The sequence below is a fragment of the Myxococcus sp. AM010 genome (assembly GCF_013372585.1).
GTDB lineage: Bacteria > Myxococcota > Myxococcia > Myxococcales > Myxococcaceae > Myxococcus > Myxococcus vastator.
Window position 1 is genome coordinate 1 of the sequence record NZ_JABXEO010000065.1, and the last position, 52,631, is coordinate 52,631.

General features: G+C 69.6%; 43 protein-coding genes and 1 pseudogene. 19 read left to right on the forward strand and 25 right to left on the reverse strand.

Going from position 1 to position 52,631, the window contains the following annotated elements; all coding sequences use genetic code 11:
- The 11 genes from tnpA to HV826_RS25795 all read right to left on the reverse strand — a co-directional run.
- Window positions 1–225, reverse strand: a 225-nt coding sequence (gene tnpA, locus HV826_RS25745) for an IS66 family insertion sequence element accessory protein TnpA (protein ID WP_176419620.1), incomplete at its 3' end; no start/stop codon positions are given.
- A gap of 28 nt (window positions 226–253) precedes the next feature.
- A complete protein-coding gene (locus HV826_RS25750; RefSeq protein ID WP_176419621.1) occupies window positions 254–532 on the reverse strand; it encodes a hypothetical protein in 279 nt (92 codons plus the stop codon).
- Between the two features lie 36 nt (window positions 533–568).
- Complete coding sequence (locus tag HV826_RS25755) at window positions 569–1,201, reverse strand: hypothetical protein (protein ID WP_176419622.1); 633 nt, start codon at window positions 1,199–1,201, stop codon at window positions 569–571.
- A gap of 228 nt (window positions 1,202–1,429) precedes the next feature.
- Window positions 1,430–2,584: an FRG domain-containing protein gene (locus HV826_RS25760; RefSeq protein ID WP_176419623.1), complete on the reverse strand. Its 1,155-nt coding sequence runs from the start codon at window positions 2,582–2,584 to the stop codon at window positions 1,430–1,432.
- A 233-nt stretch (window positions 2,585–2,817) separates the two neighbouring features.
- Window positions 2,818–3,615, reverse strand: a complete 798-nt coding sequence (locus tag HV826_RS25765) for a hypothetical protein (RefSeq protein WP_176419624.1) — start codon at window positions 3,613–3,615, stop codon at window positions 2,818–2,820.
- 102 nt (window positions 3,616–3,717) lie between these two features.
- On the reverse strand, window positions 3,718–4,782 hold the full coding sequence (locus HV826_RS25770) for a nicotinamidase (protein ID WP_176419625.1): 1,065 nt from the start codon (window positions 4,780–4,782) through the stop codon (window positions 3,718–3,720).
- A 58-nt stretch (window positions 4,783–4,840) separates the two neighbouring features.
- Complete coding sequence (locus HV826_RS25775; RefSeq protein WP_176419626.1) at window positions 4,841–6,718, reverse strand: hypothetical protein; 1,878 nt, start codon at window positions 6,716–6,718, stop codon at window positions 4,841–4,843.
- Between the two features lie 4 nt (window positions 6,719–6,722).
- Window positions 6,723–7,526 carry a protein phosphatase 2C domain-containing protein gene (locus HV826_RS25780; RefSeq protein ID WP_176419627.1) on the reverse strand — a complete coding sequence of 268 codons (804 nt, stop codon included), beginning with the start codon at window positions 7,524–7,526 and terminating at the stop codon, window positions 6,723–6,725.
- Between the two features lie 122 nt (window positions 7,527–7,648).
- Window positions 7,649–8,338, reverse strand: a complete 690-nt coding sequence (locus HV826_RS25785) for an NUDIX hydrolase (protein ID WP_176419628.1) — start codon at window positions 8,336–8,338, stop codon at window positions 7,649–7,651.
- A gap of 73 nt (window positions 8,339–8,411) precedes the next feature.
- Window positions 8,412–9,419 (reverse strand): diacylglycerol kinase family protein, encoded by a 1,008-nt coding sequence (locus tag HV826_RS25790; RefSeq protein ID WP_176419629.1) that lies wholly within the window; start codon window positions 9,417–9,419, stop codon window positions 8,412–8,414.
- A gap of 83 nt (window positions 9,420–9,502) precedes the next feature.
- Entirely contained in the window at window positions 9,503–10,507 is a 1,005-nt protein-coding gene (locus HV826_RS25795) for an SDR family oxidoreductase (RefSeq protein WP_176419630.1), read from the reverse strand.
- Between the two features lie 366 nt (window positions 10,508–10,873).
- On the opposite strand from HV826_RS25795, the gene HV826_RS25800 reads away from it, so the two are divergent.
- From HV826_RS25800 to HV826_RS25820, 5 genes are all read left to right on the forward strand, one after another.
- Window positions 10,874–12,676 carry an Ig-like domain-containing protein gene (locus HV826_RS25800; RefSeq protein WP_255217411.1) on the forward strand — a complete coding sequence of 601 codons (1,803 nt, stop codon included), beginning with the start codon at window positions 10,874–10,876 and terminating at the stop codon, window positions 12,674–12,676.
- A gap of 68 nt (window positions 12,677–12,744) precedes the next feature.
- A complete protein-coding gene (locus tag HV826_RS25805) occupies window positions 12,745–14,235 on the forward strand; it encodes a PEGA domain-containing protein (protein WP_176419632.1) in 1,491 nt (496 codons plus the stop codon).
- A 155-nt stretch (window positions 14,236–14,390) separates the two neighbouring features.
- Window positions 14,391–15,809, forward strand: a complete 1,419-nt coding sequence (locus HV826_RS25810; protein ID WP_176419633.1) for an IgA Peptidase M64 — start codon at window positions 14,391–14,393, stop codon at window positions 15,807–15,809.
- Window positions 15,810–15,928: 119 nt separating this feature from the next.
- The gene (locus HV826_RS25815; protein ID WP_176419634.1) at window positions 15,929–17,899 is read left to right on the forward strand and encodes an Ig-like domain-containing protein; all 1,971 of its coding nucleotides are present in this window, start codon (window positions 15,929–15,931) and stop codon (window positions 17,897–17,899) included.
- Between the two features lie 163 nt (window positions 17,900–18,062).
- The gene (locus tag HV826_RS25820) at window positions 18,063–21,080 is read left to right on the forward strand and encodes a putative Ig domain-containing protein (RefSeq protein WP_176419635.1); all 3,018 of its coding nucleotides are present in this window, start codon (window positions 18,063–18,065) and stop codon (window positions 21,078–21,080) included.
- A gap of 34 nt (window positions 21,081–21,114) precedes the next feature.
- Here the strand turns inward: HV826_RS25820 and HV826_RS25825 are convergent, their stop codons facing one another.
- A complete protein-coding gene (locus tag HV826_RS25825; protein WP_255208386.1) occupies window positions 21,115–21,534 on the reverse strand; it encodes a hypothetical protein in 420 nt (139 codons plus the stop codon).
- A gap of 528 nt (window positions 21,535–22,062) precedes the next feature.
- Between HV826_RS25825 and HV826_RS25830 the strand changes: the two genes are divergently transcribed.
- Window positions 22,063–24,036 carry an ATP-binding protein gene (locus HV826_RS25830; RefSeq protein ID WP_176419637.1) on the forward strand — a complete coding sequence of 658 codons (1,974 nt, stop codon included), beginning with the start codon at window positions 22,063–22,065 and terminating at the stop codon, window positions 24,034–24,036.
- 45 nt (window positions 24,037–24,081) lie between these two features.
- Here the strand turns inward: HV826_RS25830 and HV826_RS25835 are convergent, their stop codons facing one another.
- Complete coding sequence (locus HV826_RS25835; protein WP_176419638.1) at window positions 24,082–24,828, reverse strand: SIMPL domain-containing protein; 747 nt, start codon at window positions 24,826–24,828, stop codon at window positions 24,082–24,084.
- Between the two features lie 169 nt (window positions 24,829–24,997).
- Window positions 24,998–25,633 carry a hemerythrin domain-containing protein gene (locus HV826_RS25840; RefSeq protein WP_176419639.1) on the reverse strand — a complete coding sequence of 212 codons (636 nt, stop codon included), beginning with the start codon at window positions 25,631–25,633 and terminating at the stop codon, window positions 24,998–25,000.
- 278 nt (window positions 25,634–25,911) lie between these two features.
- Here HV826_RS25840 and HV826_RS25845 point away from each other — a divergent pair, with 278 nt between their 5' ends.
- Window positions 25,912–26,883 (forward strand): PDR/VanB family oxidoreductase, encoded by a 972-nt coding sequence (locus HV826_RS25845; protein ID WP_176419661.1) that lies wholly within the window; start codon window positions 25,912–25,914, stop codon window positions 26,881–26,883.
- A 17-nt stretch (window positions 26,884–26,900) separates the two neighbouring features.
- Here the strand turns inward: HV826_RS25845 and HV826_RS25850 are convergent, their stop codons facing one another.
- Window positions 26,901–30,818, reverse strand: a complete 3,918-nt coding sequence (locus HV826_RS25850; protein ID WP_176419640.1) for a two-component regulator propeller domain-containing protein — start codon at window positions 30,816–30,818, stop codon at window positions 26,901–26,903.
- Between the two features lie 411 nt (window positions 30,819–31,229).
- On the opposite strand from HV826_RS25850, the gene HV826_RS25855 reads away from it, so the two are divergent.
- Window positions 31,230–31,901 (forward strand): hypothetical protein, encoded by a 672-nt coding sequence (locus HV826_RS25855; protein WP_255208624.1) that lies wholly within the window; start codon window positions 31,230–31,232, stop codon window positions 31,899–31,901.
- A gap of 31 nt (window positions 31,902–31,932) precedes the next feature.
- Here the strand turns inward: HV826_RS25855 and HV826_RS25860 are convergent, their stop codons facing one another.
- On the reverse strand, window positions 31,933–34,266 hold the full coding sequence (locus HV826_RS25860; protein WP_176419642.1) for a serine/threonine-protein kinase: 2,334 nt from the start codon (window positions 34,264–34,266) through the stop codon (window positions 31,933–31,935).
- 349 nt (window positions 34,267–34,615) lie between these two features.
- Here HV826_RS25860 and HV826_RS25865 point away from each other — a divergent pair, with 349 nt between their 5' ends.
- Together HV826_RS25865 and HV826_RS25870 are read left to right on the forward strand one after the other, a co-directional pair.
- Entirely contained in the window at window positions 34,616–36,349 is a 1,734-nt protein-coding gene (locus tag HV826_RS25865) for a S8 family serine peptidase (RefSeq protein ID WP_255217412.1), read from the forward strand.
- 110 nt (window positions 36,350–36,459) lie between these two features.
- The gene (locus HV826_RS25870; RefSeq protein ID WP_217917817.1) at window positions 36,460–37,098 is read left to right on the forward strand and encodes an outer membrane beta-barrel protein; all 639 of its coding nucleotides are present in this window, start codon (window positions 36,460–36,462) and stop codon (window positions 37,096–37,098) included.
- 60 nt (window positions 37,099–37,158) lie between these two features.
- Here the strand turns inward: HV826_RS25870 and HV826_RS25875 are convergent, their stop codons facing one another.
- Window positions 37,159–37,617 (reverse strand): DUF2267 domain-containing protein, encoded by a 459-nt coding sequence (locus tag HV826_RS25875; RefSeq protein WP_176419645.1) that lies wholly within the window; start codon window positions 37,615–37,617, stop codon window positions 37,159–37,161.
- Window positions 37,618–38,098: 481 nt separating this feature from the next.
- On the opposite strand from HV826_RS25875, the gene HV826_RS25880 reads away from it, so the two are divergent.
- The 3 genes from HV826_RS25880 (at window position 38,099) to HV826_RS25890 (ending at window position 41,721) form a co-directional block, all read left to right on the forward strand.
- Window positions 38,099–38,455, forward strand: a complete 357-nt coding sequence (locus tag HV826_RS25880) for a hypothetical protein (protein WP_255217413.1) — start codon at window positions 38,099–38,101, stop codon at window positions 38,453–38,455.
- 173 nt (window positions 38,456–38,628) lie between these two features.
- Complete coding sequence (locus tag HV826_RS25885) at window positions 38,629–39,792, forward strand: cytochrome-c peroxidase (protein ID WP_176419647.1); 1,164 nt, start codon at window positions 38,629–38,631, stop codon at window positions 39,790–39,792.
- Between the two features lie 144 nt (window positions 39,793–39,936).
- Window positions 39,937–41,721, forward strand: a complete 1,785-nt coding sequence (locus HV826_RS25890) for an Ig-like domain-containing protein (protein ID WP_176419648.1) — start codon at window positions 39,937–39,939, stop codon at window positions 41,719–41,721.
- A gap of 57 nt (window positions 41,722–41,778) precedes the next feature.
- Here the strand turns inward: HV826_RS25890 and HV826_RS25895 are convergent, their stop codons facing one another.
- The 4 genes from HV826_RS25895 to HV826_RS25910 all read right to left on the reverse strand — a co-directional run bounded on the left by HV826_RS25895 (window position 41,779) and on the right by HV826_RS25910 (window position 45,434).
- Window positions 41,779–43,185: a M24 family metallopeptidase gene (locus tag HV826_RS25895; RefSeq protein ID WP_176419649.1), complete on the reverse strand. Its 1,407-nt coding sequence runs from the start codon at window positions 43,183–43,185 to the stop codon at window positions 41,779–41,781.
- A gap of 121 nt (window positions 43,186–43,306) precedes the next feature.
- Window positions 43,307–43,684, reverse strand: a complete 378-nt coding sequence (locus HV826_RS25900) for a hypothetical protein (RefSeq protein WP_176419650.1) — start codon at window positions 43,682–43,684, stop codon at window positions 43,307–43,309.
- A gap of 82 nt (window positions 43,685–43,766) precedes the next feature.
- A complete protein-coding gene (locus HV826_RS25905; protein ID WP_176419651.1) occupies window positions 43,767–44,957 on the reverse strand; it encodes a kelch repeat-containing protein in 1,191 nt (396 codons plus the stop codon).
- A 177-nt stretch (window positions 44,958–45,134) separates the two neighbouring features.
- Window positions 45,135–45,434 (reverse strand): DUF2171 domain-containing protein, encoded by a 300-nt coding sequence (locus tag HV826_RS25910; protein WP_176419652.1) that lies wholly within the window; start codon window positions 45,432–45,434, stop codon window positions 45,135–45,137.
- A gap of 273 nt (window positions 45,435–45,707) precedes the next feature.
- Here HV826_RS25910 and HV826_RS25915 point away from each other — a divergent pair, with 273 nt between their 5' ends.
- Together HV826_RS25915 and HV826_RS25920 are read left to right on the forward strand one after the other, a co-directional pair.
- Window positions 45,708–45,905: a hypothetical protein gene (locus HV826_RS25915; RefSeq protein ID WP_176419653.1), complete on the forward strand. Its 198-nt coding sequence runs from the start codon at window positions 45,708–45,710 to the stop codon at window positions 45,903–45,905.
- A gap of 31 nt (window positions 45,906–45,936) precedes the next feature.
- Window positions 45,937–46,455: a hypothetical protein gene (locus HV826_RS25920; RefSeq protein WP_176419654.1), complete on the forward strand. Its 519-nt coding sequence runs from the start codon at window positions 45,937–45,939 to the stop codon at window positions 46,453–46,455.
- Window positions 46,456–46,467: 12 nt separating this feature from the next.
- On the opposite strand, the gene HV826_RS25925 is transcribed toward HV826_RS25920, so the two are convergent.
- The gene (locus HV826_RS25925) at window positions 46,468–47,481 is read right to left on the reverse strand and encodes an ABC transporter ATP-binding protein (RefSeq protein WP_176419655.1); all 1,014 of its coding nucleotides are present in this window, start codon (window positions 47,479–47,481) and stop codon (window positions 46,468–46,470) included.
- Between the two features lie 239 nt (window positions 47,482–47,720).
- On the opposite strand from HV826_RS25925, the gene HV826_RS25930 reads away from it, so the two are divergent.
- From HV826_RS25930 to HV826_RS25940, 3 genes are all read left to right on the forward strand, one after another.
- Entirely contained in the window at window positions 47,721–48,518 is a 798-nt protein-coding gene (locus HV826_RS25930) for an ABC transporter ATP-binding protein (RefSeq protein WP_176419656.1), read from the forward strand.
- Between the two features lie 74 nt (window positions 48,519–48,592).
- A complete protein-coding gene (locus tag HV826_RS25935) occupies window positions 48,593–48,847 on the forward strand; it encodes a hypothetical protein (RefSeq protein ID WP_176419657.1) in 255 nt (84 codons plus the stop codon).
- Window positions 48,847–49,641, forward strand: a complete 795-nt coding sequence (locus tag HV826_RS25940; RefSeq protein WP_217918782.1) for a sterol desaturase family protein — start codon at window positions 48,847–48,849, stop codon at window positions 49,639–49,641. The genes HV826_RS25935 and HV826_RS25940 overlap by 1 nt, the downstream gene beginning before the upstream one ends.
- A gap of 29 nt (window positions 49,642–49,670) precedes the next feature.
- On the opposite strand, the gene HV826_RS25945 is transcribed toward HV826_RS25940, so the two are convergent.
- The 3 genes from HV826_RS25945 to HV826_RS25955 all read right to left on the reverse strand — a co-directional run bounded on the left by HV826_RS25945 (window position 49,671) and on the right by HV826_RS25955 (window position 52,233).
- Window positions 49,671–50,498, reverse strand: coding sequence for an alpha/beta fold hydrolase (locus HV826_RS25945; RefSeq protein ID WP_176419659.1), 828 nt, complete (start codon window positions 50,496–50,498; stop codon window positions 49,671–49,673).
- A gap of 117 nt (window positions 50,499–50,615) precedes the next feature.
- Window positions 50,616–51,884, reverse strand: coding sequence for an AAA family ATPase (locus HV826_RS25950; protein WP_368670990.1), 1,269 nt, complete (start codon window positions 51,882–51,884; stop codon window positions 50,616–50,618).
- Between the two features lie 7 nt (window positions 51,885–51,891).
- On the reverse strand, window positions 51,892–52,233 hold the full coding sequence (locus tag HV826_RS25955; RefSeq protein WP_176419660.1) for a hypothetical protein: 342 nt from the start codon (window positions 52,231–52,233) through the stop codon (window positions 51,892–51,894).
- Here HV826_RS25955 and HV826_RS25960 point away from each other — a divergent pair.
- Window positions 52,232–52,631, forward strand: a pseudogene (locus tag HV826_RS25960) (TolC family protein); the annotation flags it as partial. The gene HV826_RS25955 and the pseudogene HV826_RS25960 overlap by 2 nt on opposite strands.

Consider the following 52,631-nt stretch of genomic DNA (forward strand, 5'->3'; position numbering starts at 1 on the left):
TTCGACGAGGGTGGTGCTCGGCTCCACGGGGGCCGTCACCTGGACTGGCAGCAGGCGGACCGGCTCGGCCTTCGCCGCCAGGTGCCGGCGCCGACGGTACACCCACGACTGCACAGTGCTCAGCCGCACGCCCCGCTGCCGCGCGAACTCCACCTGCGTCAGCCCGCTGGCCTCGAAAGACTCAGCGACACGGAACCACTCCTGCTTCTCCACCGGCTTCGACATGCACGCCAGGGTCCACGGCGGCGGCGCGTCACTCAACGCCCCTCATCACGTCGTTGGCCGGACGCTTACGGGCATCGAAGCCCATGACCGGCACGACGAGCTGCCCGTCGGCGCCCTCCCAGCGGTGGCCGATGACCTTGAAGCCGCGAACGCCTGCGATCTGTGTAAGGACTCTTGCGCGCTGACCCATCTCGTTCTCTCCCGGTTCGTTTGCACGTCCGAAAGAGAGCAGCCGGATGCTCCGGTGTCGATGGGTCAGCGCGTCGAACCTTCGGCAGCAGCACACGGAAATCTCACGAGATTTCACGTCCCGACTTCCGGCGAAGAGCGAGTAATCGGTCTCCTACTCCGAACCGAAGACCTGCGCGAGATAGTGCTTCGAGAACGCCGTCCAGTCAGGACTGTCGAAGAATGCTGCCTCGACCCAGTGGTGTATGAAACGCATGGCAAAGCCGCGCTGCAAATAGTCCTCGACGCCCACGGGCAGCGGCCGGATCTCTCCGACTCCGTCGAGTGGCACGAAATGCAGCCGGTCGAGGACCCGGCCCGATTCCATTTCGAAGCAGACCGCGAACTCGCCCTCGCAGTAATCGAAGGGCGCGAGGCGGTCGAGCAACTCACGCGCCTCCGGAAAGGATCCGTACGGGTCGAGTAGTTCCGCTCCACGTCGGCCGTCGATGCCGTCGACGCATGTGGAAACAGGGAGGACGTTCGCCTCTCCCCCAACGATGTCGATCTCGCGGTCGAGGTACTCGATTGCGGCGCCTTGTTGCAAGCGCCATCGGATCTGCATGGAATCAGCCTGCTCGTAGAAGCGCTCGAGTGCCGCGGGCAGTGTCAGAGTCTGTCGTACGCGGGCGAGATCGGCGCCATTGTGGCCATACGACAGCACGCACTGACCAGCTTTCGCCACCGAGGAAGCCGCGAGGGGCGCGATGCAAGCATGGTATCGGTCCGAGACCGGCTTATCGCTCATCGATGGATGATACGCGAGGAGACGCGTATGTCGAGCTGCGCCACCCAACGGCGCCATTCCGTTCACAGCGACGAGCCTGTGTCAGGGCGTCGTTTCGACGGTCGTCCCGGGCTCGATCCCCTCCCGCAAGCGATCAAAATCATTGAGTTATCAACATGATCGGCGCTCTAGGCAGGCGGCAGGCTCCCTTCGGAGCGTGCTCGAAATGGAAGTTATGCCCTTCCGGCGTTACTTTGGCCACCAAGCACGCTCGTGGAGCGCCTTCGTGATGCCATCTCCAGCGGGAAATACCGAGGCGGCGTCGACGCCAATTCGATGCAGGCCCATGAGGAGCTTTGGCGCTTCCGCGATCGGGAGTCGAAATCTGATCGAGTGCCTTTCCTTCATTGTGCTGTATCCCGCCACATGCCTTTTTATCTGATCTTCGAATGGCACAATCGTGACGGTTTTTCTTCCACTCAAGAGTAGCTTGCTTTCAGTTAAAAATAGTCCCTCCTGTGCATGGAGGTTTCGATTGCCTGCGGCTGGCACTGAGTGCTCGATAATTTCGCCTTTGGGCATATCACCTTCAAGCAAGGACTCCCAGATGCGCCCAAGTCCATCCAATGAGCGCTTGAATTTGAACGCCCAAACGACAAGATGCGTCGCCTTTGTCGCGACCCCGGCTTGAGATTCGCAATGCCATTTTGCGGCCTCTGTCGCTGGGAAGTAGGCGGCAACATAGGATCTGCGTGTCCAGTCGAGCAGTCTGGTTGCCAATCCATGGTGCTGGGCTAGTGCCATCAAGGGCACAAGAGCTTGGGCTGGCCATTGAAATGCACCATCGGCATCCCTTAGGCGCTTGAGACATTGATCGTCGGCCATCAGTTGGCGAACTTCTACAGTGTCTCCTGGTATTGAAAGACCAATGCGGTCAGCTCTCCAGTAGAAATCTCGCAGCGCCATCAACTCGCGGCGAACCTGGCCGTCGTTCGTGAATTGCGAGGGGGCAGTTTTTGACCAGTGGCCCTGCGTTCCATCGGGGAGCAGGGCAGTCGAACGTAGCGCAGAGGGTAATATGGGCCAATCAGCGTTCGCCTGCCCACGGAAGACCCACGCTTCGGAACTCGAATGCCAGAACCTCGGGTGACGTGGCGAAAGCACATCAATAAACTCATCTGCGGAGTCGCAGTCGACAGATTCGGGTTCAGCTGCTTTCCGGATTTCAATCTGTCGCTCCTCCGCCTGCAAGAGGTCGCGCACAGTGGAGTCGAAGGTGATGCCTTCGTTGGGCCTTGCCAGTGACAGCAGGGCAGCATGCTCGGCCACCCGATCTTTGGCTTGCTCCAGAGTCAAACCTTGCTGACGGAGCAACTCAAGCAGCCTGTCGTATTGCTCGGACACTCTTTTGTTCCCTGTGCTCTGTATAGATTGTTCAGTCTATACTGGGCGCTCTCCACCTGCGGCAAGGAAGCTCCCATCCTGAGCACGCTCCGAGGGAGGCTGCCGCCTACCCAGCAGCCGTGCTCAGTGTAAGGCGCTGAAATCACGAGGAGGCGGCCGCCTGCTCAGGATGAGAACTACACCCCGCTGATGGCCCAGCAGTCCGTGTGCCTCCGCGCGGAGCCCCGGTTCCCTCACTGCCCAAAGCCGCCCAGCGCGGTCCGGCTGAAGCTCGCGGCACCCTGACTCACTCGCGCGGCGGACTGGCTGAACACCTGGAACGCCGCGCGAATCTCCTGGGCGCTCTGCCCCGGCGTGAGAATCCACTTGTCGTCGATGCCCATCTCGCGGAACACGCGCCGGAAGTCCGTGCTCCCATCGCTGATGCCCATCGCCGCGACGATGTGGCTCTCCGCGCGCTTCAGGTCATTCACCAGCGCCGCCACGTCCTTTGCCTTCGCCGACGTCGAGTGCTGGTCCGAGCCATCCGTAATCAACAGCGTCACCGTCCGCACCGGCACGCCGTTCGCGCTGAACTCCTGCGCCTTCGCCAGCACCGTGCCCAGCAGCACCACCGACTGGTCATACAGCGGCGTGCCCTGGTCCGCCCGGTAGTTCTTGGCGTGCATCCGCACCACGTCCTCCACCGGCCGGTACGGGTTCAGCACGAACCCGTTGAGGTAGCGCGTGTGGAAGAGGACGCCGTCCTTCTGCTTGCTCGCCAGCAGCGCGTCCAGTACCAGGTTGTGCCCATCACACACCGTCTTCGTGTGCCCGGAGTAGTCGATGCTCCCCGAGTCATCCGGCATCACCGTCACCAGCACCACCTCGCTGGACTGCACGTCCTCCACGCAGACGCCGAGCCCCGCCTGAATCTGCGCGCCCAGGTCCACCACCGTCAGCGCCTGCAGCCCCGCTGGGCTCAGCACGCCCTCCGCGTGCGCGTCATCGAAGAGCTGTCGGATGCCACTGCCATTCGCCTTGCTGCTCATGTCCCGTGCTCCTTCTCCCTCTCCCGAGGGCAGAGCTCCGCCCGTCCCGCGCTGGCGAGCACAGGCGAAGCGATTGCTGTGTGTCTTCACGTCCCGCGAGGCTCAGGCGATGCGCAGGTCCGGCCAGCTCGCCAGCGGGTCCGTGGACTTCACCAGGTGCATGCCCGCGTCCGCGAAGCGCTTCAGCGACGCCTCCGCCTGCGGGGTGAAGTCCGCCGCGAAGCCGCCCTTGCCGTCCGGCACCGTCACCGCCGACATGCAGTCCGTCAGCAGGTACACCTTGCGCGCCAGCGCCGCGTCCTGCGCGACAATCTCCCCGAGCAGGTCATCGATGGAGCTCTTCACGCAGTGGCTCGCCGCCTGCCCAGCAATCACCACCGCGTCCGCGGTGAGCAGCGTCTTGAGGAACTGTGTATTCCGCTGCGCCAGCGGCTGGCCGTCATGCCGCCCCAGCACCTCCGGGCGCAGCACCGAGTAGTTCTCCGTCAGCGGATTGCCCCCCTTCACCTCCGCCCACGACTGCATGCCACGCGCGAAGGAGTGGAACAGCCGCGCCTCCTGCACCACCCCCGCCAGCGCGTGTCCGTCGCTCCCCAGCAGGCAGTGCGGCGGCCACAGGTACAGCGTGTACTTGCCCGCCCGCTCCAGCTCCTCGCAGTAATACTTCACCTGCTTGAGCAGCCAGGGGTAGTTGCCACCGCACAGCCACTTCGCCATGGCGGGGTTGGGCCGCGCCTGCCCGCGCTCGAGCTGCTCGCGCGTCACCTCGCGGTACGGCGTCAGCGGCTGGTCGTCCTGGTCCACCCAGAAGGACGGGAAGAAGATCTGGTACGCGAAGTGGGTATCCAGCGTCGCCGTCACGTTCGTCAGCGCGCCCAGGTTGCGGTAGATGAACTCCGCGATGCGACGGCTGTCATCCACCGCGCCGCGCCCGCTGCGTCCCGCCACGTAGAGCGAGCCCTCCGGGAAGCAGAAGTCCTTCTGCACGTCGATGAGCAGCAGGTGCAGGTTGAACGCGTCCGTCGCCGCCATGGAGACGTCGTTCGCCGCGCGCCAGCCCTGGGCCTCCGCCTGGAGCTTCCCCGCGTCAGGGCTGTACCCGAACTGACCGGCATGGGCCGCGTCGTAGAACCTCGGGAGCGGAAGCGCCTTCACTTGCGTCTTCATCGTCCTACCTCCTGTGAGGCGTGGAGGCACCCGCTCCACGCGGTTGTGAGCAATCCCTTCAGTTCATTCGCAGCACGGTGATGTCCTGCCGTCCCACCACCGCCAGCCCCTGCCGCATGAGGAAGAGCGAGCAGCCCGCGTCCACGAAGGGCTCGGCGTCCGGGAACTCGCGCGCCGCCTCCAGGCGGCCTTGACGAAGCTCCACACGGGTGAGCCCCGCATCGGTGGCGCAGAACAGCGCGTCGCCCGCCGCGCACCGTCCACGTGGCGCGTTGCCCAGCCACGAGCCGTCACCGGCCTCCGCCACCGCGCTCGCACGCACGGCCCCGTCATGGCCCACCACCACGCAGTGATGCAGCGTGCGCCCACCGGCTTCCTCCACCAGGAACAGCCACGCGGAGGGCCCATCGAAGACACATTCCACGTCCACGAGCTTTCCCGTGGGCCAGGGCAGCGACAGGCCATCCTTCAAGCCCAGGCGCTCCGCGTCGAAGACGAAGGCGCCGCGCAGGCCGCCCGCGCGATGGAAGCCCAACCCGAAGCGTGGCCCCACGAAGAGCCGCGTCTGCCCTTCGAGCACCGCGCCCACGTGCTCCGGTCCATACGCGCCGTCCCGCCACAGCCCGCCGCCCACGGCCCAGTACCGGTGCCGCGCGTTGGTGGCGAAAGCGGACTGGCCCTCCGGCGCATCCACGCCCGTGCGGTCCGGGGGCCGGCCGGGCGCCAGCACCGCCACCTCACCGCCCCGGCCCACCAGCGTCACGTCTCCTTGCAAGGCCCAGCGCAGCGACGGGTCCAGCGCCCCGCGCAACACGACGCGTCCGTCCTCGCGCCGGTACGCGCCCTCCGCGTGGTAGAGCCAGCGAAGGACGCCCGCCTCGTTGCTCGCGTGCACCAGCACGCCTCGCGTGGAGAACAGCCGCGTCGCCGTCACCTGGCCTCGGACCGACGTCACCGGCGTGGTGGCCGCGGTGGCGTGGGGCTGGCACGCCGGGCAGGCAGCGCGCGCGTGCTCCACGCCGCACGACGCGCAGGCGGTGAAGCGCAGCCCCTCCAGCAGCGGCTGCGGAAAGACGCCGCGGAGGTCCTCCACGAAGACGCGGTGCAGGTGGTGCAGCACGTCGTCCGGCAAGGTCGCCAGCGGCAGCGCGGGCTTTGGGTACTGCACCTCCGGATGGAACACGGTGATGCGCTGGAGCACCCGGCCCGCGGAGGTCGTCCGCGCCGCCGCGCTCTTGGGCTTGTAGACGCCGCCGTGCGGTCCCACGCACAGCAGCGACTGCATCACCGCGACGGCATAGGCATACCAATCACTCTCAATGGACGCCGGCCGGCTGGGCGTCAGCCCTTGCGTGCCCGTGCTCCCGAGCCGCAGCGGGTCGAGGAAGCGCTCCGTGAACACCGGACAGAGGAACCCGCCGAACTGGAAGCTGTCCGCGTCGATGAGGTACGCCGCCGACGCGCCCGCCACGAGCACGTTGAGGTCGTTGAAGTCCCCCACCACCACGCCCGCCGCATGCACCGCGCCGAGCGTCCGATGCAGCTCGCGAAGCACCTCCACCACCCGCCCGGACGCCGCGCCCGCCCTGCGGAACGACGGCTCTCCGAAGCGTCGCAAGGGCTCCACGCCATCCAGCTTGCGCATGGCGTAGCCCAGGACCTCGCGCGCCTGCTTGTCCGTCGCCAGGGCCTGGGGCGCCACCACGCGGCCGGGCAGTCCTGCAGGGAAGACGCGCAGCTTGCGCTGGTGCTCGTCCAACCGGACGCGCGCCGCGGCCTGCTCCGCGGGCAGGCCCGTGTAGTCGGGGTGGTTGGGTGGCTTGAACACCTTGAGGGCGCGGCCATCCCCCAGGTCGAACACGTCCGCCTCGCCGCCCTTGCCCAGCGCTCGCGCGGGGTTCAACCGCACCTTCTTGCCTTCGAGCCAGACGTCCATGGCCTCACGCCCTCCCCATGCGGCGGCGCAGCACCACCAGCGTCGTGTCGTCCGGCAGCAGGCCCGGAGTACGCGCCAGTTGCTGGGAGGCGAAGTCCGCGCGCACGGCTTCTCGGTTGAGCAGGGCCAGGCGGCGACGCAGGGCATCCGGGTTGGCGAAGTAGCGGTCCTCCGTCCAGAGCCGCGAAAGCGGCCCGACGAGCTCGTCCCGCGCCGGCATGCGCGTGGTGGCCAGCCGCTCCAGGTCCGCCACGCCGTCGGTGCCCAGCAGCAGCGCGTGGACCTCCTCCGTGGGCACCAGGGCCCGCGCGGTCAGCGCGACGTCCTCACCGTGCGTCAACGCATAGGCGAGATAGGGCGGCGCGTTCCCCGGAAACGGCCCCAACGGATGCACCTCGCCATTGAGCGCCCACACGCCGTCCCCCGCGGAGAAGACGAGCGTCAGCGTGGGCGTCACCACCGCGCCCACCACGGTGAAGAGGAAGTCCCCCATCACCTCCCGCCCCAGGTCCGCCCGGAGCTCACCGAGCAGGCACAACACGTCCTCCCGAAGGCCTGGGAGGAAGGTGGGCTCATCCACGCGCTCACCGTCCGCGAGCCGCACCAACGCGGCCCGCGCCAACCTGCGCGCCCCCAACTGTGCGCCCAGCTCACTGCAGGGCTGGCTGCCACAGCCGTCCGTCACCACTGCCACCAGGCCATGCTCGCTGGCGCGGATGCACAGCGCATCCTGGTTGTTGCGACCCGCTCGGGCGTGCTCCCGGCCTGGCACTGAGGCAGCGGCGATGTCGAAGGGCAGCGCGGACATGGCTCTCCCGGCACGAACCCGGGTTGAACCCATGTTCGTGTCTAAGTGACACCAACATAGTGTCCACATGACACGATGTCAACGCAACGAGGCGCCCGGGCGTCCCTCAAGCCCGCACAGGGTCAGAGCTCGAAGTTGAAGCCCGCCTTCTCCAGTTGCTTGTACTTCTTGTGGTCGAACCGGTAGAGGCGCGCGGCGCGGTGGGAGACGTCCTGCTCCACCTCGTCCAGCTCCTCGAGCAGGTCCATGGCGAGGATCTTCTTGCGGAAGTTCCGCTTGTCGAGCTCCCGCTCCAGGATGACCTCGTACAGCCGCTGGAGCTGCGTCAGCGTGAACTTGGGAGGCAGCAGCTCGAAGCCGATGGGCTGATAGCGGACCTTGCCCTTGAGCCGCTGCAGCGCCTTGCCGAGCACGTCCGCGTGGTCGAAGGCCAGCTTCGGCGTATCCCAGACGGAGAACCACGCCGCGTCCCGCGCATCCGTCGCCGCGTGCGGCACGTGGTCACTGAGCTTCACCAGCGCGAAGTACGCCACCGTGACGACGCGCCCGCGTGGGTCTCTCCCCGGAGTGCCGAACGTGTAGAGCTGCTCCAGGTGGCTGGGCCGGATGCCCGCCTCTTCGTCCAGCTCCCGGCGCGCGGCGTCGTCGAGCGACTCCTCCATCCGCACGAAGCCCCCCGGCAGCGCCCACCGCCCGGAGAAGGGCTCCACCCCGCGGCGGATGAGCAGCACCTTCAAGTCCCCGTCATCCAGACCGAAGACGACACAGTCCACCGTCAGCGCCGGCCTCGGGTACTCATAGGAGTAGCTCACGGCTCCCCGAATAGGGTCCGGAACACACCCGGGTCAAGTCAGGGACGGCGGTGGGGGCCGGGCCTTGCGCGGCCTAGGGCCGGACCATGCGCGACAGCTGGCGCCAGTCGACGAGCTGGACGCTCTCCTCGGCCAGGTCGAACTCCAGCGAGCGCCGCATGCCGATGACGTCGCCGCCCATCTGGAAGGGCACTTCCCGGTCGAAATCCATGCGCAGGCGCTGGACGAACCAGTCATGCATCTGGGGCATCGGATGCTCGCCGCGCCAGAGGCGGAACATGTTCCGGGTGGCCTCGAGCACGCCGGCGCCATAGACGCGCACGGACAGCCGGTGGGGCACCGCCTCCGCGAAGGGGAAGGCCTTGAAGCCGAAGCCCCACTCAGGCGTGGTGGCCGCGCCGGCGACGCCCGCGGGCCCCCGGTACAGGAGCGCGCCCTTGTCCCCATGCGGCACGGGTTGCACGGAGCCCCGCGCGTCCACCGTGAGGGCGGGGTCACCCAGGTTGTAGACGGACACCATGGGGTTGCCCTCGCCGAAGACGTGGCGAGGCACCGTCCGGGTGAACATGGCGCCCAGGTAGCCACGCAGGCCGGCCTGGGTGCCCCGCAGCGGGCCGGAGGCGGCGAGCTGGTTCTTGAAGTCCTGAATCATCTCCGCGTCCCAGCCGGTGCCGGCGAAGGGGGCCACCTTGCCCTCCACGCGGACCAGGGCGAAGGGGCGCAGGGGCGGCAGGCGCTCGCCCACGGCGGCAATCTGCTTCAAGGCCTCCGCGGGCCGCGGCGCGCCGGTGACGCGCGCCCAGGCGTTGCCAGTGCCCATAGGGAGGACGCCAATGGCCGGCAGCGCCACCCCCGCGGTGCGCAGCTCGTTGAGCAGCCCCGTAATCGTCCCGTCGCCACCGCCCGCCAGGAGGAGAGAGGGAGGGTTGGGCCGGAGGGTGTCCGAAATCCAGGACCGAGCCTCCTCCAGCGAACGGGTGAGCGCCACCCGCGCCCGGGGCAGGAAGCGCTGGACCAGCCCCCCCATGCCTTCGGAGCCCCGGCGTGCACGCAGGTTGACGAGGACGGCGATGTCATTCATGGCGAGCGGGACTCTCTCCACGCTTTGTCATGGCCCGGTCACGGCGCGGAAACCGGTGACGCGGCGTGACTCAAAAACGACCCTCACACTCCCAGTGCATGGGCGAAACGGGCTTTCAGCCCCCGTGCCTCCCGCTTCTTTCCAAGGGAGAACGCCGCCGCGGCCACGCCCCCGGCGACCAGCAGCCGGCGCAGCCATTGCTTGCCCGCCGCGTGGTAGCCCCCCGAGGTCCCCGTCCCCTCCGCCATCGGACGGAAGAGGGTGCCGGAGGTGTGGCCCTGGCGCTCCTCCTCGAAGTGCTGGGCCTCCGTGACGCCGTTCATGGTGCGCTCGAAGGTGCGGGGCAGCAGGCCGTGCATGGCGGCGAAGCTCCGAGCGGCGGGGCCGACGAAGACCTCGTGCTTGGGGCCGCGGAGGACCCCGAGGATGGCGCGCGCGACGCGCTCCGGCGTGTAGACGGGCTCCACGGGACGGATGCGCCAGCCGGTGTAGTTGGCGGTGTGTTGCCACAGCGGCGTGTCGATGGCCGCGGGGAGCACGGTGCACACGTCGATGCCGGTGCCGAGCAGCTCCTGGCGGATGGACGCGGAGAAGCCGCGCACGGCGTGCTTCGAGGCCACGTAGGCGCTGACATACGGCGCGGCGACGGTGCCGAAGGTGGAGGAGACGTTCACCAGGGTGCCGTAGCCCTGCTGACGGAACTGGGCCACGGCTGCGCGGGCGCCGCTGACGGTGCCGAAGAAGTTCGTCTCCATCACCTGCCGGAAGGCGTCATCCGGCGTCTCTTCGAGGCGGCCCATGAGGTAGACGCCCGCGTTGTTGATCCACGCATCGAAGTGGCCGAAGGCCTTGCGCGCCTCGTCCGCCAGGCGCTGCACGGCGGCCACGTCGGACACATCCGTGGGCACGACGTGGGCCCGGACGCCGAGCGCCTGGCACTCGCGCGCCAGGTCCTCCAGCGGCTCCTCGCGACGGGCGGCCAGGACGACGTGGGCCCCCTTCTTCGCCAGGGCCAGCGCGGTGGCGCGGCCGATGCCACTGGACGCGCCGGTGACGACGACGACTTGGTTCTTCCAGGCTCGCTTCATGTCCGCGTTCTCCTTGCCGGGCCGAGCCCCAGGGCATGGCCTGAGTCCCCCTCACGAAGATGGCGATTGCACACAGCGACGCACCGGGTCATCGCACACCTGGCTGGAGGACAGGCGGCGGAGCGGCCCCAGGGTCCACGTCGCAGACCGCCGCCGGGGATGGGGGTCCACTGCCGGGACGGGGCACGGGGCGTGAGGGTGCGTGTCCGCACGGGAGGTGGAGGCGGGGCTGCACGCGGGTAAGGGGTGGAGATGGCTCGGCTTTTCGCGGAGCACGGGTGGGTTGGAGGAAGCAAAGCGGGCTTGGTATGTGCGAGCGACTGTCGGGCAGGAAACGGAACACAACCTGCACTCGGCCCGCGAGCCATGAACATCCCCGAACGCTCCCTTCCGCCGCCTTGGATGGCGGCCGTCGTCCTCCTGTGCGCGTCCGCGTGCATCAACGTGCCGGCCGTCGAGCCCGCGCAGGCCGAGGTGCGAATCACCGCGCCGGCTGGAACGGCCTACACGAAGGGTGTGGTCGAGGTCCGGCTTGCCGTGACAGGCCACACGCCGGACCGCGTGGAGCTGCTGAAGGACGGCGAGGTGCTGACGGAGCTGGCGCCGCCGTACACGTACACCTGGGACACGGCGGGTGAGCCGGAGGGGACGTACCGACTGGAGGCGCGCGCGGCGCTGGGGGACGTCGCGTATGTGAGCGCGAGCCGCGAGGTGGTGGTGGACCGGACGCCGCCACAGGTGGTGTCGCGCGTGCCGGAGCAGGGCGACCAGGAGGTCTGGGTGCAGAGCCCCATCCGCGCCGAGTTCTCCGAGCCCGTGAAGCAGAGCAGCGTGACGACGGAGTCCGTGCACCTGACGGTGGGCGACGTGGCCGTGGCGCAGACGGTGTCACTGTCGGAGGACGGGAAGACGGTGACGGTGGTCCCCGTGACTGCGTTCACCGCGCCGAGCACCGTGGCGCTGGCCTTCTCGGGGACGGTGACGGACCTGGCTGGGAATGCCGCCGTGAATCTGGGGGAGGCGTGGAGCTGGGTTGTTCCTGAATTCGTGCCGTATCCTCTCCATTCCGTAGGCGCCGAGGCTCGCAACAGGTGGGCAAGGCCGTACATCAAAATGGATTCGCACGGACGCCCTCTCGTTCTTCACTGGAGATACGACGGCACTACTGAGTCTCTGTTCGTGACCCGATGGACGGGCGATTCCTGGGAACAACTCGGCTACAATCTAAAAACAAGCACGAGCGACTATTCGATCCATACCCCGACGCTCCAAGTCTCGGCAGCCGGAGTCCCCTTTGTGGCATGGCAGGAGGACATGGGGGCAGAGTTCAACAACTACATCCACGTTGCTCAGTGGACGGGCGAACGCTGGAGTCGACTGGGTGGCGAACAAGGAATTCTGCCTGAACAGCCGCACGCATGGGATTTTTCAATGCGGCTCACCAAGCAAGGCCACCCCGTCATCGCAGTCGACATGGACTTGGAGGCTACCGAGGGCGGCCAAGTTCATATCTACCAATGGTCCCAGGAGCAGTGGCAACGAATCGGCTCACCCCTGAAGGGCGAGTCGGAGTCTTCGACAAGCGCTCCATTCCTCGCACTTGACGAGCACGACAGCCCTGTCGTCGCATTCGGCCACGAAGATGGAGAAGGAAAAATCTTCGCATGGCGATGGAACAACAATGAATGGGAACGACTGGGCACCACATTGAACAGCTACAATGAGCACAACTCCGGGAAGCCAATCGCCTTGGCGCTCGACTCCTCCAATCAGCCCATCATCTCCTGGACAGGCTACAGACCTCCGCTATACGAGCACGAAGTATTCATTAAAACATGGTCTGAGGGGCAATGGACTCCCATCACCCCGCCACAAAAACATCCTGACACAGGAAACAGAACTGTCGCAGACACTCACTTCATCCCGGGCCAAGGGCTCCTCGTCGCATCAACCGAATCAGCGGGAAATCGAACTTCCGCACACTTGAACATCCACACGGGCGATAGGTGGACGCCCTTGTGGAACACACGAGATGCCTTCGGCAACACTAAATCGACCGGCAATGACTTAAGCATGGACGCACTCCCGCATGGGGACATCGTTTTGGCATGGACCGAAAGCCCTAGCGAACAGCAGCGAGAGATCGTCGTCTATCGCAGAAACCAATAGACGCGCTCAAGCAGCCCATACAAAAACATCTAAAACGAGTTTCCATCATGAGGATTGCACCACTATTCATGGCGTGCTTTATGTCGACATTGGCCTATGCGGCCCCTCGCCGCACGGTGGTGGCCAGTGGCGACTGCAAGGACGCGGAGCTGAGCGGGCAGGCCAAGGCCTTCCTGGGAGCCCTCGCCTCGCGCCCAGAACAGGACACGCTCAGCGCCAGCCAGTTCAGCGACCGGCTCTTCCCTCAGTCCACCAAGAGCTACGAGGACCTCCAGCGGCAGCTCGAAGCCGCGCAGGACCAGTTCTACGAAAGCCGCAACGCCAGGACGCTCCAGGCCGTCGACGAGGCCCTGCAGCAGATTACCCGGCTCCCCGTGGGAGACGCCCGCTGGAAGCTCTACGTCGAAGCGCAGCTGCTCCACGGCCTCAACTACCGCGCCCTGGGCAAGCAAAAGGAGAGCGACACCGCGTTCCGCAACGTGCTGCGGCTCCAGCCCGAGTACCAGCTCAACCTGGACTACTTCGCCCCGTCCGTTCGACAGAACTTCGACAAGCTCCGGAAGGAACTCGCCCAGACGCGCAAGGTGAAGCTGTCCGTGAAGTCCACGCTGCCCGCCGCGGACGTGTACCTGGACGGGCTCAAGCTGGGCCAGACGCCGCTGTCGCTCGATGCAGTCCCGGGCACCTACCACCTCACCCTCGTCAAGGGCGACACCACGAGCTTCCCACGACACATCCAGGTCCAGGGCACTGAGACGCCGTTGCTCATCGACGTGGCCTACGAGGGCTCTGTCTCCGCGAGCCCATTCCCCTGCCTTGCCACCTCGGACGGCAACGACGAGCGCACGCTGAGCCATGCGGTCCGGCTGGGCGGCACGCTCGGCGTGGAGGAGGTCATCGTCGTCCGGCTCGAACGCCCGAGCAGCGGCCCCAAGTGGTTCGCGGCCACCGTCCTCAATGTCGAAGGAGGCCAGAAGCTCCGCGAAGGCGGCTTCAAGACGCAGGGGACAGATGCTCCGAACGAGGCACTCGCGGCGCTGGTCGACTTCGTCACCACCGGCCGCTCGCCCTCCAACCTCGTGGTGATGAACGCCAATGGAAAGGCCCCGTGGGACGCTCCCGGGGGCAGGAACGGGAGCGCGTCCGCGGGCGGCATGGACCTGACGGCCCCCAACCTCATGTCAGAGGGCGACGCGTCCGGGGCACGTTCTACCTCCGGCCTTCGCACGGCCTCGTATGTCGCGCTGGGAACGGGCGTGGCCGCGTTCGGTGGCGCGGGCGTCGTCCGCCTCCTGGCCCAGAAAGACGTGAACGCGCTGGAGAAGCGGCTCGACAACGGCCGGATTCTGTCCAGTGACAGCGAGGCGATGGGACTTCGCGACTCGCTGGTCCAGAAGAGCAACGTCCTCAATGGGCTGCTCATTGGTGGAAGCGCGGCGGTTGTCACGGGCGCGGTGCTCTACCTCCTGTCTCCCGATTCGAGCGCGGCACCGCCCGTCTCGGTAGGACTCTCTGCGGACAGCCACGGCGCGGCGGCCTCACTGTCCGGCTCGTTCTGACGCACGACTCACGAATCCATGGACACGCACTCCGCGCGAGGTGGAGCCTCCGAACCACTCCACCTCCCGCGCAGGCAAGCAGACACGTCGAGAGCTGGATAGGAGAGCCGCGTCCACACACCGCCAGGCCATCACGGCGCATAGAGTGCCCGCCCATGATGCGAGCTCTCTTCATCCTGCTGCTGGCCACGAGCGCCTCCGCGGCCTCTCCCCGAACCCTCCGGGTCGATTACTTCCACACCGGGAACGCCACCGAGGAGCGGTTCAGCCTCGACAAGGTCGTCATCGAGCCGCTGCCCTGGCCCGGCCACCCGGAGCGCGCAATCGATGAGACGAACCTCGGCAAGTACCTCTTCGAGGTCCGCGACCGGGAGAACAACCGGCTCCTCTTCTCACGAGGCTTCGCGTCCATCTACGGCGAGTGGGAGGTCACGAACGAGGCGCGCGGCAGCAACCGCACCTTCCATGAGTCGCTGCGCTTCCCCGCGCCCGAGCGGCCCGTGCAGGTGCTCCTCAAGAAGCGGGATGCCCAGAACGCCTTCCGCGAGGTGTGGTCGCTGGTCGTCGACCCGAAGGACATGTTCGTCGACCCCTCGTCACCTCCCGCGCCCGGACCGCTGCTGAAGCTGCTGGAGAACGGGCCGTCCGCGCAGAAGGTCGACCTGCTCATCCTGGGTGACGGCTACACGAAGGCCGAGCACGCCAAGTTCGAGAAGGACGCCCGGCACATGGTGGACATCCTCTTCACCTTCTCTCCCTTCAAGGAGCGCAAGGCGGACTTCAACGTGTGGGGGCTCGTCCCCGCTGCGGCCCAGTCCGGCATCTCCCGCCCGTCGACGGGCGTCCACCGGCGCTCCCCCATCGGCGCCACCTACGATGCCTTCGGCAGCGAGCGCTACGTGCTCACCTTCGACAACAAGGCCTTCCGCGAGGCAGCGGCCTTCGCGCCCTACGAGTTCGTGGAGATTCTGGTCAACGGCAACACCTATGGCGGCGGCGGCATCTTCGGGCTCTATGGCACCGTGGCCTCGGACAGCCTATGGGCGCCCTACGTCTTCGTGCACGAGTTCGGCCACCACTTCGCCGGCCTGGCCGACGAGTACTACACCTCTGAATCCGTCTACGTGCCCGCCGCGGACCGCCTGGAGCCCTGGGAGAAGAACGTCACCGCGCTCCACTCACCGGAAGACCTGAAGTGGAAGCACCTGGTGTCTCCAGGAACACCTCTGCCTACCCCCTGGAACAAGGCTGGATACGAAAAGCATGCCACGGCCGTGCAGAAGCAGCGCGGCCAGATTCGGGCCCAGCGAAAGCCCGAGTCGGACATGGACAAGCTCTTCCTGGCCCAGCGGGACTGGGAGGAAAAGTTCCTTTCCTCACAGAAGTATTCAGGCCGGGTCGGGGCCTTCGAGGGCGCCATGTACGAGTCGAAGGGCTACTACCGGCCCCAGGTGGACTGCGTGATGTTCACTCGGGATCGCGTTCCATTCTGCGCGGTGTGCCAGGACGCCATCTCCGAGGTCATCGACCTGTATTCCGGGCCTGCGGCCAGGTCTCCTCGGGCCAATCCCTGAACGCCTGAAAACCCGGGCGCGGCTTGTGTGAAATGCCGATGTCACATGGACCGGACAATGGATTGCCCTCCGGTTCAGGTGTAAGGGGGACACAACCTGCTTCCCATGGAGGGGAACTCATGCAGACACGATTTTGGCTCCCGGCGATTGTCACGGCCGTGATGGTCACGATGGGCACGGGATGTGGCGACGAGTGCGTTGACCAGTTTGACTGCCGCAGTGACAAGGGCCAGCCGGCCGAGGGCAAGCAGTGGACCTGCAACTCCGGAACGTGCGAGCAGCGCGACATCACCCAGGGCTCGGACGCGGGCACCGAGGAAGACGCGGGCACCGAGCCCGACGCCGGTGAAGGTGACGCGGGGACCGACCCGGACGCCGGCACGGAGGGCTGCACCAGCAACGCGACCTGCGCCCTGACCGAGACGTGCAACACCACGACGAGCGCGTGCGAGGACTCGGGCTTCGTCACGCCGGTGGCGACGACCAGCACGCAGATTCAGGCGGTCCGGGATGCGGCGGATGGCGCGCTCGACCCCGCGCTGCCCATCGAGGGTGCGTTCGTCACGTTCATCAAGCCCGCGGTGACGGGCAGCAGCGAGCTCCCCGGCTTCTTCGTCCAGGCCGAGGCCCAGGGCCCCGCCCTGTTCGTGAGCGACGAGGCAGCGCTGGCCGCGGTCGTCGTGGGTGACCGGGTCAGCTTCTCCGTGTCGTCGAAGGCGACCACCGACGGGCTGCGCTCCGCGGTCACCGTCACCGGGACCACGGTCATCAGCCAGGGCCACCCGGTTCAGAGCCAGTCGACGGCCACGCCGGCCGGCCTCGCGGTCAACCGCTCCGCGGACACGTCGGCGACGTTGGTCGATGGTCTGGACGCCGTGGACTCCGAGCTCACCTACCTGACGGGCACGATTGCCACGGGCTCCAGCGGCATCGGCGCTGGCTACTCCGGCTTCCAGATCACCACCGAAGGTTTCACCGCTGGCGCCGCCAACTTCCGGCTCCGCGTGCCCGCGACACTCGCCACCGAGCTCGACATCACCCAGGGCTGCACGTTCACGCTGAACGCGGGCCCCATCTGGCGGTTCGCAGCCAACGCGCAGCCGTCCGCGTTCACGGCTTCCGACCTCACCCTGTCGAACTGCGCCGCGCCGACGTTCGCGTCGGCTTCGGCGACGTCGCTGACGGAGGTCGTGCTGAACTTCAGCCGCAACATCTCCACGGCAAGCATCACCAACGCGCAGGAGCAGTTCACCCTCACCGAGGGCCTGACGGTCTCCGCGTTCCGCGTCGAGGGTAAGCAGGTCTTCCTGACCACGAGCGAGCAGGCCCCGGGCGCCAGCTACTCCGTCACCGTCGCGAACACCGTGACGGACCTGGCGGGTGGTTCCGTCGCTCCGGAAGCCAGCACGCAGACGTTCCGCGGCTACCGCGCGCCGGCCGTTCTCCGACTGACCGAGGTGCAGCCGAATGCCGCCTCTGCCAGGGACCTGGTCGAACTGCAGGTCCTTACTGCGGGAACCACGTCCGGCCTCATCCTGGTCCAGGATAACGCCACCGTGAACAATGGTCTGCTCGCCAACTTCCCGGACGTGGATGTCGCGGTCGGCGACATCATCGTGGTGCATCTCAACCCGGTCGACACCCAGGCGAATCCTTTCAGGGCCGAGACCCTGGCCAAGGATGAGCACCCGCAGAGTGCCAATTCGACGCACTTTGATACTGCCTGGGACTTCAGGGGCAATGCGGCCTTCGCCATCACCTACTCCAGCCGGATCATCCTCGTGCAGGACGCGGCCGGGAACATTCAAGACGCGGTGCCTTTCCGGACGACGGGGACCCCGCCTGGTGCGTTCCCGGGCCACCTGCAGGCCATCCAGGCCGCTGGCCATTGGCTCCCGGCCGATTGCGAAGGTGCGCCCTGCACCAACACCTCCACGCCCTCCGCCGGTGACGTGTCCGCCGTCTGGGCGGGCATCCCGAGCAACGCGGACACCACGAGCAACAGCGTTCGCCGTATCAGCACGGACGACACCAACACCCTGGCGGACTGGGCGGTGGGTGCTCCGTCGTGGGGCATGCCCAACCAGTAGTCTGACGGTTTCAAGCTGAAGCCTCCGGGCCGCGGCTCCTCGTGAGCCGCGGCCCTTTTTTTTACCCTGGGTGTGGTGGAACCCTGTGCGCCGTTGTCACGGGTGCCTCTACAGTGCCGCTACTTCATCCGTGGGCCCGACTCTTTCGCGGGCCGGAGTCTTCATGCGCGTCCACCACGCCCTGCTTCCACTCCTCGCGCTGCTGCTGACCGCGTGTCCTGGCTCCACACCTCCCGGGACTGATGACACAGGCCCCGGACTGGCCATCACCACGGAGACGCTCCCCGCCGCATCCGTCGCGCAGCTCTATCGCGGCTCGGTCACCGCTTCGGGTGGCACACCTGCCTATTCCTGGCGCGTCGCGCAGGGCGCGCTGCCCACCGGACTCAGCCTCTCTACCCTGGGCGAAATCACCGGAACACCTCAAGCCGCTGGCACCTCGTCCTTCGACGCGGAGGTGCGTGACTCCCGCGGACGGACGGTTCGCGCCACGTTCGAACTCGAGGTGCGCGACGCCGGGCTCCACATCGCGTCGTCCTCGCTACTCGATGCATACGTCGGCGAGAACTACTCCGCTCAGCTCGACGCTTCGGGCGGCACGGCGCCGTACACCTGGACTCTCGCGGAGGGCACCCTCCCGTCGGGCGTGAACCTCGACTCACAGGGGCACATCTCCGGCGTTCCCGCCAGCGCCGGCACCTTCTCCGTCACCGTCCACGTACAGGACGCCACCGGACTTTCGAGCCAGCGTGTCCTCTCGCTCTCCGCCTTCAACGCCCCCTTCCTGGACGGCGGCACGCTCCCCGCCGCCACGCTCGGAGCGACCTACTCCACGGAGCTTCACACCGTCGGCGGGCGCACGCCGCTCACGTTCCGCATCACCTCGGGCGCCTTGCCCACGGGCCTCCAACTGGAAGCCAGCTTCGTGCGTGGAACGCCCACGGCGCCAGGGGACGCCTCCTTCACCGTCGAGGTCCAGGACGCCAACGGCCGCACGGCGTCCGACACGTTCCACCTCACCGTCCAGGGCGGCCTCACCATCACCCCCAGCACCCTGCCGGACGCCTATACCGACGCCGCGTATCGCCAGGCCCTCCAGGTGATGGATGGACGCGCGCCTTATGCCTGGGCGCTCACCGCGGGTTCGCTGCCCGCCGGTCTCCGGCTCACCAGCACGGGCCTGCTCGAAGGCACCGCGTCCACGACAGGCACCTTCTCCTTCTCCATCCAAGTCACCGACGCCGACGCGCGCGTGACCACCCGGAACCTCAGCCTGGCCGTGTACCGGCCTCCGTCGGTGACGGGCCCGGCGCTCCAACTCGACGGGCATGTCTCGCAGTCCTTCAGCGCCACGTACTCCGTCACCAACGGGAAGGCGCCGTACACGTTCGCGCCAGCAAGCGCCCTCCCCTCCTGGCTGCGGCTCTCCTCCTCCGGCCAGCTTTCGGGCATCCCGCCCGCGCTGGGGACCACCAGCGGACAGGCCGTCGTCACCGACGCGAATGGACGGACGGGCACACGCGACTTCACCCTCACCGTCCACGAACGCCCCACCGTCGAGACCACCGCGCTGCCCGATGCCCGCAAGGACGTGCCCTACTCCACCCAGTTGCAGGCCTCCGGAGGCAAGGCGCCGCTCTCCTGGCATATCGACTCGGGGGCGCTTCCCTCGGGGCTCACGCTCTCAACGTCAGGGACCCTCAGCGGCACTCCCACGCAGACAGGGGACTCCACGTTCATTGTCTCCGTGACGGACGCCGCGGGTCAGCCGGCGTGGCGCGGGCTGACCCTCACCGTGCGCACCGCGGGCACGTCCCTCACGGTGGGCCATTGGAACCTCGAGTGGTTCGGAACCCCCAACCAGGGCCCGCCGGACTCCACTTCGGAGGGCGGAGCGACGGACGACCTTCAGATTGCCCATGCGCGCGACATCCTTCGCGACTCGGGCGCCAACGTGTGGGGCCTGGTGGAGATGGTGGACGCCGAGGACTTCGCCACGCTCAAGGCACAGCTCCCCGGCTTCAATGGCTTCCTCGCCAATGACGCGTCCTTCGTCCCCAACGGCACGTCCTACTACAGCAACGGCGAGCAGAAGCCCGGCATCCTCTACGACAGCAGCCTCACGCTCCAAAGCGCGCAGCTCATCCTCACCGCGAACGACGCGGACTTCGGTGGCCGTCCGCCCCTGCGCGTGGACTTCACCACGACCGTCCAAGGCGAGAGCACGCCACTGGTCGTCATCGTCCTTCACATGAAGGCGTTCGACAACGAGACCGCCTACGGACAGCGGCAACGCTCCAGCGCGGCGCTCAAGGCGTACCTGGACACCTCCCTGCCCACCGAACGCGTGCTCGTCATTGGCGACTGGAACGACGACATCGACGAGTCCATCACCCGGGACAGCACCGGCGACTCTCTCCCCAGCCCCTTCGCGCCGTTCGTGGCCGACACCCAGCGCTACACCTTCATCACCGAGCCCCTGTCCCGGCTCGGCTTGCGGACCACCGTCGGCTATCCCGACGTCATCGACCACACGCTCGCCTCCAACGAGCTGGCGGATGACTACCTGTCAGGCTCCGTCGCAGTCCTGCGCCCGGACGCGTGGATTCCCAACTACGGCAACATCGTCAGCGACCACTATCCCGTCATCAGCCGCTACGACCTGGGAGGCTCCGGCGGCGGCACGGACCCCGACCTCCCGCCGAACCTCATCATCAACGAAGTCCTGCCCAACGAGCCCATCCCGCCCGGGCAGACGGTGTCTGACACCCACTACGAGTTCATCGAGGTGTACAACGCGGGGACCTCCTCCGCGGACCTGTCCGGCTGGAGCCTGTCGGACTCCGCAGCCGTGCGGCATGTCTTCGCCTCCGGCACCACGCTTTCTCCCGGCCGGGTCTTCGTCGTCTTTGGTGGCGTTCGAGGCTTCCCCGCCGGTGCGCCCGATACCGTGGCCGCATCCTCGGGCGGCCTGGGCCTCAACAACGATGGCGACGTCGTCAGGCTCCTCGCGCCCGATGGGAGCAACGTCGATGAGATGTCCTACGGAGGCACCTTCGACAACATCTCCTTCAACCGGTCGCCCGACGCCACGCCCGACGCGCCGTTCGACTACCACGACCTGATACCCCCGAATCTCACCTCCTCCCCGGGCCTCCGCGTGAACGGACTAGCGTTCTGACCCGCGCCCAAGAAGGGCGCCTCCAACCGCGGGTTCAGCGCAGTGAATCGAGCGGCGAGCCGGGGTCCGCGGGGTCCTCGCGGGGGGCTGACTCTTGCTGACGAGGTGGCTCGGCACCGGGCCCCGGCATCCCGTCCACGAGGTGCGCCACCAGACCTCCGGGACCCTCGCCGTAGGTGACGCGAACCTCGTCTCCCTCGCGATACTCCCGCAGGCCCGTGATGGGCTCGCCCTTCATGTAGAGCCCGGTCTGCTCATCCACTCCGACGTCGTACTCCACGCCGTCGTTGCCGCGGATGAGCAGCTCGTTGTCGCCCACCCACTCCACGCGGCCATGGAGCCGGTCCGTGGGCTCGGGCCGCCCCGAGCCGCCCTGCCCTGTCCCCAGCGTCCCCACCGGAAGCGCGCCGGAGCCGGGCGCCCCGGACGCTGGGGGCCGCTCGCGTGAGGCCATGAGACCTCGAAGGACCTCGGAGCGGCCTTCTCGCTCGCTCGCGGACGGAGGCCCCCGGTCCTCGCTCCGCTGGCCGCAACCGAGCCACACGGCGAACAGCCCGAATGCCACCCGCCTCCAGCCACGCATTGCCCTCATGCGCTCGTGCCCCCCGCGTGTGGAAGTTCACCGCGACGGCCGGCGGCCCACACCGGACGCCTTGTCTCTTCCTCAACATGCGGATGGCCCTGGCGGCCGAGAACCCAGCGCGCCCCAAGGTGCGCCTTGGTGGCGACCCGGAAAGCGGTAGAACGCTCCGCCGCACGGCCCCTCTCCCTGCGTGGATGCACTGACCGTGCACGCCTCCGACGGCGGTCCCGAACCGGAGCCCTGGGCCCACCATGAGCGCCATCCGTTGTCTATCTTGCGCCCCCGGGGCGAGCGGGGTGGTGGGCAGCCGCCCCTGGCTTGCAAATTCGACGCACCTGCCGGGCCCTGACTATTTTCCCTTCTGGTAGCGCTCCCCTGAGCACCACGGTCCCCGTACTCGTGAGCAAGACAGCAGCCCACTTCCAGGACCTGCAGCCCGACCCTGCGCATGCCGCGCCGTCAGCGTGCGTGTGGCTGGTCGACGACAGCCCCACGCAACGGGCGCAAGCCCGCGAGCTGCTGTCGAAGCAGTACACGACGGAGACCTTCAGCAACGCCGAGCAGATGCTGGAGCGGCTGTCCCTGGGGCAGCCTCCCGAGGTGCTCCTGCTGGACTGGCAGTTGCCGGGCATCTCGGGCCTGGACGCGTGCCGCTACGTCCGCGAGCACTACGATGACGTCACCCTCCCCATCCTGATGCTCTCCACCTGGGGGACCCACGATGACTTCACGGAGGGGCTACAGGCAGGCGCCAACGACTACATCGCCAAGCCCTTGCACGGCGCGGAGCTGCTCGCCCGAGTCGCCAGCCTCATGCGCATCCATGCGCAGGGTGAGCGGCTGAGGGAACGCGAAGCGTACCTGTCCACGACGCTCTCCAGCATCGGGGATGCTGTCATCACCACGGACCGCGCCGGCCGTGTCGTCCTCCTCAATCCCGCGGCAGAGCGCATCACCGGCTGGCGCACCACGGACGCCCGGCAGCGGTCCGTGGACGTCGTCTTTCGCATCATCGACGCCGCCAGCCGGCAACCCATCGAGCTGGCGCCCGCGCTGGCCACGGAGAAGGAGCTCGCGGGGCCGACGCTGCTCGTCCGTCAGGACGGGACAGAGGTCCCCATCGAGGGCAGCGCCGCACCGATTCTCACGGGGCCAAATGACCTCGCTGGCGCCGTGCTCATCTTCCGCGATGTCACCGAACAGACCGAGGTGCGTCAGCGCAACGAAGCCCTCACGGAGCGGCTGCGCGCCAGTGAGGCGGAGCAGGCCATGCTGCTCGACGCAATCCCCGTCCTGGTGTCGTTCGTCAGCGCGGACGAGCGTCACGGCCGCGTCAACAAAGCGTATGAGGACTGGTTCGGGCTGTCGCAGGAACAACTCCGGAACCAGAAGATTCGAGACATCATCGGAGAGGCGGCCTACGCCGTGCTGAGCCCCTTCGTGAGGCGGGGGTTGGCGGGAGAGAGCTTCTCCTTCGAGCAGCATGACGTGCCCCATCGCTTCGGGGGCACACGGGACGTGAAGATGTCCTTCATCGCGCACCGTGAGCCGGGACAACCCGGGGCTGGCTACGTCGCGCTCCTGCAGGACATCACGGTGCAACGGAGAATGGAGCAGGAGCGGGAGCTGCACGCGCGAAGGCTCCAGGAGCAGGCGGAGTTCGAACAGCAGCTCATTGGCATCGTGAGCCACGACCTGCGCAACCCCCTGGGCGCCATCCTCCTGGGGACGGAACGGCTGAGGCGCTCAGAGGAACTGGACCCGAACGCCCTCAAGAGCGTGGAGCGCATCCACGCGTCGGCCTCCCGTGCCGTGCGGATGGTGAAGGAGCTCCTCGACTTCACCCAGGCCCGGCTGGGCGGCGGCATCCGGCTCGAGCGCGCCCCCATCGACATCCATGCGCTCGTCCGGACCGCCGTGCAGGAGGTCGAAGAGGCCCACCCCTCCGCCCACGTGAGTGTGGTGACGAGCGGTGATGGGCAGGGCGCGTGGGACGCGGACCGGCTCTCCCAGGTGATTCAGAACCTGGTGACGAACGCCGTGAAGTACGGCCAGCCCGAGGCTCCCATCGAGGTGACGCTCGAGGGAGCCGGCGACCAGGTGACGCTGAGCGTCCACAACGAAGGCCCCCCCATTGCACCCGAGCGCCTCCCGAACCTCTTCCAGCCGCTCCAGCGGGGCACCGACGAGGTGGACGTCGCGAGCCGCAGCGTGGGCCTGGGCCTCTTCATCGTGAAGGCGGTCGTCGACGCGCACCAGGGGCACATCGACGTGAGCTCCGCGCCAGGAGCGGGGACCACCTTCACGGTGACGCTGCCACGGCGGGCGGCGGCGCGCCCGGAGCCGGAACAACAGCCGGAGTCCACGCATTGAGCGGGGCGCATCGGGGGCACAGGCCAGCCCCCGACGACGCTCGGACTATTCGATGACGAAGACGAGCGTCACCTTCGCCTGCACCGTCTGCTCCTCGGGCTGGATGGGCGTGGACATCGCGCGGGCATCCGCCGCCTCGGCCATCGCGAAGCGCGCCGGGTAGAGCTGCGGCGGCTCCGTCACCGTGCTCGCGTCGAGCACCGCGCCCAGCTTCACGCTCAGCGACGCGGCCAACACCTCCGCCGACTTGCGCGCCCGCGCCACCGCCTGCCGCAGGGCCTCGCCCTGCACCGCGTCCTGGCGGCTCAGCCCGAAGCGCACCGAGTCCACCCGGTTCGCGCCCGCCGCCAGGGCCCGGTCCAGCAGGTTCCCCACCCGCGACAGGTCCTTCACGTGGACGCTCACCAGGTTGCTCACCCGGTAGCCCTTCAGCTTCGGCTCCGTCTGGTTCGGGAGCGGCGGCGCGTACTCCGGGTACACCGAGTAGTTGCGCGTCTGGATGTCCCGCCGCGCGATGCCCGCGGACGTCAGCGCCGCAATCACCTTCTCCATCCGCTTCGCGTTCTGCTCGCCCGCCGCCTTCGCGTTCGCCGCCAGCGTCTCCACCGCCACGTCGATGAAGGCCTCGTCGGGCTGCGCCTTCACCTCACCGGTGCCTTCCACGCGAATCGTCCGCACGCCCGCGGGGACCTGCGCACGCGGCGCGGAGATGGGTTGCGGCTGCGCGAAGGCCGACAGGCCCGTGAGCAACATCGCGGTCAGCAACAGGGGTCGAACAGGTCGAGCGAACATGAGGCCTCCTCAGGAATGGGCCGCCGCGGGTCGTACTGCAACGTCCTGCCCCCTTGGAACGGCCATCACCGGGTGACATTCACTTTCCTCGGGCCCGCGCCCGGAGCGCTCCTTCCCCTTCTGGGCGGAAGGAGCGCCGGACCCGCCGGAATCGTGTCCCGGCGGAAAGTCACGGACTGGCGGCTTCGGCGCCGGTCATCTCACGCACCACCTGACGGGGGCCCCGGCTCGCGACCGAGCGCACCTTCGTGGTGGCCTTGCGCCGCGCGGCCCTCAGCGCATCCCGGCCCATGTCCATCACCGCGGACACCGCGCCCGCGACCAGGTTGGCGGGCGGCGTATCAGGGGCCATCGGGTGCGGCCGCGTGGGCGCCGCCTTCCGCGACATCTCCAGCACGTCACCCATCGTCCGAAGCTCCTGCGGACGGAAGACCTTCTTCAGCGCCGGGAAGAGCTCGTTCTCCTCCTGCAACACGTGCGCGCGCACGTTCTCCATCAGCACCTGCACCTTCGCGTCGAAGCGCTCCGCTTCCGGAGACATGCTGTCCAGTTCCGCCAGCAGCCACTTCACCACGTGGTGCTCCTCCAGCGAGCGCAGCACGTTCGGCCCCAACCCCTCCGAGCGTGAACGAACCGCGGGGTAGAGCACCTGCTCCTCGATGGCGGCGTGCACGGACAGCTCGGTGACCAGCTGGTCCACCAGCCGACGCTTCAACTTGTGGGCGTTGGGGCCCGCCTTCTCGAACTTCCGGAACAGCTGCTCCACCGTCTTGTGGTCCGCCTTCAGCAACGCGATGGCATCCATGGACGCACCTCCCTGAGAGTTCGTTGGCCGCTGGCCTCCTGGCGCAGTGCGGCATGTCCTGCATGGTGGGGATGACGCCGCTGGGATGCGCGAGCGGCGCACGGACGGCCTGACCGCACGGCCGCTCAACGAGCAACCCGCCGCGCCGCTGGGGATGTGACGGGCGCCGAGACTCCCGGGCAATCACCCGGGGGCGTTTCGCGGGCCAATGTCCGTGCCACCGTACCCTGGGGAATGGGGTGCGCCGCTGGTGAGACTGGGGAAGGGAGAGCACCGTGATGAATGACATCCTGCGCGTCCGGGTCGCTCGCGTGACTCGCGAGGCCGAGGACATCCTGTCGTACGAGCTGGCCGCGACGGAGGGAGGCACCCTGCCCGCCTTCGAGGCCGGCGCCCACCTGGAGGTCCGCGTCCCAGGTCCGGGAGACTTCCTGCGCGCGTACTCCCTCTGCAACGACCCGGAGGAGACCCACCGCTACGTCATCGCCGTGGCCCGCGACGCCAAGGGACGCGGGGGCTCGAACGCCATGCATGAGCGGGTGCACGAGGGGGACGTGCTGGAGGTGAAGGCGCCTCGCAACCACTTCCCCCTGCTGTTCGCGCGCAGCTACGTGCTGGTGGCGGGAGGCATTGGAATCACCCCCATGCTGTCCATGGCGCGCGTGCTCCAGCGCACCGGCGCGGACTTCACGCTGCACTACTGCGCGCGCGCGCCCGGCCGCGCCGCCTTCCACGAACTGCTCTCCCAGGCGCCCTTCGCCGAACACGTGCGCTTCTGCTTCGACGGAGGAGACCCGGCCCGGGGCCTGGACGTGAAGGGACTGCTGGCCACGCGACTGCCGGGGGCACGGCTGTACTGCTGCGGTCCCACGGGGCTGATGAACGCCGTGCGCGACGCGGCCACCCTGCACCGCTGGCCGTGGGAGAAGGTGCACTTCGAATCCTTCACCGCCGAGGGCAACCGCGCCGCCACGGGCCGGGAGGAGCAGGGCTTCGAGGTGACCCTCCGCAGCACGGGCCAGGTGCTGCAGGTGCCCGCCGGGCAGTCGGTGCTCAACGTGCTGCGCCGCAATGGGGTGCGCATCCCCAGTGACTGCGAGGCCGGGACGTGCGGCACCTGCGTCACGCGGGTCTGCGATGGCCAGCCCGACCACCGCGACACCTTCTTCCAGGCGGAGCCCGCGGGTGACCAGCGCATGCTCGTCTGCGTGTCACGCGCCCGCTCCAAGCGGCTGGTGCTGGACCTCTGACACGGCCGGGCCGGGAGCTATGCCGCCCGGCCCGACGCCTCCCGACGAGCACGCGCCACTTCGGACCGGACCAACTGCCGCAGGGCCTCCGGGTCGAAGGGCTTCTCCACGCGCGGGTTGCCCACGCGCTCCAGGAACGTCCGCGCGGTGGCCGTGAAGGCGCCGCCGGTGATGAACACGATGCGCTCCGCCGCGCGCGCGTCCACCTGCGCGAGCGCGTCGTACAGGTCCATCCCGGTCATCTCCGGCATCATCAAATCGCAGAGCACCACGTCGTAGCGGGCCTCTGCCCCGGTCAGCAGCTCCAGGGCGCGCCGCGCGCTCACCAGCACCTCCACGTCGTTCTCTCGCGACAGGGTGCGGCGGATGGCGCCGCTCACCAGGGCGTCGTCGTCCACCACCAGCACGCGGCCCCGCGTCGCCGCCTCGGCAGGTGCTGGAGTCGGAGCGGCCTGGGGCACCGGAGCGTCAGCGGTCCCCAGCCCTCCCGGGTCCGAGCCCCCGGTGCCCACGTCCAATGACAGAGACCTGCCGGATGTGACACTGGCGTCCCGTGAAGCCATCCGCCCTCCGTTCTCCTGGCTTGCCGCCAGTGCGTCGGAATCCGTTGCCCGGCCGGCCCCGGACACGCCGGGCGTCGCTGCGAGGTGTCCCGGAGTCGCAGGCACCGCGGCCCCCGCCTCGCCTCGCTCCGACGGCGCGGGAGGCGCCACCTCGGCGCCGTCCCCCTGGGCCCGCTGCGCCTCCGCCGCGGCCCGCAGCGTCACGCGGAACACCGAGCCCCGTCCGGCCTCGCTGTCCACGGCGATGGTGCCGCCCATGGCCGTCAGGTAGGCGTGACACAGCGACAGCCCCAGCCCCGTGCCCACGCCCACCGGCTTCGTCGTGTAGAAGGGGTCGAAGATGCGGGCGAGCAGCTCCGGCGAAATCCCGCTGCCCGTGTCGCGCACCTCCGCCACCACCCGCCCATCCGGGCCCCTGCGCGTGATGAGCCGCACCTCGTTCGACTCCGCCTGTCCCTCCGGCAGCGCCTGCGCCGCGTTGATGAGCAGGTTGAGGAACACCTGCGCCAGGCGCGCCTCGTTGCCCTCCACGCGCGGCACGTCACCGTAGTCACGCACCAGCTTCGCGCGCGGGCGCAGCTCGCCCATGGCAATCTTCACCGCCGAGTCGAGCACCGCGTGCAGCGCCACCGGCCCCTGCTTCTCGTCATCCGGCCGGGAGAACATCTTCAAGTCCTGGACGATGCGCCGCACGCGGTCCGCGCCCAGCAGCGCCTCACGCAGCGCCTGATTCACGTCCGTCAACCGGGCGCCCACGTCGCGCGTCCCGTCCAGCTCCCGCGCGAGCGCGTCCGCCTCCTCGCTGGCGTGCTCCAGGTTCGACACGATGTACGCCAGCGGGTTGTTGATTTCGTGCCCCACGCCCGCCGCGAGCTGCCCCACCGCCGCCAGCCGCCCCGCCTGCACGAGCTGCGCCTGCGCCTGCCGGAGCGTGCGCATGTTCGCCTCCAGCTCCGCGTTGGCCCGCGCCAGCGCCTGCGTGCGGTCCTTCACGCGCTCCGCCAGCCACCGCTCGCGGTCCTTCAACTGCCCCACGCGCAGCAGGTACACGCTGACGCCCAGCATCCCCACGCCCAGCACGCACAGCAGCCAGAAGCCCGTGCGCTGCCACAGCTTCGGCTCCAGCACGACGTCCAGGGACACCGGCTCGGTCCACCCGCCGTCCCGGCCCTTCGCCTGGACCTCGAAGCGGTAGCTGCCCGGCCGCAGGCCGTTGTACAGCGCCCGCCGCGCCTCCGCGTGCACCCACGTGTCGTCGTGCCCCGTCAGCCGGTAGCGGAAGGGCAGCCGCGCCGCGTCCACCGGCGTGAAGGCCGTGAAGCGAATCTCCAGCCGCGCGGCCCCGGGCTCCAGCTCCACCGGCCCCTCCACCGGCACCGGCGTGCCCTGGACGCGCACCTCTTCAATCCGCACCTCGGGCGGCTGCCGGCTCGCGCGCACCCGCACCGGGTCCACCACGATGGCGCCGCGCAGGTTGGTGAACCACAGCCGCCCGTCCTGCCCCCGCCACGCCGACGGCTGCGTGTTGCCGTTGCACTCCGCGCTGCGCATGCCGTCACGCGTGTCGAAGTCCAGCGTCGTCAGGCGCGGGCGCACGCCGTCCGCCACGTCCTCCAGGTCGCGCCGGGACACGCGGGACACGCCCTTGTTGCTGCTCATCCACAGCGAGCCATCCCCGTCCGGCACCAGGCTGAACACCGCGTCGTCGTACAGGCCCTGCGCGACGGTGAAGCGCGCCCAGGTGTCCTCGCGCCACCGGCCCAGCCCCGTCTCCGTGCCCACCCACACCGTGCCGTCCGGGTCCGCGTGCAGCGCCAGCACCAGGTCCCCAGGCAACCCGTCCTGCTGCGTGAAGCGCTGGAAGCCCTTCTGCTCGCCGTCCCAGCGCGCCAGCCCCGTGTCCGAGCCGAGCCACACCCGGCCGCGCGTGTCCTCCACCATGACGATGATGGGGTTGGTGAAGCCCTGCTTCGGGCCGTACACCGTCACGCCGCCGCCATGCAGCCGCGCCAGCCCCGTCTGCGTGCCCAGCCACGTGTCACCCCGCGAGTCGACCAGGATGGCCGTCACCACGTCGTGCGGCAGCCCCTGCGCGCGCGACACCCGCGTGAAGCGCTGGCCGTCATACCGGTAGGCGCCGGAGAGCGTCCCCACCCACAGCGTCCCGTCGGGTGCCTCGTGCAGCGCGGGGATGACGCTCTCCGGCAGGCCCTGCTCGGCGCCCACGTGGTGGAACGCGCGGTCCTCGTACCGGAACAGGCCGCTGGTGGTCCCCAGCCACAGCGTGCCGCGGCGGTCCTCCAGCACGGCGCTGACCGTCTCGTCGGCCAGGCCCTCCGGGATGCCATACGTGGCGAAGGGGCCGTCACGCAGGCGCATCAGGCCCGAATAGGTGCCCACCCAGAGGTGGCCATCCCGGTCCTCCAGCAGCGACAGCACCGCGGACTCCGCCATCCACTGCATGCCGGGCACCGGCTCGCTGAAGCCCTTCGCGTTGTGCCGCGTCAGGCCGCCGCGGTGCGTGCCCACCCAGAGGTTGCCGTCACCGTCGGCGTACAGCGCGTTGACGGACAGGGACGGCAGGCCTTCGTCAGTCGTGAAGCGCCAGGCCACCACGCCATTCCACGAATAGAGGCCCGCCTTCGTCCCCAGCCAGAGCACGCCCGTCGCGTCGCGGCGCAGCGCCATCACGTAGGGGCGGGGCTGGGGCCCAGGGAAGGGGAACGGCGCCGGCTCCACGCGCCCGTCCACCCAGCGGGCCAGCCCCTCGGGCGTGCCCACCCAGAGCGACGTGCCCTCCCCGGGCGTCAGCGCCGTGATGTGGGAGGCGGGCAGGCCATCCGCCACCGTGTACTGGCGCGCCACGCCCGGGCCCAGCGGCACCTGCCAGAGGCCCGTCGTCGTCCCCACCCAGAGCACGCCATCCGCCGCCACCAGCGTCTCCACCCGCGCGGAATCCAGCGGCGCGGCGGCACCCATGGCGCGCTCGAAGCGTCCCTTGCGGTACGCCACCAGCCCCTGGCCCGTGCCCATCCACAGCGTGCCCGACGCATCCTCCGCGAGCGCCTTGATGGTGTGGTTGCGCAGCTCCGGCGCGTTGCGCTTGTCGAACACGGTGAAGCGCGCGCCGTCGAAGCGGGCCAGCCCCTCCCACGTCCCCAGCCAGAGGTAGCCGTCGCGCGTCTGCACCATGGACAGCAGGCTGTTCTGCGGCAGCCCGTCATCGCTGCGCCACACGTCCTGGCTGTACTGCGAGACACGACGCTGCGGATCCAGGGCCATGCCCGGCGGTGCCAGGACGAGCCCCACGAAGAAGAACCACCCGATGAACCCCCGCTCAAGAGCGCGGGCTCGCTGCCCCGGAGTGCGCATGCCGCCCGCAGTGTCCGGCAGAAACGGCCCAGAGGCCACACGCCCCCGCATTCACCGGGGGTGGAACGTTCAGTGAACAGTCTTGGCGACAGCGGCGGGGGACCGGCCTCCTCCCCCTGTACAGCCCCACCGACTTCCCCCCGCCGCTGCCGCCGCGTCCGCCACCACCTGCGGAGCCGGGAACCGCACCCCCGGCTCCGTCATGGCCTTGGCCATTGCGCGCCCGGCGAGGAGGCCCCGGTGGTGGCGGAGGCCTCCGACGCGTCGCGCAGGGGTGAAGATGAGAGCCACGCCCCCACCGCGCCACTGCGGGAATGCGACACCCCGGGTGTCCCCCGGTCGAACCCGGTGGAGCCATGAGGCGCACGTCCTCCTGTCCGGTCTATGCTCCGCGCGCCGAAAAGAGGGTGGATGAGCAACGGGTCGTTGTTTGCGACGGATCAGGTGACCACGCAGGCGCGGTACCAGTGGCACCTGTGGGTGGCGGATGTGCTGGACCTGGGGACGTCCGTCCTCGTGGGCTGGGGCGCGTTGCGCGCGTTGGAGCAGGACCGCACCCCGCTATCGATGCCCCTGGCCATGGCCCTGGCGTGGCTCACCGCGTCCGCGGTGGGCGGGGTGACGGGCCGGACCTTCTGGCGACAGGTGGCCGGAGTGAAGCTGGTGCACGCGGCGCGCACGCCCGGGCTGCTCCGCGGCCTGGCCCGCGCCTTCACCACGCCGCTGGACCTGCTGCTGAACGCCGTGCTGATGCGCCGTCCCCTGGACACGCTGCTCGGCCTCCACGCGGAGCCCGTCGCTCCCGGCGCGGGCCCCCGCCTCAAGGGCGTGGCGCTCCAACTGCCCTGGCTGGCGGTGCTGGCGGGCGCGGTGTGGCTGCTCGTCACCCCCACCCAGGCGGAGATGCTCCAGTACCTGGGCCGCACGCTGACGGGCTGGCACTGCTGCCATGGCACGCGCGAGATGACGTGGCAGTGCCGCACGTCCCTGGACCGCGCGGCGCGCAACGCCCGGAGTGGAGACGCCAAGGCGAAGACGCTCGTCGCCGACTGCCCCGTCGCCGGCGCGCGGCTGGAGCCGTGAGCCCTCCGCGTCCGTCACGACGCGGAGCGCCTCAGCGCAGCTTCACTCGCAGCTCGCCTTCCTTGCAGAGCACGCCCAGGTAGCCGGAGCCCACGTCGAAGTTCGGGTTGTGGCGGAAGCGGCTGGCCGTCTTCCGCTCCCCGGCCTTCACGACCCCCAACCACGCCGCTTTGCGGATGTCCTTCACCACGTAGCACTCCGTCCAATCGATGGACTCGTGGTTCTGGACCTCCACCCCCGGGTCCAGGAAGCCGCCCACCCCGCCCTGCACGCTCGCGTGGCCGCGCAGCGTGCGCTTCGCGGGGGGCGCGGCCACGACGGCCTCCACCTCCACCTCAGCCGTGTCGGGCTCGGCGGCCTGGGCCTGGGCCTGGGCCTCCTCGGGCTCCGGCGCGTCGGCGGGCGCGGCCTCCCATCCAGGCGCCGCCACGAAGAGGTCCTCCGAAGCCGCCAGGGCGCGCTCATCCAGTTCGAGGAACGCCCGCGTGGGCCGCCGCGCGATGCCGCGCCCCGGCCGCACCACCCGGGCCCGCCCCAGCACCTCGTGCTTGCCGTTCTTCAACGGCCCCAGCACGTCCAGCTCCACACCCGGGAGGAAGCCCCGCCCGATGGCCCGGTCGACATAGTTGCGCCCGTTCGCGCTGCGAATCGGGAACACCTTCGCCGGCGTGGCGTAGACGATGACGGGCTCGACGGGGGCCGCCGGCTTCTTCGCGGGCGCCTTCACCGACGCGAGGCGCGGCGTCCGCGTCCGCTCGGGCTCCGGCGTGTCGGGCTCCGCGCGCACCGAGGACGGCGCGGCGGCCACCTCGGGAGCACCCGGCCCCCCCGCGGCCACCACCGCCGCACCGGCGTCAGCGCCCGTGCCCGCGTCGGACAGGGGCGCCGCTTCCGGAGCCGCCCCCTGCAGCGCGGCGGCGACGGGCGCCTCCACCGCCGTGTCCGAAGCCGGGGGCGGCGCGAGCTGCCCTGAAGCGTCGGCCGCCGGCGCCACACCCGACGACTGGACGAACAGCGCGGTGACGGCGGAGGTGGCAATCACCAGCAACACGACGATGGCGGCATAGAGCCCCACCGGCCGCTTCCGGGACGCGCGTTCCTCCAGCGCCGCCGCGGACGCGACGACCGGCTGGGACGCGGCGGGCGCTCCGTTGGGAGCCAGCACGACGCTGGAGGACGGCTCGGAGGGGAGCCGCACCGAGGTGGCCCCCGTGCCCAGGTCATCCTCGTTGTCCGCATAGACTGCGCCGGGACGGGCCACGCCCCCCGAGCCGTGCCCGGGCTGCGCCGCCGGGCCGCGCATCAGCGTGGGCTCGAAGCCCGGGGCCGGCTGCGGCCCGGTGCCATAGCCGGAACCGGGCGCGGGGGTGCGGCGGTGGTTGGGGGACGAAGACACCTTGGAGATGAGCTTGCGCTGGGCGTCGAACGCCTCCGGGCACAGCGCGCGCACGAAGTGGCCCACCTCCTCGGCGCCCATCGCGGCGCCCGAGCGCACCAGCTCCGTGTTGAGCGCGCGCGCCAGCTCGTCCGAACGCAGGTAGCGGTCATCCGGGCGGGCCGTCAGCGCGCGGCGCACGACGGCGTCCAGCGCGGCGTCCACGTCCGGCCGCAGCTCGCTCAGCGACGGCACCACCGGCTGCGACATGGCCGCCATCATCTCCCCCACCGTCCCGTGGGGGATGAGCGAGCGGCCGGCCAGCATCTCCCACACCACGACGCCACACGAATAGATGTCGCTGCGGTGGTCCAGGGGCTCGGCGCGCACCTGCTCGGGGGACATGTACCCCAGCTTCCCCATCACCGTGGACGGCAGCGTGTACTTGCTGCGCGCCGCGGACTTGGCGAGGCCGAAGTCGATGACCTTCACCTCGCCCTCGTAGGAGACCATGACGTTGTGCGGTGACACGTCGCGGTGGACGATGCCCAGCGGCGAGCCGTCCGGCCCCGCCTTGCGGTGCGCGTAGCCCAGCCCCTCCGCGATGCGCTGGCCGAGGAACAACGCCACCGGCACTGGCACCGGCACGCCCTGCGAGCGCGCCTGCTCCAGCAGGTAGGCCAGGTCCACGCCGGCCACGTACTCCAGCGCCATGAAGTACGTGCCGTCCGCTTCGCCCATGTCGTAGACCTGGGCAATGGACGAGTGCACCAGGTGCACCAGCACCTTGGCCTCGTGGTGGAACCGGTCCAGGAACTGACGGTCCTTCAGCAGCGCCGGCAGAATCGTCTTCACGATGCACGGCTTCTCGAAGCCGGCCGCGCCGCTGATTTTCGCCAGGTACACCTCCCCCATGCCGCCCTGGCCCAGGGGGTGGACGAGCTCATAGCGCCCAAGGAAGCGGGAGGACTCTGTAGGGACTGTACTCATGGCGTCTGGCGGCAGCGAAGCACCCGGAAGCGGACGGAATCAAGCAGCGGGCGACTTCCTTCCCTCAGACACCGCCAGGGCCTTGGACGGAAACTCGCCCTCCGACAGTGCGCCCGCCGCGTCCCCGTCGGGCGGGGTGGGTGTTCAGGCGAGGGGCGAATGCCGGGTGCGTGAGTGAAGGCAACCCCGACGAGGGGCGCCCTTGCGCCGCTCAACACATGCGGTGTGAACCGCCGCACCTCAGGCAGGGGGGCGCCCCCCAGGCCGTTGCCACGCTTTCGCGAAATGCGCTCCCTGGGGGATGCGCGCCCGGCGCCTCGGCCGGGTGCCGTTCGAGAAGGAGCGGCTCATGAAGCGGTGGGGACTCATGGGGCTGTTGGCACTCGCGGCATGTGGGCCGGACGACGCCTCCGACAAGGGCGCCCAGAGCCAGGTCTGCCCCAACATCATCGCGGGCTCCCTGTCCGAACCCGTGGAGACACGGCGCGTCCGGGCCCCCCTGACGGATGACGACGGCCGGCAGCGGGTCATCGTCCGCTATCGGAATCAGGGGGTGATGGCCACCGCCCGCGTGCAGCAGGTGGGCGGACAGGTGACAGCCACCTTCCGCTCCACGCCCGCGGTGGCGGCGCGCATGTCCCTCCAGGAACAGCGGGCGCTCCTGGCCGAGGACCCGGCGGTGGAGAGCATCGAGTTGGACCAGGAGTGGCACGCCCTGGCCCCCGCCACCGCGCCAGCCCGCGCCGCCCTGGCCTCGGCGGCGCGGGGCGCCACGCCGCGCGAGTTCACCCCCGGCCTGCGCAAGGTCCAGGCGCACGAGGTGTGGGACCTGGATGGGGACGGACTGCCGGACCCGGGCCGGCCCACGGGCGCCGGCGTGCGGCTGTGCGTCATCGACAGTGGCTTGGATTTGGAGCATCCGGAGCTGCGCGACGCGGTGGTCGCCGGCCGCGACCTGCTGGAGGACGATGACGACCCCTCCGACTTCAGCAGCGGCCACGGCTGGGGAACCGGCCACGGCACGCACGTGGCGGGCATCATCGCGGCGCGGCCAGGCCACGGCGGGCGCGGCGCCCCCCAGCTGGCGGACACCGGGGTGATGGGCGTGGCGCCGGGCGTGGAGCTGGTCATCGCCCGGGTGCTGGACCTCCACGGCCGCACGCACATGAGCTTCGTCCTGGCGGCGGTGGAGTACTGCGCGGAGCAGGGCGCCAGGGTCATCTCCCTGTCGCTGGGCGGCGGCGTGCCCTCCAAGACGACGTTCGAGGTCTTCGAGGCGGCCCATGCCCAGGGCATCCTGGTGGTGGCCGCGGCGGGCAACAGCAACGCCCAGCGGGTGGACTACCCCGCGTCGGACCCGCACGTGCTGGCGGTGGGCGCGGTGGACGCCCTGGACCGGCGGGCCACCTTCTCCTCCGGCGGAAGCCAGCTGGCGCTGGTGGCCCCGGGCGTGGACGTGCTGTCCACCTTCCCTCGCGGGCAGGGCGCGTTCTCCACGGTGGACGTGCGGGACACGCAGCCGCTGTCGCGCTCGCTGCTGTATGCCCCCATCGAGAACAAGTGGGGCAAGCTGGTGGACTGCGGCGGCGGCGAGTCGCTGGACTCATGCAAGGGCAGCACGTGCAGCGGCTTCGTCGCGTACGTGCGGCACGGCGACGTGCCCACCGACATGGCCATGGTCAACGTGATGAAGCAGGGCGCGCGCGCCGTCATCTTCGGCAACTCGCGCTGGGAGAGCGGCGTGGACATCCTCGCCATGCCGCGGCGCGGACAGTGGGTGCCCGCCGTCACCATCACCCAGGCGGGTGGCACCGTGCTGCACCGGATGATGGGAGAGCTGGCCCGCATCAGCATGAGCCCGGCGGACTACACCTATATGTCCGGCACCTCCATGGCCACGCCCTACGTGAGCGGCGTGGCCGCGCTGCTCTTCAGCGCCCGTCCCTCCGCCACGCCGGACCAGGTGAAGCACGCCCTGCTGGCCTCGGCGAAGGACCTGGGCCCGGCTGGCCATGACGAGGACTCTGGCCACGGGCTGGTGCAGGCCCGGCACGCGCTGGAGGTCCTCACCCAGCTGCCCTGAGGGGTGGGAAGGACAGCCGCACCAGGTGCCCCACGGCCCGCGTGCGCCTGATTGCCAGGCCCTCCCGCGCGGACCACGTTGCCTTTCGGACGCGAACCAAGGAGTCCGTCATGAAGGCACTCGTACGTGGCGCGCTGTGCGCGGCGGCGCTCTGGGGCACCGCCGCGCTGGCCCAGGCGGAGACGGTGGAGTTCAGCGACGGCGGGCGGAAGCGGGCCGACACCGGCATCTATGCCCAGCTGGGCGGCGGCCTGGAGGGCTACACGGGCCAGCTCGCCCCGGAGGTCACGCCGGGCTTCTCCTATGGCGCCGCGCTGGGCTACCGGCCGCACGGCCTCTTCGCCGTCGAGCTGGGCTACAGCGGCGGCTTGAGCGACATCGACAGCCGCATGGGGCTGCTCGACGACGGAGAAGGCGGACCGGACATCGTCCGCAACGCAGGGCAGGCCGTCGTGGTGGGCAGCTTCACCGACACCCGGCTGCAGCCCTACATCCTGACGGGCATCGGCCTGGACCGCTACAACGTCCGCAACGATGCCCGGGGCGCCGTCCGCGGCTTCTCCGACGACACCAGCGGCTACGTGCCCGCCGGCGCGGGCCTGCGCTACCAGGTGGGCAACCTCATCACCGCCGACGCGCGGGTGAACTACAACTTCCTGTTCGACCAGGACTTCGCCCCGGGCGGCCGGGCTCCCGGCGCGCTGGATGGCCGCTACGCGGCGATGCTCTCGCTGGGCGGAACCTACTGACGGTGGCGGCGGGAGCGTCCGGGGACGTCTCCCCTCGGGCGCCCCGCCCCTGGCGTGGCCTCAGTAAGGCCGGTCGACATGCATCCGCGCCGCGGCCCACGTCCCCTGGAGCCAGGCGGGGAGCTGCTGCTCCAGCTTCTTCGCCTCCGCTTCCGTGATTTGGGCATGGAGCGCGGAGAACACGCCGTGGAGCACCAGCCGCACGTTCTCCGGCTCGGCGTTCAGGTGGTTGGCCACCATCAAGTAGAAGTCGTCGCGGTCCAGCTTCGCGGGCGCCTCGCCGCCGTGCCGGTGACAACCGCGCAGCAGTTCGCGAACGTCCGGCGTGAGCTGCTCGCGCAGGTGCGCCACCCACGAACCGGACAGGCGCTCCGACAACGCGCAGAACACCGCCTCGGCGGCCTTGTCCGCTTCGTAATCCGGAAGCTGGGCGGATACCGCGTCCAGAAACGATTGACGGTCCGTCCCCACCCCCAATCCCGTCCACGAAGGCGTGCGCTCCTGCTTTTGTATCGACATGGTGTCGTCTCCTCTCCCTGTGCCCCTTCACCGTGGGGGTGCGCGGGGGCGCTGACAGCAGACCGCGCGGCGGAGGCAGGGCCGCCCGTCACGCGGGAAGAACCTCCACACGCCAAAATCAGACATGCCCGGAATCGGGACTTACGTGTCCGCCCTTGGGACCAAAGTGGCCGCCAGCCGCGTCAAGCGTTTGTGTTTGATTCGACCGATGACCCCATCTGATGGAGCGTCACGCGGCGTGTCCCACTGGAAGCACCTGGAGTCCAAAACCACTCGGAATTCCAGGGGAATTGTTCAAATCCGGGCCCCACGAAGAATCCAATGGGTGGCTGGAATGAATTCCCATCGCAATTGTCTTGGGCGCGCATCGTAGACCGCTTGCACGGCGGCCTTGCCGCCATCTCAACCACCAAGAATTGAGGATTTCATGTATCGCATTGCCGTAGCCGCCCTGGTCCTTGCCGCTTCCGGTTGCGCCACCATGGGAGGTGCCGGTGGCCGTGAGGGCAACGCCACCATCGCCGGCGTCATCCGCCTGCCGGAGAGCGGGCTGCGTGCCGACGACGCCTGCGGGCAGCTCCAGGTCATCGTGGCCTCGCCGGACGCGCCCACCAACGGGGTGGGCCGGGCGATGGTGAAGCCGAGCCGCGGCAACCGCTGCTCCTTCACGGTGTCGGGCGTGCCCAGCGACACCGACCTCCAGGTCGGGCTCGCGGTGGGCGGCGGCCTGAAGTGCGAGACGGGCGCCGCGCCGACCATCACCCCGGAGCCTTCCGCGGTGAAGGTGAACGACTACGGCACCGCCACGCGCGACTTCTCCCTGAGCTGCGGCGCCTGAGGGCCTGAAGCACGCCTGTGACGCCGCCCGTCCCGCCCTCCCCATGGGGCAGGCGCGGCGGCGTCACGCCATCAGCACGAACTCGTCCAGCAGGCAAGGGGCCCTTGTGGATTGATTCGCGTCGAAGGGGACGCGAAGCTTCACGGGTCCTTCGCAGAAAGACGAGTTGGGTGATGAATTTGTACCGCTGGCGCGCCGTGACGCTCACCCTGGCCCTGGGTGGGTCGGGCATGGCGTGTGATTCCGAAGAGCCGTTCCCCAACCTCGACGAGCTGGACCAGCTCCGCAGCCTGCACAGCCTGGGGCGGCAGCCCCCGAAGGACAGCACCAACCGGATGGACGGGGTCGCGCGCGCCGAGGCGCTGGGCGACATGCTGTTCCACGACGGCGGCCTGTCGCGCTGTGGCACGGTGTCCTGCGCGAGCTGCCACGGCGGCGAGGGCCTGACGGTGTCCACCGCCAAGGCGGAGGGCTGTGACGGGCACCTGTCCGAGCGCAACCCGCCCACCCTGCTGAACGTGGCCTACAACCGCTGGTTCATGTGGGACGGACGGGCGGACCGGCTCTGGAGCCAGGCCATCCTGCCGCTGCTCAACCCGGTGGAGATGAACTCGGACGCGCAGGTGGTGCGCGCCCGGCTCACCGCGGTGGAGTCGTACACCACGGAGTACCAGGCCCTCTTCGGCCAGGCGCCCGCGGACGAGGCGGACCCGGTGCTGCTGGCCAACGTGGGCAAGGTGATGGCGGCCTACGAGCGGACGCTGGTGCGCATCGACGCGCCCTTCGACGCGGACGTGCGGCGCTTCATCACCGCGGCGGAGGCCGGCCAGGCGGAGGCGGACCCGGCGTACCTGGGGCTGAAGACGTACCTGCGCAAGGGCCAGTGCATCGTCTGCCACAAGGGGCCGGCGCTCACCGACGACCTGTTCCACAACATCGGCGTGCAGGACAGCGGGCCGGGCGCGGGCGGGCAGTGGAGCGTGCTGACGGCGCTGCTGGACTGGGAGTTCAACGCCGCCAGCCTCTACAGCGACGCGCCCACCGGCACCATCGCGGCGCGGCTCCAGACGCTGCGCACCCAGGCGGACCCGGCGACGCTGGAGGGCGCGTTCCGCACGCCGTCGCTGCGCAACGTGGCGCTGACGGCGCCGTACATGCACACCGGCGCCCAGGCCACGCTGGAGGAGGTCGTCGACTTCTACAACGAGGGCGGCGACGCGGCCGGCAGCTTCGTGGGCCAGAAGACGGAGACCCTGGTGCCGCTGGAGCTGACGGACGAGGAGAAGCGCGCGCTGGTGACGCTGCTACAGTCCATGACGGGGACTCCGCACCCCTGACTTCAACCGGCGCCGGGTTCCAAGGAACCCGGCGCTGGGAGTGGGGGCACGGGTTCGGCGTTGTCGCTGGGGTGACGCCTCGGACTAGGGTTCGCGCGTTGAGCTCCGACGCAACGGCCCGGCGTCCCTTCCGAGAGGCTTCTCATGAACCCCCGCCGTACCCGCGCCCGCTGGGCCTTCCCACTTCTCTGCGCGGCACTGGGAACCGCCGCCTGCGACAACGTGGAGTCCGAGCCACCCCCGCCCGCTCCTCCACCTCCCGAACTGCGCGTCAGCGTGAACACGGAAGGCCCCGCGTTCTGTCGGGAGGGGCTGTGGACGCTCGCTGTCTCCGTCGAGGGCGGTACACCGGAGCGCCTGGAGCTCTTCACGAACGGCGAGGCGCCCACGAGGCTGGCGGCGCCGTACCAGCATGTCGTCGACTGCGCCACGCATGCCGAGGGCAGCTTCGCGTTCAGGGCCCGAGCCGTTGCCGGTGGCCAGAACTTCGACGCCGCGGACGTGTCCGTCACGGTGGACCGCACGCCGCCCACCATCGTCTCCGTACGGCCCGACCACAGCCATCCGTCCGTGTCGTCTCCGATGGGGTTCGTCTTCTCGGAGCCGCTGCTGCCGAGTTCACTTCAATCCGCGCCGGCCGAACTGGTTGGCCCAGGCGGGCTCCCGGTCGCACATCAAGCGGTCCTCAGTGAGGACGGAACGGTCCTCGAACTGGTGCCAACGTCACTGCCCCAGCCTCCCGTTACGATGGGCGCGATGCTGCTCCAGAAGGATATGACCGACCGGGCCGGCAATCCCCTCGACCCGGTCCTGCCGGACTTCGCCGTCCTGCACCATGCCACCTACTGGCCTTTCGGGCGCGTCATGGCATTCCCAGGCTCCTGGCCGACCTCGCTCGCGCTTGAAAGTGGCGATGCCGGGACCGTGCCCGTCGTCGGCTTCATCCATGACGCCCAGGGCGCAGGAGAACCGACCGTCGCACGGTGGAACGGCGATGAATGGCAGCACCTTCCCCCACTCCGAGCAGCGAATGCGCGCTCCGCATCCGCCTCTGGGCTCCAAGTGGTGCAGAAAGACGGCGCGCTTGTCGCCGCATGGTGTGAGGGGGATGCGGCCAACGGGGGCCCCCGACTCCATGTCGCGAGCTACACCGGGACGGCCTGGCAACCCCTGGGAGCGCCGTACGACATTCAGTCCGAGTCCACCCAGGTCAAGCTGGCGTTGGGAAAACAAGGGAGGCCCGTCATCGCCTTGGAACGGAATGTCTCCGATTCCGACACCGAAGTGCGCGTCATCCACTGGACAGGTACGGAGTGGCGGGCGCTGGGTGGGCTTCTCGATGAGCACCCCGTCCCGAATACCCCTGCGCGACGGGTCGCCATCGCCACGGATGACACGCGCGTGCTCGTAAGCTGGGTGGAGGCGGCCGCCGACATCGGCCCTCCTCACAACTACATCCACGTCAGGGCGTTCGAGAACGGAAACTGGGTTCCCGTGGGTGTGTCCATCCCGGTCGCGGGATTGACTGTCATGGAGAACATCGTCCTTGCGATTCAGCCAGACAGTCGCGCCGTCATCGCCTGGACTGAGCGTGAATTCTCCGTGAGCGACGGCACCCTCCGCTTCTCGTCCGCGGCACTGGACTCCTCGCAACCCACCTGGGCATCGCCCGAGTACGTAGACATCCGGCCAGGCTCCGGCTGGTACGCATCGCTTCAGCTCGTCGTCGGCCACGACAATGAGCCCTGGCTGGCCTGGACGGAGTACCGCAGGTACTCCCCAGAACCCTATAGCTACTACAGAAGGCGCCGTGCCACGGGTTGGGAGCCCAAACAACTCATCGCAGGAGCGCGGCTATGGGAGTTCCTGCTCGACGAAGACGGGCATCCCTGGGCCCTGTCGGGCGACACCGTCGTGCGCCCCCAGTAGGCCTGCCGCGAGCGGCCTCGAAGTGAGGCCGCTCGCCACGTCTCGCGGGCCTTGCGCTCAACGCACCAGGTGGAAGTCCGTCTGGCGCTTCCAGCCCCAGTGCACGCGGCCCTCGGCGTCGATGGTGATGTCCTCCTCCTGCGCCGAGCGCACCCGCTGGCCGTTCCACTCCGGCACCGCGGACGTGGCCTGCAGCTCGATGGAGTACCACTGGTTCGCAATCACCTTGTGGTCGCCGTTGCCGGGCACGCCCTCCTGCCGGTCCCACAGGCCCACCATGGGGCCCGCGCCGTGGCCGTGCAGGCCAATGGGGTGCGAGTACACGGTGCCGTCGATGCCCTCGGCGCGCATCCGCTCGAGGGAGGCGCGGAGGATGTCGTTGCCCGTGCGGCCGGGGCGCAGCTCCTCGAAGACGATGTCCTGCAGCCGGTTGGACGTCTTCAGCGCGGCCTTCAGCCCCTGGGGCGCGTCCGTCTCGCCCTCGCGCAGCACGTAGCCCATGTGCTGGGTGTCGGTGTTGAGCCCCAGCGCGGTGACGCCGTAGTCGCAGTGCAGCACGTCGCCGCGCTGGATGATGGGGTCGTCTCCCAGCTCCTGCTCGGTGACGCCCTGGCGCTGGAGGTCCACCGACGGCTGGAACCACGTCTTCAGGCCCAGGTCCGCCAGGCGCTGACGCATCCACCACTCCACGTCGCGGGTGCGCGTGACGCCCGGGGTGATGACCTGGTTGGAGAAGGCCGTCTCGATGATGCTCCACGCCAGCTTCGTCTGCTCCTCGTAGAAGCGCGCCTCGTCCGCGCTGCGCCAGGCGATGAGGTCCACCGCCAGCCCATCCACGGAGGTGAAGCGCTTCACCCAGTCCGGGCCAAGCGCCTCGGCCATGCCTTCGTATTCGCCATGGGTGAGGCCGTCCGCGAAGGCGAAGGTGCGCGACACATTGAGCGCGATGCGCTTGGGCTGGCGCTCCTCCACCACCTGCTTGAGCACCTGCCACTGCTCCGGACCCCACAGCTCCGCCTGCCGGCTCACGCCGCCGCCGTCCACCTGTCGCTGCGCGCGGCGAGGCGTGTAGATGCCGCCCTGCGAGCCACCGCCCAGCGCGAGCCGCTCCACGCCCTGCTCCGGGCCCCGGTCGAAGAAGACGTAGATGGTCCGGCGGCGCGCGGCGAACGTCGTCGGCGAGACGAGCGCCTTGAAGACCGGGTCCTCGTTGTACTCGCGCATGGGGATGACCCACATGTCCACGCCGTGCTGGCGCATGAGCTGAGGCAGGGCCTTCTCCAGGCGCTCGGCCAGCCACGCCTGCTGGCGCCGGGCCTGCTCACGCAGGGTGCCGAAGGGACGCTCGGGGGCCGGGGACTTCGCCGCGGCCTGGGTGGCGGCCGGGGCCTGCGCCGTCGGAGCGACGGTGGCGCAGGAGGTGGAGAGCAGCAACGGGGCAAGCAGCAGGGTCCGGGTGCGCATGGCCGCGCAGTCTGTCACGCACAAGCGCGTGACGCGCGCGGAGTCCACGCGCCTTCATGCCCCTGGCCCCCGTGAGGCCCGCGACTCCGGAACGCAGGGAGCAGCCGTGAAATCGCCGGAGTCAGGGCACGCCCGCACAGGCCGCGCCATCCACGCCGCACACAGCGCGCAACCGGGCCTCGTCGACGGAGTGCTGGCAGCCGCTCGCGGTGGCCGCGTCGAGTTCGTCAATGCGCACGCGCATGCACTGCACGCAGCCCGCCTTCGCGCCCGTGTCGGTGCGCGACAGGTCCGGCTCCACCGCCGCGTAGGCGGCGATGCGGTCCGCCTCGCACTGCTCGCGTGACACCGTCAGGGCGCCGCACTGCTCCTCATACGCGCACGCGGAGGCCGCCACGCGCTCCGCCCAGCCGGCGTAGGAGAGCTGCGGCGCCTCCGAGCCACCACACGCCACGAGCCACGCGCACACCACCACTAGCGACACCTTCCACGGGTTCATGCCCGCATCTCACCCGGCCCTGGCGCTGGAGTCACCCACGGCGCCTGCCCGCCGCAGGTGCTTCGTCGCGCGCGCCCACTCGTCACTCGCCCTGCCCGGCCGCGGAGCGCTCCACGACGGCCTCGGCACCTCCCAACGCTCGCGCGGAGCACGGCGCCACGTCACAAGCGCCCGGGACATAGCGCTCGCTCTCGGAGAGCATCCCCACCGCCTCGTTGCCACCGCCCATCACCAGCACCGCGCCGTCTCCCAGCGCCAGGGCGCCCAGCTTCTCGCGCGGCGCGTCCAGCGCGGGCGCGGAGGACCACGTCTCCGTCTTCAAGTCGAAGCGCTCCACCGACGCGAGCGCGCCCGTCGTGTAGTGCTCGCCGCCCATCATCAGCACCGCGCCGTCCGGCAGCACCACCGTCGCGTGGTGCTCACGAGGCACCCTGGGCGCCCCCACCAGCGTCCACACCCCCGTCTCAGGCGAATACACCTCCGCCGTGGCCGCCGCGCGCGCCGTCGTTCCCCCCACCACCAGCACGCGCCCATCCGGCAGCAACGTCACCGAGTGCGCCAGCCGGTGCGTGCCCGCCGCCCCACCGGTGAGCCCCGCCTTCTCCCAGCGTCCCGTCACCGGGTCATACAGCTCCGCCTGCAGGCCACTCACGAACAGGGCCTTGCCGTTGGCCAGCACCACCGCCGTCTGAGCCCCACCCCGCGAGAAGCCCGGAGGCGCCGCGGCGCTCCACGTCCCCGTCTCTGGATTGAACAGCTCCGCCGAGCGCAGCGGACGCTGGTCCACGTCCGTCCCACCCGCCACCAGCACGCGCCCGTCCGCTAGCAGCACCGCCGCCGGGTCATTGCGCGCCACGGCCATGGGGCGCACCTCCGTCCACGTCCCGGTTGCCGGCGCATACACCTCCGCGTCCGCCAGCGCGCCCATCGCCACGCCGTTGGAGCCGCCCATCACCAGCACCCGGCCGTCCGCCAGCCGCACCGCGGCGTGGTTGCGACGGCGCGTGCGCATGGCGCCCGTCTCACGCCACCGGCCCGTCTCCGGCTCGAACACCTCGCAGCTGCCCAGCGTGCGGTTCCCATCATGCCCGCCCGAGGCCAGCACCCGCCCGTCCTCCATCACCACGAAGGGCAGCAGCTTGCGGGGCGTGGACAAGGACAGGCCCTGCCCCGCCACCCCGCGACCACCGTCCTCCGCGCGCGGATCCGCGCTGCAAGCGAACGTGAAAGCGAAGAGGATGACCGTGACGCATGATGCTGAAAACCGTTGCATGACCCCACCTGGAATGCCCGTCGAAGCGGTCACGTCTAGCCTGACCGTCTGACATTCCAGGGCTGGCCAACCTGAGTGATTGCCGACGCTTACCCGGCACTCAGGGCCTGCCCGGCCACCCTCCAGAGCGGGCCGGAGCGAAGGTGCAACGCCTTGCGTTACTCGTTCTCTCGCGGCTCAAGACTCCACGTTCACGGGCTCGCGCTCCAGTCCTTTGGAATGGCGAGGGGGGAGCGCGCCGCCGTCGTCATCCACCTCCAGCGTGAGCAGCGGGTGGTCCGCGTCGGCGAGGTAGACGTCGTGGCCGCTGACGAAGTCCACGTCGGAGAACTCCACCAGGTAGTCGTGCCGGGGAATGGGCACCAGCCCCTGCTCCAGCTCGAAGTGCGTGTCCCCGATGCCTGACACACGGCCGATGACCTGGCCTGTCGCCGTCCGCACCGTCATGCCTTCGTGTACGTCATCTCTCCGCATCATTCCGGCCTCCTCTCGCTCGGGCGCCCGGCCCGTCCGGGGCGCTCAGACAACAGTGCGAGCGGGCACGGCGGGACGCACCTGCCACGGTGCACACGGTGGAGCGCTCGCGGCGACGACCCGCCGCTCCACCACCGCGCGGGCTCAGGGATTGCCGCGCCCCATGTCCTGCCAGGAGGACGCGTGGCCCCAGGCCGCCAGCCCTGGCGCACTCCGGGCAGGCGTCGAAGCCGCACGGACACAGGCGTGCCTAACGTTCCAGGCAGGAGGTGCTCCATGCTGCTGGAACTGTCCGAGGTGGAGGCGCGCGAGGTGAAGCAGGCGCTGGACACGGCCCTGCGCGCGCTCTTGGAGGAGATGGCCCAGGCGCCCCCAGGCGTCCATCGCGACGTGCTGCGCGAGCGCTACGAGCGGCTGGACCCGCTCAGCCGGCGGCTCGACATGAGCCTGGAGGGGGAGCAGGTCTACGCCTGAGCCGCCGCGAAAAGCAGGGTAGCCTGAGCGGATGCGAACCGCGCTCCTCGCCGTGCTCTCCTTGACGGCCGTCGTGTCGTGCACCTCCGCCGAGGCGACCTCCAGCAAGCCGCCCGCGTCTCCCCAGGAGGACTTCTTCCGTCGTCCGGACCGGGTGCAAGTCTTCCTGGCGGACATGAATCAGCAGTGGGACCTGGAGCCCGACGCGGACGTCGGGCCCACCAGCGGCCTGTTCCTCCTCACCCGGGAAGGCCCCGAGCTGAGCCGGAAGCAGCGCCAGTCCCTGGCGGCCATCTGGGTCTCTCCCAAGGAGCATGTGCCCTACCCACCGAAGAAGTGCGGGTTCAACCCGGACATCGCCTTCCGCTTCTGGCGCGGCGAGACGTGGGTGGACGCGGTGGTCTGCTTCAGTTGCCGGCAGCTCATCTTCCACGACGCGAACGGCAAGCGCATCGCGGGCTCGGAGGCCGGTTTCCTGGACGGGTTCCCTCAAATGGTGAAGCTCGCGAAGGAGGCGTTCCCCCAGGAGACGTTCAACTCCAGCTGGTAGGCCCGAAGCGCTTTACAGGGCCCGGCCCGACGTCGCGTCGAAGCGCCGCAGCTTCGACGCGTCATACCGCAGCCACACCGGAGCGCCCGTGGGCACGCGGAAGTCCCCGGCGGCGCGCGCCACCATGCGCTCCCCGGCCACGTCCACCGTCACCCAGCTCTCCGCGCCCATGAGCTCCACCAGGTACACGCGGCCCTCCAGCGCGTCCGGTGGCGGCGCGCCCTGCCCCACCTCCAGGTGTTCGGGACGCAGCCCCAGCACCACGTCCGCGTCCGGCAAACCCAGCGTCCGGGGCTTCACCAGGTTGATGCGCGGCGCGCCGAAGAAGCCCGCCACGAACAGGTTCGCGGGCGCGTCGTACAGCTCGCGCGGCGGGGCCACCTGCTGCACCTCACCCTGGTTCATCACCACCACGCGGTCCGACAGCGTCATCGCCTCCGCCTGGTCGTGGGTGACGTAGACGAAGGTGGCCTTGAGCTGCTCGTGCAGCTTCTTGATTTCCCCCCGCATCTGCGTGCGCAGCGCCGCGTCCAGGTTGGACAGCGGCTCGTCGAAGAGGAATACCTTCGGACGGCGGACCAGGGCGCGCCCCAGCGCCACGCGCTGCCGCTGGCCCCCCGACAGCTCCTTCGGCTTGCGCGACAGCAGGCCCTCCAGCCCCAGCAGCGACGCCACCTCGCGCACGCGCGCGTCGATGTCCGCCTTCGTCAACCCCGCCACCTTCAGCGGGAAGGCGAGGTTTTGCGCCACGTCCAGGTGCGGATAGAGCGCGTAGCTCTGGAACACCATGGCGATGTCCCGCTCGCGCGGCGACAGCTCATTCACCACCGCGCCGTCGATGCGCAGCGTGCCGCCAGACAGCTCCTCCAGCCCGGCGATGAGGTTCAGCGTCGTGGACTTGCCGCAGCCCGACGGGCCCACCAGCGAGATGAACTCGCCGTCCGCGATGTCCAGGCTCACGCCCTTCACCGCGGCCACGCCGCCCCGGTACACCTTGCGCACGTCCTCCAGGGACACCGTCGCCAAACGCCTTGCCTCCCGGGCGCCCGGCCTCCGGACGCCCCATGTGTCACTCCGTCTCACCCACGGGCCTCGTAGCATCGCGCCCTCCGCGCCCAGGGCAAGCCCCGAGGCGAGGGACCGCCCGCCTCTGACCGCCATCCCACACCGGGATGGAGGCCGGGCGGCCGGGCACCCCTTCCCCCTGCCAGGCAGCCGCTTCTTGGAGGCGGAAGGCGGCGGCCGCGCACTATGTTCGCGCGGCCATGAGTCCCTCGAGCCCACCGTCCTCCCGCAAGCTGGCCATCGAAGTGCGGGACCTCCACAAGTCCTTCGGTGACCAGCACGCGCTGCGCGGCGTGAGCCTGGAGGTGCCAGAGGGCACCACCTGCGTGCTGATGGGCGTGTCCGGGTCGGGCAAGACGGTGCTGATGAAGCACATCATGGGCCTCTTGCGGCCAGACCGGGGCACCGTGCAGGTGGATGGCGAGGACATCGCGCGGATGAACGAGGCCGCGCTGGACCAGATGCGCCGCAAGCAGGGCATCCTCTTCCAGGCGAACGCCCTCTTCGACTCACTCTCCGTCTTCGACAACGTGGCCTTCCCCCTGCGCGAGCGCACCCGCATGCCCGAGGCGGAGATTGCCGAGACGGTGAACAAGACGCTGGAGCGCGTGGGCTTGTCGCACGCGACGCAGCGCTTCCCCGGCGAGCTGTCCGGCGGCATGCAGAAGCGCGTGGGCTTCGCGCGCGCCACCATCCTTCAGCCGAAGATTCTCCTCTACGACGACCCCACCGCCGGGTTGGATCCGCTCACCACCGCGGCGGTGAATGAAATCATCACCACCGGCAAGCAGCAGCTCGGCGCCACCTCGCTGGTGATTACGCCGGACGTGGCCTCCGCCTTCGGCATGGCGGACCACCTGGCCCTGATGCACGAAGGCCACATCGTGGAGTACGGCCCGCCAGACGCCTTCCGCGAGTCGCAGCACCCCGCCGTGAAGGCCTTCCTCCGCAACTGGCTCCGGCGCCGCGCCCAGAGCAAGCGCGCGGCCCAGGCCTGAGGCGCCCCGTCCGGACTATCCTCCATCCCCTCCGCAGGGGTCTTGCGCGGAGTCCTCAAGGGAGCGGCGTGGCCATGCAACCGCAGGGCGGCAAGCGATTTCGGCAACTGACGGTGACCCTCGCGGCGCTCGCGCTCGCCGTCGTGACGGTGACCGGGGCGGCGAGATTCTTCGGCGGCACCAAGATTGGCAGGCTCACCCAAATGTCCGCGGAGGAGCTCGCGGGTGGCCCCACCGTGCTCAAGTCATTTGACACGGCGGACGCGGGCACCCCGCGAGTCCAGGATGCCGGTGACGCGGCGACCCTGGCCACGCCTCCCGCGCCGTGATGGACCTGGGCGCCCTTGGAGGGGCCGCGCTCTCCTTCGGGGTGCTCGCGTGTGTCTTCTGGCCCCTGGAGAAGGCCTGGGCCGCGCGTCCAGGCCAGCCGCTGCTGCGGCCCGCGCTCCGCACCGACCTCGCCTACTTCGTGGCGCAATACCTGGTGCTCGCGCCGCTGGCGCTGTTCATGTTGAGCCACGTGAAGGCGCTCTGCCAGGTGGACGTGCTGACCGGGCTCCAGGCCGCCGTGGCGCGCCAGCCCTGGTGGCTCCAGGCGATGGAAGCGGTGGTGCTCTGCGACCTGCTCGTCTACGGCTTCCACCGCCTGTCCCACCAGGTGGACTTCCTCTGGCGCTTCCACGCCGTCCACCACTCCGCCGAGCACCTCGACTGGCTCGCCGCGCACCGCGAGCACCCCGTGGACGGACTGCTCACGCAGTGGGTGGTGAACCTCCCCGCGCTGATGATGGGCTTTCCACTCGAGACGCTGGCGATGCTCATCGCCTTCCGTGGAATGTGGGCCATCTTCATCCACTCCAACGTCCGGATACCGTTGGGCCCGCTGGGCTTCCTCTTCGGCGCGCCGGAGCTGCACCACTGGCACCACGCGCGTGAACGGCACACGCGGCACAACTTCGGCAATCTCGCGCCGTGGACGGACTGGCTCTTCGGCACCTATCACCGGCCCACCGGACCCGAGCAGTACCCGCTCGGGCTCGTGGAGCCATTTCCCCGGCGCTTCTGGGCCCAGCTCCTCTCGCCCGTGGCGCGGACGACTGACAGCCGGAAGCCGCCCCGCTGAGCGGACACTCCACGCTCGCTGGCGACCCCTCACCCGGCCCTGGATGCCCGCGTCTCGGATTGCGCGTCCAGGAAGGTCCCCAAGGTGGCATTGACGAGCGCGGGCTCCTCCACGGTGGAGGAGTGCCCGCCGCGCGGCAGCGTCACCAGGCGTGAGCCAGGGATGAGCCGGTGCAGGCGCTGCGCCTTGGCGGGGACGGTGGCCGTGTCCTCGGCGCCGACGACGACGAGCGTGGGCACGCGGATGTGGGGGATTTCGTGGGCCACGCCGCGCCGCTCGATGACGCCGTTGACGGCGCGCCAGATGTCGCGGCGGTTCTCCATGAGGCGCGTGCGCCAGCGGCTGCGCTCCTCGGCCCGGTTAGGGTCTGTCATGAAGCTGCGGCCGAACATGATGCGCATCACCGGGTCCGCCACCGGGCGCAGGCCCGCCAGGCGCGCGGTGAGGTTGAGCAGCGTGTACCGCGGCACGTTGTGAAGGGGCTCCGGGTCGGCGGACGTCTCCATCAGCACCAGCGAGCGCAGCAGGTCCGGCCGCCGCGCGGCGATGCGCATGCCCACGAAGCCGCCCATGGACAGGCCCACGAAGTGGCAGGGCCCCACACCCAGCCGCTCGATGAGCGCCACCGCGTCCAGGTACACCGTCTCCATGTCGATGACGCGCGCCGGAGGCACGGCGCTCTGGCCCTGGCCCCGGTGGTCATAGGCGATGCAGCGGAAGCGCCCGCTCAGCGCCTCCACCTGCGGGTCGAAGAGGCGACAGCTCCACAGCAGGCCGTGGCTGAAGACGACGGGCACGCCCGTGCCCCCCGAGTCCTCGTAGTACAGCTCCGTTCTGTTGACGGTCAGCATCGGCATGCGCGCAACCCTCCCCGGCTGGCGAGGATAGGCGAGCGACGCGCAGGGACTGGCACCTCTCTTCGCGGAGCCGTTTGCCGGATGACGTCCCGCTGCCCTCGGGGTCGACGCGGCTGACTACCAGAGACCCTTGGCTTGAAGCAGCTCGCCCACGCGGCGGGGGTCGGCGCGCCAGGCGGTGAAGAAGTCCTCGGCGACGTCGGGGGTCAGGTTCTCCCAGACGAGCCGGCCGGTGTCCTCCTCGCGGCGGCAGCGCACGAAGGTGGAGCGCACCTGCTCGGGCGAGTCGAAGGTGAGGCTGTCGAGCAGCTCCGGGTTCTGGCTGGTGAGCAGGGCCTGCCGGGGTTCGAGCTGCTCGAGGATGGCGCGGACCTGCCGGGGGTGGAAGGCGTGCGCGACCTCGTCCGCGATGACGACGGCGCGGGCGTGGGCCAGGTAGTGGAGGAAGGCCACCAGGCGCTTCTGGCCGTAGCCGAGCTGACGGGCGGAGAGGCGCTGACCGGCGGCGGTGACGAAGCAGAGGTCCAGGTTGCCCAGGGACAGCGTCTCGTACTTGCCCTGGGGCTGGGTCTCCAGCGGGGACAGCAGCGCCTCCGCGGACGCGAAGCCGAGGAGCCGGGCCGCGTCGCGGAGGAAGGGGACGTTCTCCGAGGACAGCACGTAGCGGGCGGAGCCCCACTGCGCGGCGGCGACCTTGCGCAGACCGTCGAGCAGGTCCTCCGAGGCCACGCCCGTGCCCGTGGCGAGCACGCCCTCCGCGCGGCGGGAGAGCCGCAGCTCGGCGCGCCAGAGCTGGTCGAAGTGGGCGAGCCCCTCGTCGAAGCGGCGGAGGTCGGCCTGCGCGGAGACCTCCCGCGCCATGGCGAGCATCGGCTCGACGGCGGCGGTGGCCTCGCCCGTCTTCTCCACCCAGGCGATGCCGCCCGTCATCAGGACAAGCCAGAGCCGGCCACCGACTTCGGGGGCGATGCGCTCGTGGACGACGTCGGTGGTGTCGTCCTCGCGGGAGACGCGGAGCTGCGGGCCCTCGCGGTGGATGACCAACGGCCACGCCATGTCGCGCGGGGCCACGGTGATGTCCATGGACAGGCCGCTCGTGCCCTCCGCGCCCGAGGGCACGTTGCGCACGCGGACGGTGATGCGGCCGGTGTCCGCGGCCAGGGCGTATTCAAGGTCGAACGCCTCATGCCGCAGCGGCGTGAAGTCCGAGCTGACCACGGCGGCGGCGAGGTCCAGCAGCATGGACTTCCCGGTGCCGTTCTCCCCGAGCAGCACGTTGAGGGAAGGGCTGAAGAGCAGCCGCGTCCCGGGCTTCACGGAGCGGAACTGGTGGACCTGGAGCCACTGGAGCTTGAGCATCAGCCGGGAGACTGGCTCCCTGGACACTTCAGCGTCAACTCGCGCCGCACGGCGGCACGACGCCCCGGGACTCCCAGATAGGCCGGCGCTGGTCCACCCACGCGAACACCTTGTTGGACCAGAAGCTGGCCATCGTCAACGTCACGCGGTCTCCGGTATCGACACCCGGCGCGCCGAGGCACTGTCCACGCTCGCGCAGCCGCATCGCCCCCGGAGGCCGCGCATGACAGCAGCCATGCCCCAGGGGCCGCGTGTCCTGCCCGTCTTCATGCACAGCCCCGCAGCCCCGTCCCTTCTTCTGTCCACCAAACGCAGGGCAGCCCTGGCGGCCGTGGTGGCGGGGCAGCGCGCTTCCTACCTGTGCGCCCGCTCCCATGAATGCCCTGCTGCTCGCAGCCCTGCTGTCCCACTCCAACCTCCTGCTGGCCCAGACGGGCTCCGACACCGACGCGGGCGTGGAGCCCCCCGCGGCTCGCGCGCCCGCCCTCTCCCCGGAGACACCCGAGCCGCCGAAGTTCCCCGTGTCCGACCCGCTGCTGGAGCCCGTCCCCCCGGCCGCCATGCAGGTGGCGACCTGGGACGAGGCGCTGCAACTGCTGCGGCAGCGCTCTACCAGCCTGTACACCGCGCTGGCCCAGGTGGAGGCCGCGGCGGGCGTGCAGCGCATCGCCCTGGCCGCGCTGCTACCCACGCTCACCGGCACAGTCTCCGTCCAGTACAACGTGCTCAACCCCGACGCGACACCGCTGCTGGGCGGAGGGGGTGGCGGCGGCG

Coding starts and splice junctions, on each gene's coding strand:
- HV826_RS25755 (WP_176419622.1), bottom strand. CDS start 1,201: ATGAGCGATAAGCCGGTCTCGGACCGATACCATGCTTGCATCGCGCCC.
- HV826_RS25765 (WP_176419624.1), bottom strand. CDS start 3,615: ATGAGCAGCAAGGCGAATGGCAGTGGCATCCGACAGCTCTTCGATGAC.
- HV826_RS25770 (WP_176419625.1), bottom strand. CDS start 4,782: ATGAAGACGCAAGTGAAGGCGCTTCCGCTCCCGAGGTTCTACGACGCG.
- HV826_RS25775 (WP_176419626.1), bottom strand. CDS start 6,718: ATGGACGTCTGGCTCGAAGGCAAGAAGGTGCGGTTGAACCCCGCGCGA.
- HV826_RS25780 (WP_176419627.1), bottom strand. CDS start 7,526: ATGTCCGCGCTGCCCTTCGACATCGCCGCTGCCTCAGTGCCAGGCCGG.
- HV826_RS25790 (WP_176419629.1), bottom strand. CDS start 9,419: ATGAATGACATCGCCGTCCTCGTCAACCTGCGTGCACGCCGGGGCTCC.
- HV826_RS25795 (WP_176419630.1), bottom strand. CDS start 10,507: ATGAAGCGAGCCTGGAAGAACCAAGTCGTCGTCGTCACCGGCGCGTCC.
- HV826_RS25800 (WP_255217411.1), top strand. CDS start 10,874: ATGAACATCCCCGAACGCTCCCTTCCGCCGCCTTGGATGGCGGCCGTC.
- HV826_RS25805 (WP_176419632.1), top strand. CDS start 12,745: ATGGCGTGCTTTATGTCGACATTGGCCTATGCGGCCCCTCGCCGCACG.
- HV826_RS25810 (WP_176419633.1), top strand. CDS start 14,391: ATGATGCGAGCTCTCTTCATCCTGCTGCTGGCCACGAGCGCCTCCGCG.
- HV826_RS25815 (WP_176419634.1), top strand. CDS start 15,929: ATGCAGACACGATTTTGGCTCCCGGCGATTGTCACGGCCGTGATGGTC.
- HV826_RS25820 (WP_176419635.1), top strand. CDS start 18,063: ATGCGCGTCCACCACGCCCTGCTTCCACTCCTCGCGCTGCTGCTGACC.
- HV826_RS25825 (WP_255208386.1), bottom strand. CDS start 21,534: ATGGCCTCACGCGAGCGGCCCCCAGCGTCCGGGGCGCCCGGCTCCGGC.
- HV826_RS25835 (WP_176419638.1), bottom strand. CDS start 24,828: ATGTTCGCTCGACCTGTTCGACCCCTGTTGCTGACCGCGATGTTGCTC.
- HV826_RS25840 (WP_176419639.1), bottom strand. CDS start 25,633: ATGGATGCCATCGCGTTGCTGAAGGCGGACCACAAGACGGTGGAGCAG.
- HV826_RS25845 (WP_176419661.1), top strand. CDS start 25,912: ATGAATGACATCCTGCGCGTCCGGGTCGCTCGCGTGACTCGCGAGGCC.
- HV826_RS25850 (WP_176419640.1), bottom strand. CDS start 30,818: ATGCGCACTCCGGGGCAGCGAGCCCGCGCTCTTGAGCGGGGGTTCATC.
- HV826_RS25855 (WP_255208624.1), top strand. CDS start 31,230: ATGAGCAACGGGTCGTTGTTTGCGACGGATCAGGTGACCACGCAGGCG.
- HV826_RS25860 (WP_176419642.1), bottom strand. CDS start 34,266: ATGAGTACAGTCCCTACAGAGTCCTCCCGCTTCCTTGGGCGCTATGAG.
- HV826_RS25865 (WP_255217412.1), top strand. CDS start 34,616: ATGAAGCGGTGGGGACTCATGGGGCTGTTGGCACTCGCGGCATGTGGG.
- HV826_RS25870 (WP_217917817.1), top strand. CDS start 36,460: ATGAAGGCACTCGTACGTGGCGCGCTGTGCGCGGCGGCGCTCTGGGGC.
- HV826_RS25875 (WP_176419645.1), bottom strand. CDS start 37,617: ATGTCGATACAAAAGCAGGAGCGCACGCCTTCGTGGACGGGATTGGGG.
- HV826_RS25880 (WP_255217413.1), top strand. CDS start 38,099: ATGGGAGGTGCCGGTGGCCGTGAGGGCAACGCCACCATCGCCGGCGTC.
- HV826_RS25885 (WP_176419647.1), top strand. CDS start 38,629: ATGAATTTGTACCGCTGGCGCGCCGTGACGCTCACCCTGGCCCTGGGT.
- HV826_RS25890 (WP_176419648.1), top strand. CDS start 39,937: ATGAACCCCCGCCGTACCCGCGCCCGCTGGGCCTTCCCACTTCTCTGC.
- HV826_RS25895 (WP_176419649.1), bottom strand. CDS start 43,185: ATGCGCACCCGGACCCTGCTGCTTGCCCCGTTGCTGCTCTCCACCTCC.
- HV826_RS25900 (WP_176419650.1), bottom strand. CDS start 43,684: ATGAACCCGTGGAAGGTGTCGCTAGTGGTGGTGTGCGCGTGGCTCGTG.
- HV826_RS25905 (WP_176419651.1), bottom strand. CDS start 44,957: ATGCAACGGTTTTCAGCATCATGCGTCACGGTCATCCTCTTCGCTTTC.
- HV826_RS25910 (WP_176419652.1), bottom strand. CDS start 45,434: ATGATGCGGAGAGATGACGTACACGAAGGCATGACGGTGCGGACGGCG.
- HV826_RS25915 (WP_176419653.1), top strand. CDS start 45,708: ATGCTGCTGGAACTGTCCGAGGTGGAGGCGCGCGAGGTGAAGCAGGCG.
- HV826_RS25920 (WP_176419654.1), top strand. CDS start 45,937: ATGCGAACCGCGCTCCTCGCCGTGCTCTCCTTGACGGCCGTCGTGTCG.
- HV826_RS25930 (WP_176419656.1), top strand. CDS start 47,721: ATGAGTCCCTCGAGCCCACCGTCCTCCCGCAAGCTGGCCATCGAAGTG.
- HV826_RS25935 (WP_176419657.1), top strand. CDS start 48,593: ATGCAACCGCAGGGCGGCAAGCGATTTCGGCAACTGACGGTGACCCTC.
- HV826_RS25940 (WP_217918782.1), top strand. CDS start 48,847: ATGGACCTGGGCGCCCTTGGAGGGGCCGCGCTCTCCTTCGGGGTGCTC.
- HV826_RS25945 (WP_176419659.1), bottom strand. CDS start 50,498: ATGCCGATGCTGACCGTCAACAGAACGGAGCTGTACTACGAGGACTCG.
- HV826_RS25955 (WP_176419660.1), bottom strand. CDS start 52,233: ATGGGAGCGGGCGCACAGGTAGGAAGCGCGCTGCCCCGCCACCACGGC.